Origin of the sequence: Psychrobacter sp. Ps1 (genome assembly GCF_022129425.1) — a bacterium.
Taxonomy (GTDB): Bacteria; Pseudomonadota; Gammaproteobacteria; order Pseudomonadales; family Moraxellaceae; genus Psychrobacter.
On record NZ_JADQAN010000003.1, the window covers coordinates 115343 to 173013 of the forward strand.

Annotated in this window: 49 protein-coding genes and 1 tRNA gene (1 of these 50 cut by a window edge); 24 read left to right on the top strand and 26 right to left on the bottom strand. The window is 42.6% G+C overall.

Features of this window, described 5'->3' with window-relative positions; all coding sequences use genetic code 11:
- A protein-coding gene (gene glpK, locus I3249_RS02195) for a glycerol kinase GlpK (protein WP_238068346.1) crosses the window boundary here: on the bottom strand, window positions 1–164 show its beginning. It extends 1447 nt beyond the left edge of the window; 164 of the gene's 1611 nt are visible here — the first part of the coding sequence; the start codon lies at window positions 162–164; its stop codon lies off the left edge, out of view.
- A 528-nt stretch (window positions 165–692) separates the two neighbouring features.
- On the opposite strand from glpK, the gene I3249_RS02200 reads away from it, so the two are divergent.
- From I3249_RS02200 to I3249_RS02220, 5 genes are all read left to right on the top strand, one after another.
- Window positions 693–2351 carry a TolC family protein gene (locus I3249_RS02200; RefSeq protein WP_238068347.1) on the top strand — a complete coding sequence of 553 codons (1659 nt, stop codon included), beginning with the start codon at window positions 693–695 and terminating at the stop codon, window positions 2349–2351.
- Between the two features lie 102 nt (window positions 2352–2453).
- On the top strand, window positions 2454–3320 hold the full coding sequence (locus I3249_RS02205; RefSeq protein ID WP_180958108.1) for a YihY/virulence factor BrkB family protein: 867 nt from the start codon (window positions 2454–2456) through the stop codon (window positions 3318–3320).
- Window positions 3321–3368: 48 nt separating this feature from the next.
- On the top strand, window positions 3369–4568 hold the full coding sequence (locus I3249_RS02210) for an efflux RND transporter periplasmic adaptor subunit (protein WP_238068348.1): 1200 nt from the start codon (window positions 3369–3371) through the stop codon (window positions 4566–4568).
- 3 nt (window positions 4569–4571) lie between these two features.
- Window positions 4572–5882 (top strand): ABC transporter permease, encoded by a 1311-nt coding sequence (locus tag I3249_RS02215; RefSeq protein WP_238068349.1) that lies wholly within the window; start codon window positions 4572–4574, stop codon window positions 5880–5882.
- Window positions 5882–7072, top strand: a complete 1191-nt coding sequence (locus tag I3249_RS02220) for an ABC transporter permease (protein ID WP_238068350.1) — start codon at window positions 5882–5884, stop codon at window positions 7070–7072. Before I3249_RS02215 ends, I3249_RS02220 begins: the two co-directional genes overlap by 1 nt.
- 93 nt (window positions 7073–7165) lie before the next feature.
- Here the strand turns inward: I3249_RS02220 and sthA are convergent, their stop codons facing one another.
- From sthA to I3249_RS02235, 3 genes are all read right to left on the bottom strand, one after another.
- Window positions 7166–8815 (bottom strand): Si-specific NAD(P)(+) transhydrogenase, encoded by a 1650-nt coding sequence (gene sthA / locus I3249_RS02225; RefSeq protein ID WP_057759390.1) that lies wholly within the window; start codon window positions 8813–8815, stop codon window positions 7166–7168.
- Between the two features lie 100 nt (window positions 8816–8915).
- Window positions 8916–9317 carry a DUF4377 domain-containing protein gene (locus tag I3249_RS02230; RefSeq protein ID WP_201547416.1) on the bottom strand — a complete coding sequence of 134 codons (402 nt, stop codon included), beginning with the start codon at window positions 9315–9317 and terminating at the stop codon, window positions 8916–8918.
- Between the two features lie 129 nt (window positions 9318–9446).
- Window positions 9447–10280 (bottom strand): pyruvate, water dikinase regulatory protein, encoded by an 834-nt coding sequence (locus I3249_RS02235; protein WP_179798896.1) that lies wholly within the window; start codon window positions 10278–10280, stop codon window positions 9447–9449.
- Window positions 10281–11045: 765 nt separating this feature from the next.
- On the opposite strand from I3249_RS02235, the gene ppsA reads away from it, so the two are divergent.
- The 9 genes from ppsA (at window position 11046) to I3249_RS02275 (ending at window position 19590) form a co-directional block, all read left to right on the top strand.
- Entirely contained in the window at window positions 11046–13430 is a 2385-nt protein-coding gene (gene ppsA, locus I3249_RS02240; protein WP_238068351.1) for a phosphoenolpyruvate synthase, read from the top strand.
- A gap of 114 nt (window positions 13431–13544) precedes the next feature.
- Entirely contained in the window at window positions 13545–14510 is a 966-nt protein-coding gene (locus I3249_RS02245) for an RDD family protein (protein WP_238068352.1), read from the top strand.
- A gap of 291 nt (window positions 14511–14801) precedes the next feature.
- Entirely contained in the window at window positions 14802–15206 is a 405-nt protein-coding gene (gene rpsF / locus I3249_RS02250; RefSeq protein ID WP_101205443.1) for a 30S ribosomal protein S6, read from the top strand.
- A gap of 16 nt (window positions 15207–15222) precedes the next feature.
- Window positions 15223–15453, top strand: a complete 231-nt coding sequence (rpsR, locus tag I3249_RS02255; protein ID WP_010198808.1) for a 30S ribosomal protein S18 — start codon at window positions 15223–15225, stop codon at window positions 15451–15453.
- A gap of 20 nt (window positions 15454–15473) precedes the next feature.
- Window positions 15474–15965: a 50S ribosomal protein L9 gene (gene rplI, locus I3249_RS02260; protein WP_238068353.1), complete on the top strand. Its 492-nt coding sequence runs from the start codon at window positions 15474–15476 to the stop codon at window positions 15963–15965.
- Window positions 15966–16319: 354 nt separating this feature from the next.
- Window positions 16320–16559, top strand: coding sequence for a hypothetical protein (locus tag I3249_RS02265; protein WP_179798876.1), 240 nt, complete (start codon window positions 16320–16322; stop codon window positions 16557–16559).
- 470 nt (window positions 16560–17029) lie between these two features.
- The gene (locus I3249_RS13045; protein WP_269137194.1) at window positions 17030–17617 is read left to right on the top strand and encodes a hypothetical protein; all 588 of its coding nucleotides are present in this window, start codon (window positions 17030–17032) and stop codon (window positions 17615–17617) included.
- Window positions 17586–18386 carry a hypothetical protein gene (locus I3249_RS13050; RefSeq protein WP_269137195.1) on the top strand — a complete coding sequence of 267 codons (801 nt, stop codon included), beginning with the start codon at window positions 17586–17588 and terminating at the stop codon, window positions 18384–18386. The genes I3249_RS13045 and I3249_RS13050 overlap by 32 nt, the downstream gene beginning before the upstream one ends.
- A 67-nt stretch (window positions 18387–18453) precedes the next feature.
- On the top strand, window positions 18454–19590 hold the full coding sequence (locus tag I3249_RS02275) for a glycerate kinase (protein WP_238068354.1): 1137 nt from the start codon (window positions 18454–18456) through the stop codon (window positions 19588–19590).
- A gap of 64 nt (window positions 19591–19654) precedes the next feature.
- On the opposite strand, the gene I3249_RS02280 is transcribed toward I3249_RS02275, so the two are convergent.
- The gene (locus tag I3249_RS02280; protein WP_238068357.1) at window positions 19655–20524 is read right to left on the bottom strand and encodes a LysR family transcriptional regulator; all 870 of its coding nucleotides are present in this window, start codon (window positions 20522–20524) and stop codon (window positions 19655–19657) included.
- A gap of 105 nt (window positions 20525–20629) precedes the next feature.
- On the opposite strand from I3249_RS02280, the gene I3249_RS02285 reads away from it, so the two are divergent.
- Complete coding sequence (locus I3249_RS02285) at window positions 20630–21130, top strand: lactoylglutathione lyase family protein (protein ID WP_114700921.1); 501 nt, start codon at window positions 20630–20632, stop codon at window positions 21128–21130.
- 196 nt (window positions 21131–21326) lie between these two features.
- The gene (locus I3249_RS02290) at window positions 21327–22139 is read left to right on the top strand and encodes an enoyl-CoA hydratase (RefSeq protein ID WP_238068358.1); all 813 of its coding nucleotides are present in this window, start codon (window positions 21327–21329) and stop codon (window positions 22137–22139) included.
- Between the two features lie 190 nt (window positions 22140–22329).
- Here I3249_RS02290 and I3249_RS02295 read toward each other — a convergent pair whose 3' ends face one another.
- Together I3249_RS02295 and I3249_RS02300 are read right to left on the bottom strand one after the other, a co-directional pair.
- Window positions 22330–22668, bottom strand: a complete 339-nt coding sequence (locus tag I3249_RS02295; protein WP_055124581.1) for a RidA family protein — start codon at window positions 22666–22668, stop codon at window positions 22330–22332.
- A 163-nt stretch (window positions 22669–22831) separates the two neighbouring features.
- Entirely contained in the window at window positions 22832–24079 is a 1248-nt protein-coding gene (locus I3249_RS02300; protein WP_238068359.1) for an FAD-dependent oxidoreductase, read from the bottom strand.
- A 389-nt stretch (window positions 24080–24468) separates the two neighbouring features.
- Between I3249_RS02300 and I3249_RS02305 the strand changes: the two genes are divergently transcribed.
- Window positions 24469–29136: an AAA domain-containing protein gene (locus I3249_RS02305; RefSeq protein WP_238068360.1), complete on the top strand. Its 4668-nt coding sequence runs from the start codon at window positions 24469–24471 to the stop codon at window positions 29134–29136.
- A 49-nt stretch (window positions 29137–29185) separates the two neighbouring features.
- Here the strand turns inward: I3249_RS02305 and I3249_RS02310 are convergent, their stop codons facing one another.
- On the bottom strand, window positions 29186–31390 hold the full coding sequence (locus tag I3249_RS02310) for an ATP-dependent helicase (protein ID WP_238068361.1): 2205 nt from the start codon (window positions 31388–31390) through the stop codon (window positions 29186–29188).
- Between the two features lie 409 nt (window positions 31391–31799).
- On the opposite strand from I3249_RS02310, the gene ychF reads away from it, so the two are divergent.
- The 4 genes from ychF (at window position 31800) to I3249_RS02330 (ending at window position 36073) form a co-directional block, all read left to right on the top strand.
- Window positions 31800–32891, top strand: a complete 1092-nt coding sequence (gene ychF, locus I3249_RS02315) for a redox-regulated ATPase YchF (RefSeq protein WP_102094907.1) — start codon at window positions 31800–31802, stop codon at window positions 32889–32891.
- A gap of 128 nt (window positions 32892–33019) precedes the next feature.
- Complete coding sequence (locus I3249_RS02320) at window positions 33020–33598, top strand: hypothetical protein (RefSeq protein ID WP_238068362.1); 579 nt, start codon at window positions 33020–33022, stop codon at window positions 33596–33598.
- A 274-nt stretch (window positions 33599–33872) separates the two neighbouring features.
- On the top strand, window positions 33873–35288 hold the full coding sequence (locus I3249_RS02325) for a deoxyguanosinetriphosphate triphosphohydrolase (RefSeq protein ID WP_238068363.1): 1416 nt from the start codon (window positions 33873–33875) through the stop codon (window positions 35286–35288).
- Between the two features lie 104 nt (window positions 35289–35392).
- Window positions 35393–36073: a TetR family transcriptional regulator gene (locus tag I3249_RS02330; RefSeq protein ID WP_057759356.1), complete on the top strand. Its 681-nt coding sequence runs from the start codon at window positions 35393–35395 to the stop codon at window positions 36071–36073.
- Window positions 36074–36094: 21 nt separating this feature from the next.
- Here the strand turns inward: I3249_RS02330 and gspK are convergent, their stop codons facing one another.
- The 6 genes from gspK to I3249_RS02360 form a co-directional block, all read right to left on the bottom strand.
- On the bottom strand, window positions 36095–37126 hold the full coding sequence (gene gspK / locus I3249_RS02335) for a type II secretion system minor pseudopilin GspK (protein ID WP_238068364.1): 1032 nt from the start codon (window positions 37124–37126) through the stop codon (window positions 36095–36097).
- 48 nt (window positions 37127–37174) lie between these two features.
- A complete protein-coding gene (locus tag I3249_RS02340) occupies window positions 37175–38035 on the bottom strand; it encodes a type II secretion system protein GspJ (protein ID WP_238068365.1) in 861 nt (286 codons plus the stop codon).
- Complete coding sequence (gspI, locus tag I3249_RS02345) at window positions 38032–38502, bottom strand: type II secretion system minor pseudopilin GspI (RefSeq protein WP_238068366.1); 471 nt, start codon at window positions 38500–38502, stop codon at window positions 38032–38034. Before gspI ends, I3249_RS02340 begins: the two co-directional genes overlap by 4 nt.
- 35 nt (window positions 38503–38537) lie before the next feature.
- Entirely contained in the window at window positions 38538–39239 is a 702-nt protein-coding gene (locus I3249_RS02350; RefSeq protein WP_346268573.1) for a prepilin-type N-terminal cleavage/methylation domain-containing protein, read from the bottom strand.
- 325 nt (window positions 39240–39564) lie between these two features.
- The gene (locus I3249_RS02355) at window positions 39565–40248 is read right to left on the bottom strand and encodes a TetR/AcrR family transcriptional regulator (RefSeq protein WP_057759351.1); all 684 of its coding nucleotides are present in this window, start codon (window positions 40246–40248) and stop codon (window positions 39565–39567) included.
- A gap of 233 nt (window positions 40249–40481) precedes the next feature.
- Window positions 40482–41270, bottom strand: coding sequence for a TatD family hydrolase (locus I3249_RS02360; RefSeq protein ID WP_238068369.1), 789 nt, complete (start codon window positions 41268–41270; stop codon window positions 40482–40484).
- 256 nt (window positions 41271–41526) lie between these two features.
- Here I3249_RS02360 and I3249_RS02365 point away from each other — a divergent pair, with 256 nt between their 5' ends.
- A complete protein-coding gene (locus tag I3249_RS02365) occupies window positions 41527–42192 on the top strand; it encodes an acyltransferase (protein WP_101205458.1) in 666 nt (221 codons plus the stop codon).
- Window positions 42193–42213: 21 nt separating this feature from the next.
- On the opposite strand, the gene I3249_RS02370 is transcribed toward I3249_RS02365, so the two are convergent.
- Window positions 42214–44001 (bottom strand): GspE/PulE family protein, encoded by a 1788-nt coding sequence (locus I3249_RS02370; RefSeq protein WP_238068370.1) that lies wholly within the window; start codon window positions 43999–44001, stop codon window positions 42214–42216.
- Window positions 44002–44060: 59 nt separating this feature from the next.
- Window positions 44061–44918: a tRNA (N6-threonylcarbamoyladenosine(37)-N6)-methyltransferase TrmO gene (gene tsaA, locus I3249_RS02375; protein WP_238068371.1), complete on the bottom strand. Its 858-nt coding sequence runs from the start codon at window positions 44916–44918 to the stop codon at window positions 44061–44063.
- A gap of 426 nt (window positions 44919–45344) precedes the next feature.
- Here tsaA and I3249_RS02380 point away from each other — a divergent pair, with 426 nt between their 5' ends.
- Window positions 45345–46118, top strand: a complete 774-nt coding sequence (locus I3249_RS02380; protein WP_101205461.1) for a ferredoxin--NADP reductase — start codon at window positions 45345–45347, stop codon at window positions 46116–46118.
- Between the two features lie 152 nt (window positions 46119–46270).
- A tRNA-Leu gene (locus tag I3249_RS02385) sits at window positions 46271–46357 on the top strand.
- Between the two features lie 878 nt (window positions 46358–47235).
- Here the strand turns inward: I3249_RS02385 and I3249_RS02390 are convergent.
- From I3249_RS02390 to I3249_RS02435, 10 genes are all read right to left on the bottom strand, one after another.
- Window positions 47236–48762 (bottom strand): restriction endonuclease subunit S, encoded by a 1527-nt coding sequence (locus I3249_RS02390; protein WP_238068372.1) that lies wholly within the window; start codon window positions 48760–48762, stop codon window positions 47236–47238.
- Window positions 48763–48771: 9 nt separating this feature from the next.
- Window positions 48772–50391, bottom strand: a complete 1620-nt coding sequence (locus tag I3249_RS02395; RefSeq protein WP_238068373.1) for a class I SAM-dependent DNA methyltransferase — start codon at window positions 50389–50391, stop codon at window positions 48772–48774.
- Between the two features lie 51 nt (window positions 50392–50442).
- Window positions 50443–52839 carry a DEAD/DEAH box helicase family protein gene (locus tag I3249_RS02400; protein ID WP_238068374.1) on the bottom strand — a complete coding sequence of 799 codons (2397 nt, stop codon included), beginning with the start codon at window positions 52837–52839 and terminating at the stop codon, window positions 50443–50445.
- Between the two features lie 69 nt (window positions 52840–52908).
- Window positions 52909–53208: a helix-turn-helix domain-containing protein gene (locus tag I3249_RS02405; RefSeq protein WP_238068375.1), complete on the bottom strand. Its 300-nt coding sequence runs from the start codon at window positions 53206–53208 to the stop codon at window positions 52909–52911.
- Between the two features lie 169 nt (window positions 53209–53377).
- Window positions 53378–53959, bottom strand: coding sequence for a hypothetical protein (locus I3249_RS02410; protein ID WP_238068376.1), 582 nt, complete (start codon window positions 53957–53959; stop codon window positions 53378–53380).
- Window positions 53956–56202, bottom strand: coding sequence for a DUF3631 domain-containing protein (locus I3249_RS02415; protein ID WP_238068378.1), 2247 nt, complete (start codon window positions 56200–56202; stop codon window positions 53956–53958). The genes I3249_RS02410 and I3249_RS02415 overlap by 4 nt, the downstream gene beginning before the upstream one ends.
- Complete coding sequence (locus I3249_RS02420) at window positions 56202–56561, bottom strand: CHC2 zinc finger domain-containing protein (RefSeq protein WP_238068379.1); 360 nt, start codon at window positions 56559–56561, stop codon at window positions 56202–56204. The genes I3249_RS02415 and I3249_RS02420 overlap by 1 nt, the downstream gene beginning before the upstream one ends.
- Entirely contained in the window at window positions 56561–56770 is a 210-nt protein-coding gene (locus I3249_RS02425; protein ID WP_238068380.1) for a hypothetical protein, read from the bottom strand. The genes I3249_RS02420 and I3249_RS02425 overlap by 1 nt, the downstream gene beginning before the upstream one ends.
- Window positions 56763–57038 carry a hypothetical protein gene (locus I3249_RS02430; RefSeq protein ID WP_238068381.1) on the bottom strand — a complete coding sequence of 92 codons (276 nt, stop codon included), beginning with the start codon at window positions 57036–57038 and terminating at the stop codon, window positions 56763–56765. Before I3249_RS02430 ends, I3249_RS02425 begins: the two co-directional genes overlap by 8 nt.
- Entirely contained in the window at window positions 57038–57271 is a 234-nt protein-coding gene (locus I3249_RS02435) for an AlpA family phage regulatory protein (protein ID WP_238068382.1), read from the bottom strand. The genes I3249_RS02430 and I3249_RS02435 overlap by 1 nt, the downstream gene beginning before the upstream one ends.
- Window positions 57272–57671 lie beyond the last annotated feature (400 nt).

Below are 57671 nucleotides of genomic sequence, written 5' to 3' on the forward strand. Positions count from 1 at the left end.
TGAGTTTGCCAGATCTGCTGTGCATCTTGTTCAACGAACCCAGCTCTTGGTGTTTGCAGCGTCGTTGGCTGTTGTACCATTTTGATAGGACGCGCATGATCATCGTACAATATCGCTCGACTCGATGTGGTCCCTTGATCCAACGCTAAAATATACCCTGCCATGACACACCCTCTACTAATATTATTTATTCTACTTAATAGCCATTTAGTGACTATTCATTGACTGATTCTTATTAATTGCTACTTATTGAGCATTTTTTATTTGTTAATTACTGCCTAAATGCTTTCATAATGAGATTAAAAACAAAATCTAACTAAAAATAAATCGCTTGAATCTAAAATACCTTGTTGGCTATGTTGTTACTTATAAACAGATATTTAAGAATTAAATCAATCCTCTATCATACCGCTACTGGTCGCACAATAGAAAACGGCAAAATACTGAGTATTGACCCGTCACCATTGTGGCTCTACAGTGTACCTCTTATGACGAATGACCGCTTGTTAGCGCTTTTAATATAGACATATTTTTATATTAGAATATGAATGATTTATTTAAGCATCATTTTTTCGCTAGCTGGCAAATAGTCTATAATAGTTCAGCAACTTTATATCCTGAGCAATGAAACCTATCGGTACTGTTCCTTATTTTATAATACCTTACATTCTAATTAATGGCTTATGTGACTTATGAAATTCATTTTATCAGCGCTACCGACTGCTATGATGACAGTTGCAGTCATGAGCGTGCCTGTCATGACTTACGCGAGCACTGACGCTGACAGTATAGAAGCGTCAGATGATGTTACACCAGTGGCTGTGACACAAATCATAGATGCTGATAGTCCAACTGATAATGATAAACCAACTGTAGCGCCTTTTCATACAGTACCAAACCCTCAAAACGTTGAGTCGCAGGCACTGTCTACGCTTGTGGACCCTATTACACATAAAACAGTCGATAACAGCTACGCACTAGACGTCTCAAGCTTTTTGAGTTTAGAGCAAGCGCAGAAGCTGCTGGTACAAGTATCACCTAAAATCGCTGCCAATCAAGCAGCGATTGCCGCTAGCGAATACCAAACTGACGCGCTCAGAACTATCGACAATCCGCTCGTATTTGCTCGAGTATCTGCCAGTGCCTATCATTTAGATGAGGATATAGATTTATCTTCTCTCAGAAGCGGTATCGTCAACGAAGTAAACAATGGCGTAGATAACATAGTCCCTCCTACAGCAGACCTACCAGACTTTGGTGAGCTGGTCGGTGAGCGCATTCCCGACTCTTATAACTTCAAGCGCTCAGGCTCTACGTCGGGTGCAGGTCTTGGTGTCGTTTGGCCTATTTATACTGCTGGGCGTACAGACGCATTGACTGGCGCCTCGGATGCACGTACACAAGAAGCGATGGCTGATAGCGTACTGGATAAAAATGAGCTTTATAATACGTTAATTGAGCGTTATTTTAAGGCACAGCTAGCGATTATCGCTGCTTACTTACGAGAAGACGCTTATGATACATTACAGCAGACCGACCATATGGCCGAGCGTCTGTTTGAAGAAGGTTTTATCTCACGTGTCGATAGACTAGAAGCGCAGTCTGCGCTTGCGGATGCCAAGAGTGAATCCGTCAATGCGAATAATGACGCGCGCCTAGCCATGATTGCGCTACAGCGTCTACTACGTACCGACTACCGTATTAAACCGACCACGCCATTGTTTGTCTCTAGTCGCCCTCTACCAGATGTGAGTTATTTTCAGGACTTGGCACTAAACAACCATCCCGGACTGCAAAAAGTTGCAGCCAAGCGGGCACAGGCTCAGCAGTTACATGCGCTATCAGATACGGGCTACAAACCTACGGTATTACTATACGGTTATGGTCAGGTAGAGAAAGATCCAAGCTGGGTCGCTGGTATATCTGCCAGTTGGAAACTATGGGGCGGACTCGATAAAGCCGCATCGCTAGCATCCAGTAGTGCCAAAATACGTCAGGCCGATCTCTCTGAGATTGAAGTTAGTGACAATTTATTGCTACTGGTAGAAAAAAACTGGCACGATGTCAATAATGCTCAATCACGCTATCAAGCATTACAAAGTAATGTTGATTTGGCAGCAGAAGTATTACGACTACGTCGCTTAGGATTACAAGAAGGTGTAAATACTACCGTTGACGTGGTGCAGGCACAGACGCAATCGCTCAAAGCACGTACTGAACAAGCACAAGCTGCTAATGACTATGTACAGTCACTGGCTGCCCTTATGCAAAGCTGTGGTACGCCACTTGCTTTTAATGCTTATCTCAATGCCGCTGACATTCAATTGCCTACTTTATATACTGAGCAATGATTTGATGTGATAAGCCATAAGTCGTGCTGATAAATGCTTTGTATTACCATGAAGTCGACATCAAAAATACTATTACCAACCCTATTACGAACAGCTGCTTTTATGAAAGAATTGACCTCTAAATCGATAAAAAACTGGCTACAGACGTTACTAGAAACGTGGCGTATTGCCAATAATTCTAATGTTTGGGCGCATTGCGCAAGCGTAGGTTTCTTTGGATTCTTATCAATTTTTCCCGTGATGGCTGTGTTTGTCCTACTTTATGGTCTTGCGTTTTCTCCCGCCGAGATGCAAGAGCAAATCTCGCTTTTGAGTCAATTTATACCTGATACAGTATATGAAGTGCTCAACTCCCGTCTGAGCGAGTTGGTTTCTACAACTACGTCTGCCCTGACTTTCAGCCTGCTTATATCGTCCTTGCTCGCACTTTACGCTGGCTCTAAAGGTATCAAGTCTTTAATTATTCTTATTAACCTTGCGTTCCATATTACGCAAGAGCGTAGTTTTGTACAAAGCACGATTCGCGCAGTTGGTTTGACCTTTGCAGCAGTAGTCGTATTGATTATCGCGGTCTCCTCTATCGCGATTATTCCTTTGGGGGCGGCCTACTTCCCTTTCCCTCAAATAGCAAAGACAATTGCGCTTTGGAGCAGGTGGCCAATATTGACAGGTATCATATTCTTAAGCTTTTTGGGTCTTTATCGCCTAGCCCCAAATCGTGATGCTGTTGCCCTCAAAAAATTGATGCCGGGCGCTGCGTTAGCAACGGTTTTATGGATTATATTGTCCATCTTGTTTTCAATTTATGTGCAAAATTTTAATAATTATAGTGCTGAGTTTGGCGCGCTTTCAGCTGCTGTGGTCATTATGCTATGGCTCTATTATTCAGCATTTATCGTCGCCCTTGGTGCTATTTTTAATTCTGAAACCATAGACAACGCCAAGCCTTATGCGTTTCGAGTGTACTAGTAATAAACCCTTTATTTTCAACTTTGTTGCTTTAGGAATCTCATTGTCATGACAGAATTACCACGCGAATCAGACGACTCAAATAAATCAGCTGATGCAACCGAGTCAGTGACCTCTCAAGATACACAAAATTCAGTCGATCCTGTAGAAGACGTGTCTGATATTGAACCAGAGCAACCGACACCTACTTATAATCGTGACGCATCTAAAACTGACAAATCTGCACGTATGAAAAAAGGATTACTTGCACTATTCATACTGATTGTCCTTGGTACGATTGCGTACGGCTTATACAAAAGTAACGCGCATAGCGAGCCAGAAGTTATTACGCTGCAAGGACAAATGCAGATGCAGCAAACGTCTATCGCTGCAAAAGTACCAGGGCGTATTGCCCAAATTATGGTAACAGAGGGTGATAGGGTAACGGCAGGTCAGCAACTGGTTGAGATGGATTCGCCTGAGATTAATGCCAAGATTAATCAAGCACGTGCTGGTAAGCAAATCGCGCAAAGCCAATTAGACAAAGCAGAAAATGGTGCGCGCCCGCAAGAAATCGCCCAAGCAAAAGCCGCTTGGCAAGCCAATAAAGCGGCGTCTGACTTGGCAGAAAACACCTATCAGCGTGTCAATCGCCTTTACGAAGAAGGACTGATGGCGCGACAAAAGCGCGATGAGGCTTATGCGCAATATCTTGCCACTCAAGACCAAACCGAAGCAGCCCGCTTGCAGTATGATCTGGCGCTAGAAGGCGCACGTACTGAAGATAAGTCAGCGGCCACTGCACAAGTCGCACAGGTCGATGCAAAACTCGATGAAGCACTAGTAGCAAAAGAGGAAGCGAACCTAAGAAGTCCTATCGCTGGTATCGTCGATAATGTCATCGTGAGTGCTGGAGAAGTCATCGGTCAAGGGGTTCCGCTTTTGACGTTGGTGGATACCAATGACCAATGGGTAGTACTTAACGTCACTGAGTCTTATTTAAATCAATTTGCTATTGGTCAGACATTTACCGGTACTATCCCAGCGCTGTCATCAGCGGATAAGCCTTATACAAAACAGTTTACCGTCTATGCGACATCGACCTTATCAGACTTTGCCACTTGGCGTCCGACCAACAACGATGATGGTTTTGATGTGCGTACTTTTGAGGTGAAAGCACGACCATCTAAGCCCGATGCCCGTATCCGCTCAGGTATGAGCGTGGTCGTACGTATCAACCCTACTCCTGTCAATCAGAACCAAGAGTAAGCCATGCACTTGACTAAGTTAAGTGAGGCTTTTTTACGCAGTGCAGCCTATGAGCGCCGTTTTTTGGCAAAAAATCATTGGGACTTTAGCATGGTGGTATGGATACCACTGGCAACGGTGCTGCTAATATGGTGGATATTTTCACAGACTCAAATTACCGATTTGCCTATCGGAGTCATCGATCAAGACAACAGCGCTGTTGCCAATACTGCCGTCCGTTACTTAGAGGCCAGTCCTACTTTGACGGTCAGACAGCTGTATTACTCCCAAGCGGATGCAGAGGCTGCGATTTTACAGCGCGATATTTACGCTGTTGTCATTATCCCAGAGGACTTTTCTCGTAATATATTATCGAGCCAGCCTGCTCCGTTGACTCTACAAGTTAATGCACAGTACGGTACGCACTCTGGTATTATTCAGGCAGGTGTCCAAGCGGTCGCTAGTACATTATCCGCAGGTGTAGAGATCAAACGTTTGGTCAAACAAGGCGTAGCGCCATCACAAGCGATGACGGCTTACGCACCTATCAGTGTGCAGCGTATTAGCTTATTCAATGCTGCGACCAATTATCAGCAGTTTTTGGCTTCGACCGTCATACCTGCCTTATTACATATATTGGCAATGGTCATTGGCGCAACCACGATTGGCCGCGAGTTACGTGATAAGAATATCGGTCGCTGGTACCGTTTTATTGATACAGGAAAGCCTCATTTAACGTTATCCAGAGCTACAAAAACGTCATCTTCGCTATCAACCAAACAAGATAGCAGCGATAACAAAACATCATCTTCAAGCGCAAACGTGCCCAAATCGGTCAGCCTATCAGTGTTGATATTTGGTTTATTGGGTAAATACTTTTGGCCAATACTGGCATATAGCTTGTGGTCAGCGTTGATATTGTGGCTGGCAACGTCCAATCAGAATATCAACATCATGTCTCTTATGGCAGTTTATGCTGGGTTTTTGTGCCTAATGATATTGTCGTTTTGGCTAGGTGCTATTTTTACTTTGAATTCTTTTTCATTACGTATGGGTCTATCGACCACCGGATTTATTTCAGCGCCTTCTTACGCCTTTGCTGGTGTTACTTTTCCTTATATTGCGATTAGTGATAGTGCGCAATATTGGTCAAATGCTCTGCCGCTAACGCATTACCTAAAGCTTCATATTGCACAGTTACAAATGCAAGCACCGATCGCCATCTCGCTACCTATCGTCTATGGCCTTATGTTTGCGGTCATAATAGCGCTAGTACTTGCGGCACTATTAACCAAACGCGCATTGGCGCATCCTGAACGTTGGGGAGCACGCTAATGTCTGCACAATCAAATAATACACACTCAAAAGCTACATCAACCGACACTCCGGCTTCACAAAGCTTTTGGAGCAGCTTTACTCAAACTCTCAAAGACGTCTTTGGCGACAAAGGCGTACTTTTGATGTTGATTATTGCCCCTATCATCTATGGGTTTTTCTATCCTTGGCCTTACTCGTCTGAGGTAGTCAATCATGTGCCAGTAGGTATCATTGATCATGACAATAGTAACTTATCGCGTACTCTCGTTCGCTATGCGAGTGCTAGCCCATACCTAGATACTGAACGATTTATCAATGAGCAGGCTGCCAAAGAAGCCATATGGTCAGATCAAATTGCAGGCTATATGGTGATTCCAGCTGGTCTTGAAGAACAAGTTCAGTCCGGAGAGCAAGCACACGTCAGTGTACTGGGTAATGGCGGTTATTTTATTTTAAATAAAAACGTCCAATTGGGATTCTCTCAAGCAGTAGGTACGGTATCGGCAGGCATCAAGGTAAAGAAAAGCATTGCGAAAGGCGCTTATACATCTACCGCAGCACAGAACACGCAAGCTGTACCGCTACGGATTATGCCACTGTATAACCAAACCGAGGGCTATGGTGCTTATGTCGTACCAGCTGTCTCTGTTATTATTTTACAGCAGACACTTTTAATGGCGACTGCGATGCTGATTGGCACATGGTATGAGCAGCGCCGTCACAGTACGAGTGTACGTGGCTGGTTGGGACGTATTGGGGCTTTGAGCTCACTTAGCTTTATCGTTGGCTGCTTTTATTATGGTTGGGCGTTTGAGCTACATCATTATCCACGCGGACAAAACATGCTTGGTACGCTGCTATTTTTGGCACTATTTTGTCCGACAGTCGCAACGCTCGGCTGCGTGCTCGGATTATGGTTCCGGCAGCGTGAGCGCAGTATGCAGATATTAATTTTCATCTCCTTACCGATATTCTTCTTAAGCGGCTACCCTTGGCCAGCAGACCAATTGCCTCAAGTATTACAAGTAATACGTTGGCTGGTACCGACCACGCCTGCAATCAATACCTCTGTACAGCTTAATCAAATGGGTGCCAGTGTCTCTCAAGTCGCTATAGGATTTTATGCGTTGGCTGGCTTATGGTTGCTCTATTTTGTTTTATTGCTATTTGTACGCAAGCGTATTCCACAGCGAAAAGCCTACTTATAAATTTTCAAATTAATGAAATCTATAAGCATAAAAAAAGCGCCTGCTAATAATAGTAGGCGCTCTTTTTATTTATACGATATAAATAGCGGTGGTTTAAAACACTCGGTTCAAACCATTCAATGCTGCCACACGATACGCTTCTGCCATCGTTGGATAGTTGAAAGTCGTATTTACAAAGTATTCAAGCGTGTTGTTGCTCTTACACTTCATCACTGCTTGACCGATATGAATAATTTCTGAAGCATGGTTGCCGTAGCAATGGATGCCTAGAATTTCTAGCGTATCACGATGGAACAATATCTTTAATACGCCCGAACGTTCACCGATGATTTGAGCACGTGCCAGATGTTTAAAGAACGCCTGACCCACTTCATACGGAACTTTTTCATCCGTGAGCTCTTGCTCTGTCTTACCAATACAAGAGATTTCAGGAATCGTATAAATACCAGTCGGTACACTAGATACTGGCTCAGCATCACTATCACCAACCATAAAAGCAGCGGCACAGCGACCTTGGTCATAGGCAGCAGAAGCTAGTGACGGCCAACCGATTACGTCACCAGCAGCATAGATATTGTCGACGTCCGTACAGTAAGTGTCATCTACTTTTAACTGACCACGGCCATTTGCTTTTAGCCCAATGGCTTCTAAATTCAGGCCTTCGGTGTTACCTGAGCGACCATTTGACCAAAGAATGGCATCAGATTTGATGCGCTTGCCGCTCTTTAGGTGCAAGACTACATAATCATCATGAGTCTCAAGATGATCAATCTCTTCGTTACTACGGATAAGCACACCGAACTGTCTAAAGTCATGCGCGATGGCATCACTGATTTCGCTGTCTAAGTAGTTGAGCAACTGATCTTGGTTATTGATCAAATCAACTTTGTAGCCAAGACCAGTAAAGATAGACGCGTACTCACAACCAATCACCCCTGCACCATAAATGATGATTTTTTTGACCACATAATCCATTTGCAAGATTTTGTCAGAGTCAAATACACGTGGATGGTTAAAGTCTAAAATCTCAGGACGGTAAGGACGACTACCGACAGTAATGATGGCTTTATTGAAAGTGATGGTTTCGTACACATTTTCATCGACTTCAATACGTAGCGTATGTGCGTCAATAAAACTTGCCCAACCTTGAATGACTTCAATACGGTTGCGCTCATAAAAACGTGTGTGGGTACTGACTTGACGACGGATAACTTGACGCGCTTTGGCCAATACTTCATTTAGCGGTACTTGTTTATATTCCATCGCCTTGGTAAACATTGGATCGCGGCGGAAGTTAATCAAGTTGAATACAGATTGGCGCAGTGCTTTACTTGGAATCGTACCGACGTGAGTAGAGTTACCCCCTACTTGATCACGTGGATCGACGACGACAACTCTTTTACCAGATTTAGTCAGCTTCATAGCAGCGGCTTCACCAGCAGGCCCCGCCCCTAAAACAACGGCATCATATTCATACTCATGGTCGTCACTTTTTAGACGACGAGAGTCTTTGGTAAAGCCAGACTTAATATCGATTCGTGTGTCATCGAGCGGATTCACTAAGTCAGGATGATGCATGACATCATCTGTCACTTGCTCGTGAGTCTGCTCTATCTTTTCTTTTTTGTTCTTACCTTCGGTATGTTCAGGGCTTGGCACGTGTCCGCTAGATTTATTTGATACTTCGGTATGAATATCTTTACCAGTATCATTGGTCTCGTCACTTGCACTTTTACTTACCATGATGTCCTCTTTATATTTATTTATCGAGTAAATGTTTGAGATATAAATGAATCAATATGTAGATGAGTTAGTATCATGTAGATAAATGAATATCGCCCTACTAAGGCATGCCCACCATACGTTGTGACAGTATGTTTTGCAATGTCCAATGACCAGTAGCGCTCTGTTGCCCTTCATCAATCTGCGGGCGGGCACTAATGATGTACTCTGTACCAAGGGCTGGTTTGAAATCGTCGATCCAGTCATAAGGAATCTGGAATACGCTACCGTCTTTAGACTTAGCAAGTAGGCACTGCATTGGCAGTTCTGAGGCACAGGCCACACGGTTTGGCATGACGGTCAGTGTCTGTGCTTCACCCAATACGATACTTGGAATATAGCGCGGCTCAGGTACTGGATCCTTTGCAAATGGTGATGTTTGACAAGCACTCAGTAAAGTCGCTGCACTGATTAAACCTGCCATCAACAACGATGGCTTTATAGATTGATAGGCTGAAATCATAATATTCTCTATATGATAATTATCTAGGATGAAATGATGTATGTTTATTAGTGTTTTTTGCGCATTTATTAAAGCTGCATGAACACTTATTGATACCGATTGAACAGATACTGTTTAAGCTGACATTCATTATCCAATACGGCGTTTGAGACCTGTCATCTGCAAAATACGTGTGGCAATTTCCTCAACAGACATCTCTGATACATCTAAGCTTGGGATACCATGCGTGATATAGATACCCTGAATCGCGCGCTGCTCTTGCTGGCATTGCTGATAGCTAGAATAACGACTGCCTGCACGGCGCTCTTGACGGATTTTTACTAAGCGATCAGTATCGATGAGCAAACCAAACAGCTTGTCTTTATGCTCACGCAATGCTTTCGGCAACTGATTGTCGTACAAATCATCTTCAGTTAAAGGATAGTTAGCCGCTCGAATACCGAATTGTAATGCTAAATATAAAGAAGTCGGCGTCTTACCAGAGCGCGACACACCCACCAAAATAATATCGGCTGCATTATAGTGACGAGTACGCGCACCATCGTCATTGTCTAACGCAAAATGCACTGCATCGATACGCTCTTTATAAGTTTCAGAATCGACATCATCATGTGCATGCCCTGAATGACCATCTGGCTCTACGCCAGTCTCTTCTGCAACACGGCCAATCAAACCTTCATACATATCTAAGTTACAGCTATGTGCCGAGTTGATCTTTTCACGAATCTCAGGATTAACGATCGTATCGAAAACCAATGGCAACGATCCATCGCGCTGATACGCCAGATTGATTTGTTCAACCGCATCTTCCGCACGCTCTAAACTATCGACGTATGGCAATACTCTTGTTTCAAAGGGAACTGAGGCAAACTGACTCAAAATAGCGCGTCCAAGTGTCTCAGCCGTAATCGCTGTGCCATCTGAGATAAAAAACGCCGTTCTAATCGCCTGTGAGCTGTCCAAGTTTAGCGCATGGCGATTTTGGATAGTGGACTTAACTTGTTCAGATGGATTGCTTGAGTACATATCGTTGACACCTCGGTTGAAAACTCAATAATGACCTTCATTTAGTTTTTGGTATAGATCTTAGTAATAATTCAGACTTGGTAAATGTTTAGCAGTTATTGACTATTAATAGCATTACTTTGACTATCATTAATAGTGTGGCTTTTACTTAGATTTTTACAGTTACCTTTATAACTCGTATAACTAAGTTTTATAACTGACTTCTTAAAACGAGCCTTTTTCAGTACCTATACTGCACATTTACCATGCAATGTGCATCAACTATCTATGCGCTACATTATACGCATATTAGCCTCTTAATAGAAATCAATGTTACAGGCGTACACTTAGCACCAACATTGTTTTTCATCTTGTCGTAATAGCCAATCCACCTCTCATTAAGACGTTTTTTATGGTGTCTCCAATATATGAACATAAGATTGAAACATAAATGATGGAAATTCTCTAAATATGGCTTATTGGAATACGTCTATTTTATGCAGTAATTGGCTTTTATAAGCGCATAACATCGTCACTAGCAATGAGTTTTTTCATCTGAGTAAATACGAAACTTGATTAGACTGGCCGTAATTTATGTAGCAAACCCCACAATTTGTATATTTTTAACAAGTTTTTTGGTAAAACCCCTCGAATTCCTCCTAATATGGCGGTATAATTCACCGTTATAATCTTTACTAAATAACCTTATTTTCTGGAGTTATCATGGCAGCGCAATCTACAGCACTTGTAATCAATCTTGATCAGCTAGGAAAAGACGACATCGAAATGGTTGGTGGCAAGAATGCCTCACTTGGCGAGATGATCAGCCATCTTTCTGATTTAGGCGTTAGTGTTCCAGGCGGCTTTGCCACCACTTCAAACGCGTTCAATCGCTTTTTGACAGAAACAGGTTTACTAGAAAAAATCAACAACGAGCTAAACACATTGGATGTCAATGATGTTAATAAGCTTGCGGCGACTGGTAAAAAGATCCGTACTTGGATTATTGAGCAAGAATTGCCAAAAGATCTTGAGCAAGAAGTACGTCAAGCGTTCGAAACCATGAGCGGCGGCGAAGACATCGCTGTTGCGGTACGTTCTTCTGCGACTGCTGAAGATTTGCCAGATGCGTCATTTGCTGGTCAACAAGAAACCTTCTTGAACATTCGCGGTATTGATAACGTCCTAATTGCTATTAAAGAAGTATTTGCCTCGCTATATAACGACCGTGCAATCTCTTACCGTGTACACAAAGGTTTTGAGCACGAAGGCGTGGCATTGTCTGCTGCCGTACAGCGTATGGTACGTTCAGAGACTGGTGCTGCTGGTGTTATGTTCACGCTTGATACCGAAAGCGGTTTTGATCAAGTCGTGTTCATCACGTCAAGCTATGGCCTAGGTGAAATGGTTGTACAGGGCGCGGTTAACCCAGATGAATTCTACATCTCAAAACGTCTGCTGGCCGATGGTAAGCCTTCTGTTATCCGTCGTAACCTAGGCAGCAAGCACAAGAAAATGGTTTATGGTGATGAAGGCAGCACCGCTAAATCAGTGAAAACGGTCGATGTTGAAAAACAAGATCGCATGCAGTTCTCTTTATCTACTGAAGAGCTAACCTCACTTGCCAAGCAAGCGGTAACGATCGAACAGCATTATGGCCAAGCGATGGACATCGAGTGGGCAAAAGATGGCGATACTAACGAAATCTTTATCGTTCAAGCACGTCCTGAGACTGTGAAGAGCCGTCAAGACAGCAACGTGATGGAACGTTATGTCATCGACACGACTGGCGCAAAAGTATTGTGTGAAGGTCGTTCAATCGGTCAACGTATCGGTTCAGGTAAAGTGCGTATCGTTAGCAACCTAAACGAGATGGACAAAGTAGAAGAAGGCGACGTACTCGTATCAGACATGACTGATCCGGATTGGGAACCAGTTATGAAGCGCGCTTCTGCTATCATCACCAACCGTGGTGGTCGTACCTGTCACGCTGCTATTATCGCGCGTGAGCTAGGGGTGCCAGCTATCGTTGGTTGTGGTAACGCCACTGAGCTATTGGTTGATGGTCAAGACGTAACTGCTTCTTGTGCTGAAGGTGACACTGGTTTCATTTATGAAAGCCAGATTGATTTTGAAGTACAGACTAACTCTGTTGAATCTATGCCAGAGCTAGCATTCAAAGTGATGATGAACGTTGGTAACCCAGATCGCGCATTCTCATTCACCCAAATGCCAAACGAAGGTATCGGTCTTGCACGTCTAGAGTTCATCATCAACCGTATGATTGGTGTGCATCCAAAAGCCTTGCTAAACATGAACAGCTTGCCACGTGAAATTTCACAAGCGATCCAAGAGCGTATCGCAGGCTATGCATCACCTGTTGACTTCTATGTTGATAAATTGGTCGAAGGTATCTCAACGCTAGCTGTTGCCTTTATGGATCAGCCTGTTATCGTTCGTATGTCAGATTTCAAATCAAACGAATACGCTAACCTGCTTGGTGGTAAGTTATACGAGCCATCAGAAGAGAACCCAATGCTTGGTTTCCGCGGTGCTAGCCGTTATGTGTCTGATAACTTCCGTGACTGTTTTGAGCTTGAGTGTAAAGCACTAAAACGTGTACGTGATGACATGGGCTTGACCAACGTTGAGATCATGATTCCATTCGTACGTACTGTTGGCGAAGCCAAAGAAGTCATCGAGTTACTTGAGAAAAATGGTCTAAAACGTGGCGAAAATGGTCTACGCGTCATCATGATGTGTGAGCTACCAACCAACGCCCTATTGGCAGAAGAGTTCCTAGAGTACTTTGATGGTTTCTCAATCGGTTCTAACGATTTGACTCAGTTAACGCTTGGTCTTGACCGTGACTCAGGTATCGTCTCACATCTATTTGATGAGCGTGATCCTGCTGTTAAGAAGCTATTGTCTATGGCTATCGAAGCTTGCCGTAAGCAAAACAAATACGTCGGCATCTGTGGTCAAGGTCCATCAGACCATCCAGATCTAGCGTTTTGGTTAATGGAGCAAGGTATCAGCTCAGTGTCATTGAACCCTGACTCAGTACTAGATACTTGGTTCTTCTTAGCTGGTGAAGAAGCAAAGTAAACCGCTACCTTTAGCCACAGCGGTCATTCACACAGTCATTAAAGATACCACTATTAGGGTCTATTTGATTTTTTCAAATAGACCCTAATATAATGTCCTAAGACATGACTAACTATGCAGGCAATTATGCAGATTTTCCTTGCTCGAAATAACGTACAAGCTGGCCCATATCAGTTGGAGCAGCTGAATATTATGCTGGCATCTGGTGAAGTATTGCTTGATGATTTGATGTGGCATGAAGGCTTAGCTCAGTGGCAGCGCGTAGGTGATCTTACCAATAACCAAACGGTGTATCGCCCGACCAGTGCTAACACGCCTGAAGTAAACGACTCTATCATCAATAACGTGACCGTCTTCCCTGAAGATACCAATAAAGCGAAAAATGATAAGTCAGTATCGTTAGACAGACTATATGGCAAGCCTGAACGTCCTAAAAACGTGAAAGCCGACATGACGACCAATCGTCATCAAACGCCGCACAACAATGTCTCACTGAATAAGTCTACTCTCAAAAAAGCTGTTGCAGACAATGATAAAGTCGTCGGCAACGTGGTACTTGCGCCAATTATGTCACGCGTATTGGCAACCGCGCTTGATTGGCTGCTACTAATAATGGCGTTTCTTCCATTAATGCTAGCTATGAGAAAGTTGGGAGACATGCCCACAGACTTACAGAATATGGAAGCAGTAATTAAATATTCTTTGAGTCTTTCTGAAAGTATTCCGCAAGCGACACAATTAATATCCAATGCGATGGTTTTCGGCCTTATCGCTTTGCAATTACTTTTTATTATCTTGCGGGGCCAATCGTTAGGCAAACTAATTACGGGAATTCGTGTTGTAGATCAAACCACCCATCATTTACCTTCTTTTCTTAGATTGGTTGTGATACGTACTCTTTTTCTAGCACTACTTTATATCCCCCTTTCTACTTCATTTATAGTACTGATACCTTTAGCCATTCATTACTATATGGCATCTAAAAGCCCTGAAAATATTGGTTGGCATGACAAACTTGCCAAAACCTTAGTGGTCAAAGCAGACAGTAGCCAACTGGTAAAGAAGTCAAAATCTGAATAACAGTATTTTGGTTTGGTTATTGGTTTTATAGCTCGTTATAATTAAAAAAGCTGCGTACTATCGCGGCTTTTTTATTTAGCAAAGCTTATTTAGCCTCTTTTTATATTTTATTGGCAGTAGCTTGGTGATTAACCTTTGTGTTAGTTGCCGAGTACTGTTATAATACGGCGCTTTATAAACTAAGCTTATTCTTGATTGTTTTTTATAAAATATGACTAGAATTGGGCTTACCTTATAAATCTCCTTGCTATTAACATAGGGTTAATAGCTACTAATCCGTAAGGAGTCATAATGCGACATTACGAACTGGTGTTACTTGTACACCCAGACCAAAGCGACCAAGTGGTCGGCATGGTTGAGCGCTATATCAAGTTAGTTCAAGACAACAACGGTGTTATCCATCGTCTAGAGGATTGGGGCCGTCGTCAACTGGCTTATCCAATCAACAAGATTCACAAAGCTCATTACGTTCTTTTCAACATTGAAACTGACGGTGAAACTTTAGCTGAACTTGAAGAATTATTCCGTTATAACGACGCGATCATTCGTAGTCTAGTTATGCGCCGTGACGAAGCTGTCACTGAAGAGTCGCAGTTAGCCAAGAATGCCGATGAAAAACGCGCACGCAAAGCAACTACTCGTCGTCCAGACAATCGTGAAAACGATAATGACGACAACGACAACAGTGAAGACTAATTAAAGGAGAATACTCATGGCACGTTTCTATCGCCGTCGCAAATTCTGCCGTTTCACTGCTGAAGGCATCACTCACATCGACTATAAAGATGTTGAATTGCTAAAACAGTACATTAGTGATAATGGTAAAATCGTACCAAGCCGTATTACTGGTACATCTACTAAATATCAGCGTCAATTAGCGACTGCTATTAAGCAAGCTCGTTACTTATCGCTACTTCCATACACTGATAACCATCAAGGTTAACCGCTAACTAGGAATGACTCATGCAAATTATTTTGTTACAGCGTATCGTCAACCTTGGTAAACTCGGTGAAACTGTCGATGTAAAACCAGGTTACGGACGTAACTTTCTTATCCCTCAGGGCAAAGCGCTACCTGCTACTAAAGCTAACATTGAAAAGTTCGAAGCACGTCGTGCTGAGCTTGAAGCTGAAGAAGCAAAAGAGATCGCTGTTGCTCAAGAGCGTGCTGATGCACTAACTGACGTTAATGTTATCATGCGTGCTAAATCAGGTGACGAAGGCAAGCTATTCGGCTCTATCGGTACTCGCGATATCGCTGAAGCATTGACTAACTCAGGTCTAGAAGTAGACCGTGCTGAAATCAAGCTACCTGAAGGCACTCTACGTCAAGTTGGCGAATACAATGTTGATATTCAGCTACACCATGACGTTACTGCTAGCATCTTAGTTACTATTCTTTCTGAAGATGGTAACAACGAAGAAGCTGCTGAAGAAGACTATTCTGAAGAGTAATCTTCTATATAGTTAGACTCAGTCTGTAAAAAGCCAGCAACTTAGGTTGCTGGCTTTTTTACGTGCGTCATTTTTGACATTAGAGTTTATGTATTTAGATTATTTATATCACTAACTTGCACCCCTTTATCTTAATAAATGTGGATTTTATATATTCCTAAACAGCTTAGGGTTCTCAAAAAATCTATTGCTATGATAGCGGTGTTATCTATGCAATGTTGTAGTAACTAAATGCAACAACTACCTTAAAAACGCTATACCAAACAACAAGATACTGCCTATATAATCATCTTTATTACTATTAGCAGAATTGATAATCTACTGCTATCTAATGTACTAATAGGGCGCAAGAACATGAAAGAAAATAATAACATCCATACCAATGACAAGCTTATCTGTACCCAAGGTAATGCATACTACTCCGAAGGAGAGGTGTATACAGTTGGCAGAATAGTCAATGACAAATACTTTCAGCTACTAACCAGTGGTAACGACGATCATTGGTATGCTACGTTGGACGATCAAGGTATTTATGTCAGCTTTGATACTGCAACTGCTACCAATAACAAAGCTTTTTTTGATAAGATTGCCTAACTATAAATAACGGTACTTCTTAGAATACCTATCCTAAAAATAATTATTACTCAGGTAGGTAAATATTGTTTAGACAAAAACTGGTCATTATAAATGGCCAGTTTTTTTTGGTTTGAAGTATTAGCAATTGCTAGTTATAAAAGTATTTCCACACACCTCTTCGACGTTTTATTACTAACTTCTCTCATTTCAAAATTAAGTATCTCTCGATTTTTTGTCAACAGCGCCAACTATTTAACGAATCTATTTCCTAGCGGCGTCTATTTGCTATAAAGTATGCCCCTTTAAAATTTCGTATCGTTAGTGATGCAGATAGTTGGTTCGATATCGTTTAAATGTAGACATGGTAAAAGCGCTTGAAAGCACTACGCAAAGTAGACTTAGCAAGCTATATACCGTGTTTAATCTCGATATAATTGGCTATATTGGCATTGGTAATCAATTAAGATATAAACCATATTGAGACAGTGATGATTGTATTTTGGCTTGTACTGACCATTCTTTTTATTATTTTCGCTACCGCAAAATTGAAGTGGCATCCTTTTTTAGTGTTGATATTGTCCGCTTTCTTGGTTGCACTTTTTTACCAAGTACCGCTTAATACTGTCGCTAATACGATCTCTGATGGTTTCGGCGGTATCTTAGGTTATATCGGTCTAGTGATTGTATTCGGTACCATTATCGGCTTAATCCTTGAAAAAACGGGGGCTGCTATCGTGATGGCAGAAACCGTTATCAAAGTGTTGGGGCCACGCTTCCCTACTCTGACCATGTCTATAGTCGGTGCAGTCGTGTCAGTACCTGTATTCTGTGACTCAGGCTACATCATCTTAAACTCTTTAAAAGAGTCTTTGGCTGAGCGTCTACATGTATCAAGTGTCGCAATGAGCATTGCCTTGGCAACTGGACTATACGCTACCCATACCTTTGTACCGCCCACGCCAGGCCCAATCGCAGCGGCAGGTAACTTAGGTCTAGAGTCAAACTTGGGTTTGGTCATCATGGTCGGTGTGGTCGTGACAGCAGTTGCGGTACTGGCTGGCTGGCTGGTGGTCTAATCGCTTCCTTAACGCCACTCCTGACAATATCAATGCGGCAGACGCTCCAGCAGCAATGCCTGAAGGAATGAAAACTCGTGATGATTACAGCCATTTGCCTTCAGCAACAATGGCGTTTTTACCGATTATCGTGCCTATCGTATTGATTTGCTTATCCTCTGTTGCCAACTTCCCAAGCGCACCGTTTGGTAGTGGCACGTTGACAGATATTTTGGTATTTATTGGTAATCCCCTAACGGCATTACTCATTGGTCTGTTTTTATCATTCTTACTTATTAATACCGAGCAAAAAACACAGCAGATCAGCGATAGCATCTCTCAAGGCTTAGTAGTAGCAGCCCCTATCCTATTGATCACTGGTGCTGGTGGTGCGTTTGGTGCCATGCTAAAAGTGACACCAATCGGAGACTATTTAGGTACTACATTGTCTGCATTAGGTCTTGGTATCTTTATGCCATTTATCGTCTCTGCTGCGTTAAAGACTGCGCAAGGCTCGACCACAGTTGCTCTGGTCACCACCTCTGCGATGGTTGCACCGTTATTGGACCAAATTGGTCTAGACAGTGAGCTGGGTCGCGTATTTTGTGTGATGGCAATCGGTGCCGGTGCCATGACCATTTCACACGCCAATGACAGCTTCTTTTGGATTGTCAGTCAGTTTAGCCGTATGAGTGTGTCACAAGCATACAAAGCCCATTCAATGGCGACTGGTATTCAAGGCGTGACCAGTATTGTGTTTATCTGGCTGTTGACCTTAGTATTTATTTAACAGTGTTCATTTAATGCATTTGCTGAAATACCCAAAAAGACGTTCAAAAATACCCAGAGAGACCTTCATGAAGATTTTAATCGCCCCCGACTCGTTCAAAGAAAGCTTAGAAGCACTGGATGTTTGCCGCGCTATCCAATCTGGTTTTAGTCAGGTATTTCCTGATGCTGACTATACGCTATTGCCGATGGCTGATGGCGGCGAAGGCACCTCGGCGGTATTATCTTATGTATTGGGCGGTCGTTGGAAAGACGTTAGAGTACATGATCCTTTAATGCGACCGATCACGGCTAAATATTTGCTATTACCAGATAATACTGCCGTTATCGAAATTGCTCAAGCTTGCGGATTACATTTGTTAAAGGCGACAGAACGCAATCCTGTTACTACCAGTAGTTATGGTGTCGGTGAGCTGATTACTGATGCTTTAGACGAAGGCGCTAAGCGTATCATCATTGGTCTGGGTGGTAGCGGAACCAATGACGCAGGGCTTGGCATGCTCATGGCACTGGGTATAACATTTCATGATGTCAATGACAGCTTGCTCACTCATGGTGGTGGCGCACTTGCCCAGCTGCATAGGATTGATAATCGTCATCTTAATGCAAGGGTTCTCGATACGGTATTTGAGGTCGCTTGTGATGTGACCAACCCACTATGCGGACTATTGGGCGCGAGTGCCGTGTTCGGGCCGCAAAAAGGCGCTTATCCAGAGCAAGTCAACGAACTGGACAAGGCACTCAGTCACTTTGCGGCTGTATGCGACCAGCAAGGCTATGATGAGTGTCAAAATGTCGAAGGCGCAGGAGTCGCTGGTGGTCTTGGCTATGCGATGATGACGTTTTTTAACGCGCAGTTAAAATCAGGGTTTAATACCGTCGCCGAAGTGGCTCATTTGTCAGAGCATATCGCTGAGGCTGATCTGGTCATCACAGGTGAAGGCAAACTAGATGTGCAGACTGCCATGGGTAAAGTGGCAGGCGGTATCAGTCATATCGCTACAGCCAATAATACGCCTGTCATCGCCATCTGCGGTAGTGTAGACGGTCTAAAACCTGCGCAAACCAGCCAGTTCGATGTCATTATGCCAAGTATTCAAAAGATAGATACTCTCGATAATGTGCTGAGTCAGGCTTATGACAATATCGAAACGACAGCAGCCAACGTTGCGGCAGCCATCAAGTTAGGTCAATCAATGGCATAATGCAGATTTATAATTTATAGTCAGCGTATGTATCCATTGATACTATATTGACCTTGCTCTATTTCTATAGCCACTTCTTTACTTCATCAATGACAGTATGCATTCTATTAGAGAGTGCCTGCTGTCGTCTTATGGCAAGATATAGCGTCTCGCTAACGGCAACGGGCAGATAGTGACTGTGAATAAGCTCAGGCTTTGGATAAGCAGCCACTGCGTGTGCAGGTAGCACGGTAAAGCCGATTCCTCTACTGACGGGCTCTAAAATCAGACCTATCTGATTAGAAAAGCCTTTTTTCTTAAAGTCATTGATATGTTGAAATTGCTCATAGTTAGCAGTCAGTAGCATGCCTGCATGATGTGAACCATCTGGATGATCAATAAATCCAAGCTGGGTGAGCTGCTCCCAACTTGGCTCTACTGTAGCCGCAGGTGTCACCAGTATCAATGCTTCTTGAGCCACTGGCTTACAACTCACTGTCTCATCCCCTGAGATATCTGTCATAAAGCCGATATCAATCTCGTGATTTGCCAGTGCTCGTTCGATATCAGCATTGGGTGCAAAGCGATAATCAATCACTAGATTTGGATGCTGTTGCTGCAATGTCAACAGCTGCGGATACAGCTTAAGCCCCACACTACCCGGTGACATCAGTCGCACCAGTCCTTCATAAGGTGGATCCTCACCGATTCGCTGTTCTAAATTTGATAATCGCTGCAGTATCTCGCCTGCTTCTTTATACAGCTGCTCACCTGCATTGGTCAATGAGAACTGCTTTCCTTGTCGAATCAGCAAGTCAATCTCTAGCTGCTCCTCTAGCTTACTTATGTGTTGGCTGACACCAGACTGCGTCATATATAGACGTTCAGCCGTACGAGTAAAGTGCCCAACTTCAGCAAGCGTGCAAAAGGTGCGTAACCATGTGATATTTATCATTACTTTTCATAATTATTTATATAATATTTGATAATTTTACATAATGAATATGCGTTTGTATACTGGCCTCACGTTAAACAAGAATACATCAAACAGGAGCATAATATGAACAACGTTTATCCAAGAAGCTTTTCGCACATCGGTCTTTCAGTCCCTGACCTAGATGCCGCCGTAAAATTTTATACTGAAGTAATGGGTTGGTACACCATCATGGAACCTACTGAGATTGTCGAAGATGACAGTGCCATTGGTGAAATGTGTACCGAAGTATTTGGTGCTGGTTGGGGCAGCTTTCGTATCGCTCACCTTTCGACTGGTGACCGTATCGGCGTCGAGATTTTTGAATTCAAAAATCAAGAAGACCCTGAAAATAACTTTGAATACTGGAAAACTGGTATCTTCCACTTCTGCGTTCAAGATCCAAATGTTGAAGAGTTGGCTGAGCGTATGGTTGCAGCAGGCGGTAAAAAGCGTATGGAAAAACCACGCTACTACTACCCTGGTGAAAAGCCATATCGCATGATTTATATGGAAGACCCGTTTGGCAACATCGTTGAGATTTATAGCCACAGCTATGAGCTTATCTATAGCGAAGGTGCGTACTAATCTCAAATTAAACAGCTCAGTATGGTTCTAGATTAAATCTGACTGAAAAATAGCGTACTCATAACTTGAGTGCGCTATTTTTGTTTTTGAGCACTCTATATTAATAAACTATTGTATAGACTATAAGCCATGCTATTATTTAAATTACTGTATATAGTAGTTGCCAAATCAAACAATCGATTAACAAGGATGATAAATGACTCAATCTGACGTTACTTTAGACATAGATGACCTGTTGGTTATTAGAGAAGACAATAAAGAAAATGGCGTTGTCACGCTCACCTTAAACCAACCCAAACAATTCAATGCGTTGTCCGTTGAAGTATTGTCTGCTATGCAAACAGAGCTAGACAGTATCGCTCAAGACGATACGATCAGAGTCGTGGTTATTCAAGCGACAGGCAAGGCATTCTGTGCTGGTCATAATCTAAAACAAATGCGCACGCATACAGATGCAGCATTTCACCGTGCCCTATTCCAGCAATGTAGCAAAATGATGCTTACCATCAACCGTATGCCGCAAGTCGTTATCGCAAAAGTACAAGGCATTGCTACCGCTGCAGGATGTCAGCTGGTTGCAGCTTGTGACTTAGCCGTTGCCGCTGATAATGCAAAATTTGCCACTTCTGGGATAAACGTTGGACTGTTCTGCTCTACACCTGCTGTAGCCGTCAGTCGCAATTTACCTCGTAAGCAAGCGTTTGAGATGCTAATCACAGGTGAGTTCATCGATGCGCACACAGCCTTGCAATATGGCTTGATCAATCGAGTAGCAGCAGCAGAGCAACTCGATCAAACACTACAGTCATTGATAACAGCAATCACTGCCAAGTCTCCGGTAGCAGTAAAAACTGGCAAAGATATGTTTTATAAGCAGCTGAGCATGAACATTGAAGATGCGTATGATTATGCCAGTGAAGTTATGACGGGCAATATGATGGCAGACGATGTGGGTGAAGGGATTGATGCTTTTATTGAGAAGCGCCAAGCAGTATGGAAAGGGTGCTAACCCTTATTATACTAATCACTGTATCGCCTAGCTGACGTTATACGGCGTGTGCTTGGATTAAAAAGCTAGCACGCCCTTTTTCGATCATTAAATTTACTTATTGCCAAGCATAAAAAAGGCCACGATATCATTATCATGGCCTTTTTTATTTCTATTTGATACAGGTACTACAGATGCTGCGAGCCGTTTATTACTCAGCAGCGATGGCGATCATCTCAACCAATAGCTCAGGACGTGCCAATGCTGACTCACCACAAGCGCGAGCTGGTGGCTGAATACCTTCAAACCACTGGTCATAAACTTCATTCATAGCAGCAAAATCAGCCATGTCTTTGATCCAAACCGTGACTGATAGTAGCTTTGATTTATCACTGCCAACTTCTTCTAGCAACGTTTGGATTTTTTCTAGACAAGTCAATGTTTGCGCTTTGATATCGTCTTCTGCATTACCTACCTGACCACACAAATAGATCGTCTGGTTATGGATTACGGTTTTGCTCATACGTTGATTGCTGTGTAGTTTCTTAATCATGTCTATACCTTTCATTTATTAATTTAAGTCTGTGCTAACTATAGTCAATCCACTATAAAAGCGTTACAGCGTTAACCTCGCTTGAAGTATGACATATACATCTGCACTCGGTTGCCTTGTACCGCTCTTAAATTGGATCAACTATATATCAGTTACACGCTTAGTTAGAAAAACGCTGGGCACTAAATGGTGCAAGATTGACCAAGGTAGGCTTATCGTGGATCATCTCTTCAACCAGACGACCTGTCATTGGCCCTAAGGTAAAGCCTTGATGGCTGTGACCAAATGCGAACCATAGTTTGTCATGCTTGTCAGCAGGACCGATTACTGGCTTCATATCAGGCATACAAGGACGAGAGCCTGCCCATGCTTCACTCTCAACCGCATCTTCTAGTGGCAAGATTTTTTTAGCAAGCTTCAGTACAGTTTTTAACTGACCAAAGTTCTTTGGCGCATCCATGGTGGTCATCTCAGCACCAGTAGTGATACGGATACCCTGCTGCATTGGCCCCATTACAAAGCCTTTGTCCATATCAAACATACTGTGATTGATGGTGTTCTTTTCTGTCACTTTGAAATGCTGATGATAGCCGCGCATTGGGAATAGTGGCAAGTTATAGCCAAGTGGTCTGATCAAATCATTGGACCATGGGCCCGCTGCAATGACCAATTTATCACTATAGTAGGTATCGTTATCAGTGATAACCTTCCAACCTTCGCCATCTTTTACAATTTCTTTCACATCGCTTTCTTTGATCGTACCCTGCATATCTTGGAAGTTTTTTGCATAAGCTTTTACGAGCGAGCTTGGGTTTGATACTTGCCAAGAGTTTTTCCAATGAATCGCGCCAACGAAACCTTCAAAATTGGCACTAGGCTCCATTGCTTTGAGCGCTTCAAGGTTTAGTACGTTATGCTCAACACCTTGGTTACGTGCGTCGATGGCTGATACTTGAGCTTCTTTAAACGTCTCTTCTGAGCGATGCAATTGCAACCAACCATCACGAGTAATGAGCTCGTCAGCACCAGAGGCGCTAATCATAGTTTGGTGCTCACTGGTACAATGCTCAATCAACGTCTGCCACTCTGATTCGATCTTTTTGACCGAAGCCGGTGTAGAGTATTTCCAGTACTGAAGCAGTGCTTGGTGATAACGTAAAATGGCCGGAATACGATAGCGAATATCGGTACCTTGGTTTGGCAACACTCTGATCATTTCTGTCAGCTGACGAGGAAAAGGATGTGTATGAATGGCTTCGCGCTGAATCAATCCTGCATTACCGTATGAGGTCTCTGACCCTGGCAATTTTTTGTCTAACAATAATACATTTGAGTTATTTTTTTGTAGATGCCACGCGATTGACGTGCCAACCATACCTGCACCGATAACGATAACTTCGTAGCGCATAACCTATCCTTTTCTTAGGGTGTTAATACAGAGTATCAAATATAAGGGTCTAACAGAATTAGGTGGTAATAGTAACGCATTAGGATAAATTTGAAACCCTTATCTGAGAAATATTTTCACGTCACATACTTTTGGTTATGGGGTTTTTGAGAAGGTATTTTTGATAGGAATAGTTGAAGTTTGTTTGATGAAATAGTAATGATTGGTCATCATTTTTTAAAATATTAGATACGACTTAGCCCTATGAATTTCTGTGCTATAGTTTAGTATTTTCTGATTTAAAACTTATCAACCGCCTGAGCAGTTTTATTATAAAGACTGATAAACAGTATGTGTAATATGACAGAGAGGTCAGGGCTTAAATTTTGATGATTTAGAAGGTTTAACAAATGAGTATTTACGCACGAAGACTGGCCTCTCAGATTGAGTTCATTAAGCAGTGTGCTTTGATGAAAAAAACGCCTACTCAAGATTTTACTAAACATAGTGATTTCACTTGTACTGAGGAACAAGTAATAGACTTGCCAGGTACCAGCCTGAACATCACTGATGATGCCTCCGAGGACGTTTGGCTTCGTGTAGAGCGATTACGTGAAAATTCAGCACCTAAACCCAACAGCTCACTATTAGCAAACTGGTTAAAGTTTCCAGCAAAATTCAGCGATCAACCTTTATTGCAAGAAAAAATCAATATAAAAAATCTAATAGATGATGGTGTTATCGCTTATGAAGAAGCATTTACACCATTTGAAGTTGATGACACCTATCACAATGAATTATTAGACATAGAAGCATCATCAGAAAAAGAGGTTTATTTAAAAGATTTCTCGGAAAGAGGGCTTGTACAAAAGGAATTTAACGATTATCTCAAAGAAATTTGGAAACCTTGGCTAGCACAAGAGAAACTCGTCCGCCAAAGTGTTGATTTATATTCTAGCCTATTCATGCTTAATCAACAGCTTCAAGGCAATCTAGCTGATGCACAGCTAGAGTTAGTATGGGGTATGGGTATTGCTCTAAGAAAAAGCAATGACAATGAGCAAAGTAGCAAGCAGATAAAGTATCCCCTATTGACGCAATCTGTTGAAATCACCTTAGATCAAAAAACGATGGCGTTACTCATCAAGCCTACCCTATCCACTCCTACGCTTGAAACCGAACCTTTTTCTATAGAAGAAAATCAAGGTTTGGCTAAGTTATTAAAAAACAGTAAAGAGTTTTATGGTTCAGAAGATGTTTCATTAAATCCTTTTTTGCCAAGTAGCTATGAGCCTATCTTGAAGTCAGCCGTTACTTTGCTTGACTCCTCTGGCATTTATCAGCCAGATCATACTAATGCAGATGATCGAAAAATACCTAAAGTGCAGAATAGCTTAATGGTTACTGACACATGGGTCATTATGGCGCGTCCCAGAAGCAATAACATATTTTTACAAGATTTGAACAACCTATCAATGCAGCTAGAAACGGTCACTGACATCAATTTACCGAGCGCACTTAAAGCAATATTGACAGAACCCGCCACAGAAAACAAAGAAGCCATACTTCCTGCTTATCGTGGTTTATCAACGGTGAGCGGCAGTGATAGCTATATCGGCGCGCCAGCCGAACTATATTTCCCCAAAGCATTCAATGATGAGCAAGTACAAATCATACAGCAACTGAATGTCTACGATGGGGTGGTCGTTCAAGGCCCACCCGGTACAGGAAAAACCCATACTATTGCCAATGTCATTTGTCACTACTTAGCACTTGGCAAGCGGGTACTGGTCACGTCAATGAAAGACCCTGCATTAAAGGTGCTGCAAGGACAACTACCTGAATCTATTCGCCCCCTCGCCGTTAGTCTACTGACCAGCGAGAACGAGGGTTTAAAGCAGTTTGAACATGCCATCAAAAAAATATCGAGTGAAGTGTCTAGTATCAATCGTGATGCCTACAAAAAAGACATCCTCATGTTTGACAATCAAATTGATACTATTCATGCACAGTTAGCCAACACTGACAATAAAATCACGGCTTGGGCACGGTTAAATCTTGATGATATCACTATCGATAACGAGACTATCAAGCCTATAGATGCGGCGACTGAGGTTGCTCAAAACAGACAGTTGATAGACAGCTTTCCCGATAAATTGGGTATAGAAGAGACATTTAAGCCTCGATTTACTCATGCTGATATCACGGCGCTAAAAAATGCAAGAGTAAACCTCGGCAGTGATTTGGCTTATGTTAATAAAAAAATTCCTGCAGTTGCAGAAATGCCACCTAGCAATGCTATAAAACAACTTCATAAAGATTTGAGTTATCTCAACGAGTCACATGTAGCTGAGCAGCAAGGAGAACTACCAAGCTTAATAAATGACAGTGCTAGCACAATAAATATTGCTCACGAAGTCACTTCTAATACTTCTCGTTTAACTGATCTGCTACAGAAAATTATAGCAGCTGGGCAGAGCTGGACGACTGACATTCAGCAGGATTTAGCTAATGAGACTAAGCAAGACATCATCGCTCATCTCACTATACTGAATGATGAAATCAAAGCGCTTTTTGATGAGAGAACCATTTATTTAACCAAACCTATTACGATGACAGATGATTTTGATAAGAATCTAGAGCTCGTTGACGCGGTGAAAAATTTATCTGAAGGCAAAAAGCCATTTGGTCTCGCTGGGATTTTTGGTAAATCTGCTGAGAAAAAAAGCCTTGAGTCTATAACAATAGTCTCATCAGCACCATCAAGTGAGGCAGACTGGCAGTATATATCCAGCTTTATAACGTTTAGAAAAAAATCTCAAGCGCTTATCCTTCGCTGGAATGCTCTATCAAATGAGCTGTCCCTGCCAATATTTGAAGTATCATCCGATAATTTATCTGCGTTACATTCAGCCGTTCATCTATACGATGATATCGTTGATAGCAACAACCTACAGCAAACTATCAAGCAGGCGTTAAGCACTATATTTATAGATTGGAGTGTTATTTCTGCAACACCCTATAACAAAGAGATTTTGGTTGAGGTTGAAAATACGCTTAAACAACATTTAAAGAGACATAATCTGGCTGAAAACCTCACGTTAAAAGAGACGTTGCTTAATAACCTTGCTAGCTGCAAAGGCAATATTAGTGAAAAAATGACAGCCTTTGTCACTCAAAATATTGGTGACCCGAGTTTATCTGATGATGAATTACAAGCAGACTATCAAGAACTGCTTAATGAGCTGCAACGAGTAAATAATCTTGCAACAGACTTACAGACAGTCGCTGACGTTACCCAGCTCATTGAAGATAACGGCGCACCACTTTGGGCAAAAAAATTGCGTTATGAACCTTGTCATAACTCTCAAGACACCTTGGCATCGGATAACTGGCAACAAATTTGGCGCCTTAGCCGATTGACGAGCTTTATCGACAGCATCGACGGTCGCAAGGAATTGGTTCAACTGGCAAGAACTCGTGGCAGTTTAGAAGTAAATTTAGCTAGACTCTATCAAGAAGCCATCACCAAAAGAGCATGGCTAAAAGTCGCAGAAAATGCGACGCCAAACGTGAGAGCATCTTTAGAAAAATACCGCTCTGCCATTATGCGTATCGGTAAAGGAACAGGCAAAGGCGCACATTATTATCGCCGAGAAGCGCGAGAAGCCTCTGCCGGAGCAAGTGCTGCTATTCCGTGTTGGATTATGCCGCATTATCGTATTTCTGAGTCCTTGCCAGCAGAATTTGGAAGTTTCGACTTGGTTATCATCGATGAAGCATCTCAATCTGATTTAACTGCACTACCAGCCATCATGAGAGCCAAGAAAGTGTTGATCGTTGGTGACGATAAGCAAGTGTCACCAGAAGGCGTTGGTCTTGATATCGAAAAAATTCGTAATTTGATGGCACAATATTTGAGCAATCAAGTCCCTGTTTATCGCTCACAGATGTCGCCTGATCGTTCAATATATGATTTATTTAAAGTCGTTTTTGCCGATAGCAGTGTGATGTTAAAAGAGCACTTTCGTAGTGTTGCGCCTATTATTGAGTTCTCAAAACGTGAGTTTTACAACCATGAGCTGATACCTTTGCGTAAAGCCAAGCCCTCAGAGCGCTTGGACCCTCCATTAATTGATATTTATGTCACCGATGGCTATCTTATTAAAGGCACTAATATTAATCCATCAGAAGTTAGATTTATTGTCAATGAAATCAAGACCATCGTTTCTGACCCAACTTACAAAGGTAAAACCATCGGTGTTGTCTCATTGCTAGGCAATAAGCAGGCGCATAATATTATGGAGATACTCAATAAAGAGTTGGATGAAGCGGTAATGACTGCTTTTGATATTGCTTGCGGTGATGCTAGAACCTTTCAGGGTAAAGAGCGCGATATCATGTTTTTATCATTGGTAGTGGCACCCGGGGCTGCCCATGCACAAACGAGAGATACCTTCGCTCAGCGAATGAATGTCGCTGCTTCAAGAGCACGCGATAGGATGTATTTAATACGCAGTATTGAACTGGATGAGCTAAGCCAAGCAGATCACTATCGAGCAGAGCTTATCAAACACTTTCAAGCACCATTCATGCAAGATGAAGAAGAAGTCTATGATTTGCGTGATAAATGTGAGTCTCCCTTTGAAACAGAAGTCTTTGATATTCTGGTGGAGAGAGGCTATCGAGTGGTTCCACAGGTCAAGGCTGGTGCCTACCGAATCGATATGGTTGTCGAAGGTGAAAATGATAACAGTCTAGCCATTGAATGTGATGGCGATAGATATCATGGTCCTGATAAATGGGATAGCGACATGCAACGCCAGCGTATTTTGGAGCGTGCGGGCTGGAAATTCTGGCGCTGCTTTGCGTCCACATTTGTCACTCGTAAAAAAGAAGTTATCCAAGACTTATTAGCAGAATTGGAACGTTTAGAAATTTATCCCATCACTACCGACACGGCATATAGCAGCTCGTATGTTGAATCTAGAGTCGTCACCACTGTTGATGAGCCACTAATAGATACTGACCTTAACATTGATGCCAATATAAATAGTGAGACGGAAACTGACGCTTAAATATATAAGATTCAATCAATACCAGTATGGCGGTAATACCCTCAAAAAATCACCACCATATTGGGTCATCATCTTCTATCATGGTTCTCCTTGTCGTCTCAACCGTTACCTCGTCCGCAGATAGCTCAGCGATAAAACGTGACGGCTTGTCAAAATATCCAGAATAACTAGAAAAGTAGTTCGGTGCTGTCAGATACAACTGTGTCTTTGCACGACTACAGGCAACATAAAACAGCTTACGCTCTTCTTCTAATGCTTCAAAGTCATCTAAAGAACGATGATGCGGCGTGATGCCATCTACTAAAGAATTCACAAATACTACTGGCCATTCAAGCCCTTTAGCACTATGAATGGTCGAGATAGTGACTTTGTCATTGCTACTGTCTTGCCCGTTATCCGAATTGCCCATCACAGCAACTGAATCATTAGGTGGGTCTAAAGCGAGATTTTCTAAAAAGCTATCAAGGCTTGTGTGCTCTGTCGCTAAGTTCTTTAGCACCCGAAAATCTTCGGTACGCTCACGCCAATTTTCTTCAATCAGCTTTAGCACTGGAATATAAAACACAAGAATATGTTCAATGGCTGTCTCGACCGATTCAGCTTGCTGTGCCTTGGTAAGCGCATGATATAGAGGTTCTAGCTGATTGCTCTTTTTTGCAAAAGGCGCTGCTAGTAAGGATTCAAATGCATTATTGTCAGCAGTAATGGCTTGGGTTAAGCGCGTCGCCGTCACTGCACCCACCCCTTTAAACAAAGTTAAAATACGATGCCAAGCAATTGTGTCATTTGGGTTATAGAGTATTTTGACAAAGGCCAACACGTCTTTGATATGACGTCTTTCAATGAACTTGATACCACCCACGACGATAAAGGGAATATTGCGCGCCATAAACTCTAACTGTATGTAATTGGATTGAAATGACGTACGGCATAATACAGCAAAGTCGTTGTAGTCATACTCTGGCTTTAGCGCGACAATCTTATCAGTGATATAGCCCGCTTCTTTTGGCTCATCACTGAGTCGTCGAAATACTGGTTTGTGTCCTTCTATCGGCGCATCAGAATACAGCTGCTTTTGATAGCCTAGCGTGATTTGCGCGGACAACGCGTTGATATAGTTTAAAACTGACGGCGAGCTGCGATAATTTTGCTCAAGCTTAATAAGTTTGGCTTGAGGATAAGTCTCACCGAATAGCAAAATGTTTTCGTAGTTGGCACCGCGAAAGGCATAGATGCTTTGATTGTCGTCACCGACGACCATCAGCGATACCGTCTCAGGCTCACATATTAAGTCGATTAGCTGCTTTTGCGGAATATTGGTGTCTTGGTATTCATCAACCATAATGTAACGATATTGGCTTTGCAGCAGCTGTCGAAAGGTGTCATTGGTTTTTAAATGACGCACTACTTGGCTAATTATGTCATCAAAATCATATAAGTGATTGGCGCGCTTATATTCATGGAAATCAACTGCCAGCTGCTCGATGATAGGAATATGCACAGCAATATCTGGGTAGTTACTTTCGATTAAGTCGCGAATATGTATATGTCTGTTTCTAGACGTCGAGATGATATTTTGCAGCGTTTTTTTACGCGGAAAGGCTTGTGCCTTGGTTTGAGCAGGATACTTTTTTTCTTTATGCACCAAGTCGATAGCATCCTCACTATCGCCAGTATCCAGAATCGTAAATCGCGGATTGATACCGAGCAGCCCTGAATATTGTCGTAGCAACATATTACAAAAAGAGTGAAAAGTACCACTAGTGATGCTATTTAATGCTTTATTAGTTGGCAGCTTATCCTCAGCCAACTCTTCATCTGATAGTTCTTGATTTGAAAGACTGCTAGCTAGCAAGGATTTAGCTCGATCTTTTATTTCATTTGCCGCTTTACGCGTAAAGGTCAGTAGCAAAATCTCTTTAGGCGACACTCCGTTTTCTAATAGATAACTGGTGCGATAGGTCAAAGTTTTGGTCTTGCCCGAACCTGCACCAGCAATGACCAATACTTTGCCATCGATCGTAGTCGCTGCCATTAGCTGATCAGGATTTAACTCACTGGCATAATCGACCTTTAACCCCAGTCCACTATCTAGCCTCTGTTTTAACAACTTAAGGTTTTTCGTCTCAGCAGTATCGATTAAATTTGCTTCTAATTTTTTAATAGCCTGCTCAAGCCGTGTCAGTTTAGGTTTCATCTCAAGAAAGTTTTGCGGGTATTTATAATGGCGTGTGTCAAAAATCGAGGTTGTCATTGTCTAAAATTGCCTTACATTTTATTTTGGCGATATCATCGACTTATGTCTGACTGTTTATAGCTTTAGAATAAGTATGATTTGCTAAAATTAGCAGAATATATATGCTGAATTTACGTGAACTTTAAGCCCTTATCTATACGTGACAGTTTACCATATTAAAAATTAGTGGTTATCAGCTCACATAAACTATGTGTCACTCGTAGTGATTCGCCTCATTCATTTTTAAGCTCCTCATATGACCTACTTTTATCATAAAGCTGCGTATTATCATCGAGTAAAAACCTGAGCATATACCGTAACAACCTCACCCCTATTCAGGTAAATTTGCTACAATGTGCCCAATTTTGATTTATCATTTAACCAAACTTTATACCAACTTATTTTATTAATACATTGAGAGAATGTTATGGGTTTTAATTGCGGCATCGTCGGCCTACCAAACGTGGGTAAATCCACCTTGTTTAATGCGTTGACCAAAGCGGGTATCGCCGCTGAAAACTTTCCATTTTGTACCAAAGATCCCAACACGGGTATCGTACCAGTACCAGACCCACGCCTAAAACAACTGGCTGACATCGTCAATCCTGAGCGCGTATTACCAACGACGATGGAGTTTGTCGATATCGCAGGTTTGGTCGCAGGCGCGTCAAAAGGCGAAGGCATGGGTAACCAGTTCCTAGCCAACATCCGTGAGACCGATGCGATTGCTCATGTTGTACGCTGTTTTGATGACGACAATGTCGTACACGTTGATGGCCGCGTTAGCCCGATTGATGATATCGAAACCATCAACACTGAACTGGCACTCGCTGATTTAGAAGCTGTTGAACGCGCGGTATTTAACTTGACCAAAAAAGCAAAAGGCGGCGATAAAGACGCTGGCGCCATGCTTGATGTGTTCAAAAAGATTGAGCCATTACTAGCAGAAGGCAAAGCGGCTCGTGCTGCTAACCTAGACGCTGATGAGAAAAAACTAATCAGAAGCTATGGTTTAATTACGCTAAAGCCAACCATGTATATCGCTAACGTCTCTGAAGATGGTTTTGAAAATAACCCATACCTTGACGCTGTTCGTGACTATGCCACTGGTGAAGACTCTATCGTAATCGCGCTATGCAATCAGATCGAATCTGAAATCGCCCAACTTGATGAAGACGATAAAAAAGACTTCCTAGCTGAAATGGACATGGAAGAAGCCGGTCTTGATCAAGTAATCCGCGGTGGCTATGACTTACTAGATATGCAGACTTACTTTACCGCTGGCGTGAAAGAAGTACGTGCTTGGACTGTCGCTATTGGTGCGACAGCGCCGCAAGCAGCTGGCGTAATTCATACTGATTTTGAGCGTGGTTTTATTCGTGCTGAAGTCATTGCGTATGATGACTTTATCGAATACAACGGTGAAAAAGGCGCTGCTGCTGCTGGTAAATCGCGTTTAGAAGGTAAAACTTACATCGTACAAGATGGCGATGTTATGCACTTTAGATTTAACGTGTAACTTTAAATAGTACAGCTTATTTAAAGTTAATTAGCCGATGTTGGATATTCTCCATCATCGGCTTTATTTTATCTATCAATTGTTATATTATAACATATCTTTATTTTTCTTATTTGAGGGTTCATACTGTGACTAACTATTTTTCTAGACTTGCAGGTATTACGATATTAGGAACTGTGATAGCAGGCTCTTTACTAGGCTGTCAGCCAAACAACGATACCGATGCAGTAGTATCTGAAAAAGTACCAGTAGATAATCACGCCGAGCATGAACAAGGTCATGAAATGCATGACAATAAAGAGCATGAAGATCACGGCCACGAAGAACATAGTGATATGGAACACGATCATGAAAGTCATAGCCACGAAGAACATACGCACGCAGGTCATGATCGTGCAACACACGCCAGCAGCAGCACCCCTTTCTCTTGTGAGCCTACTGCTACTATCGGCGTTTCTTATCATAGCGACAGTACACCACAGACAGCGCATTTGCTCATCGATAGTATCGAATACGATTTAACAGCTACTGCTAATAGTGAAACTGATTCTGATAAAGGCATTTATACTAGCGATATTGGATTAGACGATACCCACGGCATCATATGGCAAGTAAATGGAGACAAAGCGACATTGCTCAATAAAACACTGGACAGCGATGTAGCTATCGACAAGGAATACGTACTTTTTAACTGTCAAAAGTCTTAATATAGTTGATTCCATATAATTTGGATACAAGCAAGGTGAGTGAAAGTACTACCAGTAGTAGGCTAAGCAAAATTGGCACCGTATCCAATTTATAAGGCATTAACTCTAGTCAAAGAAGTCTAAAGCGGGTACAAGGCAGCCGACTACAGATTGTACAAATAGTACCTCTAAGGAGGGTAACGCCGTAGCCGTTTAGTAGTTTTCTGACTATATAGCTGTACCAAGGGCGCTATTTTGCTATGCTAGAGGCTCCCTTGGTTCCGGATGTTTCAATATGCTAAATAAACCAACTTCCTTATCGTCCCCTACCACACAATGGTCACATCTCCTCAACTCACAGCGTCTTGGTGCTTCCAAAAAATTTAACGCCAATACCAGTACTCGCTCTCAGTTTCACAAAGACTATGACAGACTGGTATTTTCTCACTCTTTTCGCCAGTTAAATCAGAAAACCCAAGTCCATCCATTGACCAATCAGCTCGGTATTCATACGCGCCTGACTCACTCGCTAGAAGTTTCTTCTATTGGTCGCTCTTTGGGAATGATGGCTGCCGAAAAAATTCATGACGCACTAGGTAGCGGCCTGCCAGCAGGAGTTTCACCAGCAGACGTCGGTGTGATCGTACAAGCAGCTTGTCTCGCTCATGACATTGGCAATCCGCCTTTTGGCCACGCTGGAGAGTATGCGATTCGTGATTGGTTTAAGCAGCCTGAACCGCAAGCAATTTTGCAAAATTTAAGCAGCAACGAGCGACTGGACTTACTGGCATACGAGGGTAATGCTCAAGGGTTTCGCCTATTGGCACGTAATGAGCATCACCCTGACAAGGGTGGTATGCGGCTCACCTGTGCCACGCTAGGCGCCTTTATGAAGTATCCGTGGTTGGCAACTCACAGTAACGATGTCAATGACAACCATTATAACGTGCAAAAATTTGGCTGCTTTTATAGCGAAGCGTCTCAATTAGAAGAGTTAGCGGCGTGCTTGCACTTACCACGCTCAGAGCAACACGATGGCTTTGCGCGCCATCCATTGGCTTACCTGCTAGAAGCGGCAGATGATATCTGTTATGCGCTAATCGACTTAGAAGATGGCATCAATCTGAATATGCTAACCTATAGCGAAGTTGCCACGATATTTTATGAGCTGATTGGTGAGCGTCCAAGCAGCGTAAACTTGCCAGCGCATATGTCTGTCAGACAAAGCCTAGCCTCACTGCGGGCACGAGCCATGATGCGTTTGGTCAATACCGTCACCGATGCTTTTGTAGCCAACAGTGATGCATTGCTAGCTGGCACGCTGCAAGGTAGCCTATTTGCCCATTGCGATACCAGCGTACAAAATGGTATCAATCAAGCTAAGCAGCTGGCACGCGAAAAAATATTTAACCATCCGAGCAAAGTAAGAATGGAGCTAATGGCCAATCAATGCCTGCATAGCCTATTGAATGCCTTTATGCCGCTCGCTTGGACTGGATCTCAAACTACAACCATGCAGCCGCCGATGTCTTTTGAGCAGCAACGTCTGTTAAGATTACTACAGCCCCATCTTGACGAACATCGCCGCATCTTGTCTGACGATATCTATCATAATGTCTTAAATATTTTGGATTTTATTACAGGTATGAATGACCACGAAGCATATCGACTGGCGCAAGAATTGCAAGGTCATTGGGGCACAGTGGTTTAAAAGACCAGTGCAGGCTTAGTAAATTAACATGAATGGCGTATTTCAGTCGTATTTATGCGTTGAAATGAGTATGATAAACACCTACCGGACAATTTTGAAATATTATGAGCAGTCGCGAACAAAAAAAACTTCAAACTCGGCACGCCTTTTTTAATGCTGTGCTCGATTTATGTATGACAGGGCAATCTTTTAGCTCTATCAGTCTCAGACAAGTAACACGCGAGGTTGGCGTTGTGCCGACTGCGTTTTATCGCCATTTTGATGATATGGAGTCACTCGGGCGCGCTTTGGTCATTGAGGAATTGGGCGGTACGTTAGCCACGTTAAGTGATAGCCTGCAGATTGGCCGCAAACGTAGCTTTGATCGTCAAATCGCAAAAAGTATTCAGCTATTCTTGTACATGGTCAGTGATCAGCCTTATTACTGGCAGTTTTTGGTCAGTGAGCGTTATGGTGGATCAGAAGCAGTACGCAAAGCCATCAATGAGTTGATTAAGATACATGCTCAAGGGTTGGCCGACGACTTAGCGTTGCAGCCAGCGTTTACCCATATCAACGCTTATGACCGTCGTCTATTGGCTGAAGCTGGTGTGAATATGTTTTTCTCTTGGATTATTGATTGGCTAGAGCTGACCTATACGGAAGATCATGATGATGAGATTGATCTAAATGAAATCGAAGAGAACAAACAGCTAATGCTGCATAACTGTACTCGTCAAGCACAGATGCTTTTTTACGGGGCATATAATTGGAAGTCTAGCGAAGAAACACGCCTAAAAGACTAAATAAGATCTCAACACCATTTGCTAAAAGCTCGGACGAAATGCCCATAGTCTCTGTGTCACTACTTTGACTTCCTTGGGCATTTTACCGTCTACCTCACTACTATTAACTGCTTGATTATTATCAACGACAGTTTTACTAATCAGAACAGTAGCAAAACGCTCCCTCGCCTGACCGACAGTTGCATTATCAGTCGCTGTGATAAGTGCCATAAATGCTTGGCTATCAACGGCAAGCATGGGTGTTAAGGCTTTTCGTTGCTCATCATTCACACTGCCAAATATCGGTAATTGCCATACTGCATCAATAGACGTCAGCGCCTGCTGCGCGCGCATATCTACCAAGGCTTGCATCTGTTGGCTGTTAGCACCCTCAATTAGTGCGGCTAACAATACAGGACTGGCAGTATTGATATTAATCGGCACATAATAAGGCACTGCGGTAAGATAAGGCCGTAATACTGCTAATGTTTCAGCGCTCACCCCTGTCACTTCTAGTAGCTGATCGATACTGACAAAAGGCTGATTTGGCAGAGCATCTGTTGCTACAGCATTTGACTGGTGCGCATATACCGTACTTTCATCACCGCCATCTTGATATACCTCACCGTCTGCATCTTGCCAATCAAGTATAGCAATAGCGATATCAGGCTCTAGATTTAGTTGCGTGAGTAGTCGTTGGAATACTGCTAAAGCAGTGGTATTGGCCGACCCATCTTGATACAAATTATTAATGTTAAAACGACCAGACTCATCGCGTAGCTCGATGCTGACACTGTGACTAGCCAATGTATAATGTGGTATAGGCTGCGCCCAGATATCTTGCGCACTATCCGTATCATTGAGGTTGCTATCAGCGCGAAGCATCGTCACTGCTAACTGCTGACCTGCATCGATATCTTGCAGCAATTGATTCTGATCGAATAACAGACCACTACGCCTAATTGCAATTTTTTGGCTAGCAAGCATCGACCCTGCAACCACAGTAATACTCACTACCAATAATAAGATAGTCAGCAGTGCAACACCGCGTTGAGAGTTCGCAGTCATCGACATACATAACCTTTGTTATTGAGCAATTGATGCATTTTAACTACTACCTTCTCAATTATTCGTTCCCGCACTACTATTATTGTCACTACCATCACTACCGCTGTTGTCATTATTAGCATTATCATTGCTGCTACTATCTGTGTTATTGACTGTGCTTTGACTATTGCTATGCGATATCGGTTGCGGGGCGAGTGCCCATTGCCAAGTGATTGGCATATCTTGGTATGTAAAGCTAACCGCGACTCCTTTCGGCAATAAAACAGCTGTTGGCTTGGAATTCGCTGTATTCGCTGATTGTACTACTGCTACGCTTGCACTACTGCCACTGTTAATGTCATCGCTCGGAAATCTGGTACTTAGCTCTGGTAGATAGGCTTGCCAGCTCCCTGCTGTGACACCTTCAAGCAATACGCTGTCCAAGCTGACGCTATCACGCCCGCCTTCCATACTGGTATACTGGCGACGTATCAAACGCTCATCTGCAAAAATATATTCGATACGTTGGAGGCTATTGCTATTCTGATATCGTGGATCAGGATCGGCAAAGCGTACAAAGCTGACATGCTCGCCATCTAAGCTCATAAAGGGCTCAGGCGCTATTTTATTTATTTGTCCGTTTATTTGCTCGCTTGATTGAGGTTTGTTGTTCGTATTACTACTATCGCTTGGACTGTTATTCGCCGCACTGACACTTTGAGTAGTCGACGCTTGATAAGGGATAATTTGACCCATGTCTTGCTGTAATTGCAAATAGGCGTACTGCAAGACAGCCAGATTGTCAGCATGAAATTGCGCGCGCTCACGAGCACGGTTGACCCCATCAAATACTTGCCAGCCTGCAACAGCTAGCATCGCAAATATTGCCATGGCAACCATTAGCTCAAGTAATGTGAAACCACGCTGATGCCTCACAGACCGCCCTCTGCTTGCCCGCTATCACCTGTTGTGCTTAGACCACTTAAATCCAAACTGCCCGTATCTTGCTCAGTATTACTTAGCATCACAGTGATATCAGTGACTGATGTACGCGTCTGTCCATCTATAATAGGCGCAACTGCGATATTTACTTCTTTTAGAGCAGGTGTGATGGCGTCACCTACTGTCATTGCTATTTGCCAATCACGCCCTTGTGCATTAACAGTTTGGGTACGGTTGGCTGTCAGCCACGTCTCTTGAATACGTAAATCAGCGGCGGCATTTTGAGCGACAAAGTGAGCAAGCGTACGAGTACGCAATATATCAACTGAACTCAGATATGCACTACTGGCACGGCTCGCCGCGACTGCTACCACTGCCAAAATAGCCAAAGCAACCATCACTTCGATAAGGGTAAAGCCGCTCTCGCGCCCAGACTTGAGTGATATAAATCTTGATGACATAGGCTGATTTGTCATAGGAGGTTTATATAATTTAGTCACTCTAACCCCTGTCCGATTCGCATGCTACCATCTGGCATTATCGTAATCACCTCGCCCACTAAACGCGAATCGTGAAGTACTTCAATGGTGACGGGCGTTGCTTGTCCTGTACCAAACCACAATACCTGCGGTACATTTTGATCGCTAAACCAAGGCTGTAACGTTTGGGTTCGTCCCGTACTCTGTAAACCGCTAGAATCCAAACTTTGAACTCTAATACTCACGCCAGTGGGCAGTTCAGGCAAATTGATATCCGACTCGACTTCCCAACTTGGCGTTGGTTTTTGCTCATCAGTAGAGCCTGATAGACCAGCAACTTCTGCCGACAGCTCCATAGCATTTTTAGGCCGACTGTCGGTGCTATCTGGCGTCATATTAGTTGTCTGATACGCAACATATGGATTTGATAAGGTAACGATGACTGGCTCTACTTGACCTTGCTTGTCTGCCTGCATACGCAAACCCATTGGCTGCATACGTTCAGCCGATAATAGTCGAACGTAGCTCAACGAATCAGTCAGATGCTCATAAAAAGCGCGGTTTTTGCGGGATTCACTGCTACCGACAGACAAACTCATTATGCCAGCAAATATAGATAAGATAACCACTACCACCACGATTTCTACCAATGTAAAACCAGCCTGTGTCCGACTGTTTATTGATGAGAATGATGATAAGTGATGGATATCAGTTGATATGGAGAAGCAGCTTCGACAACGGTCTGTAGGTCTTATATCTAAGCAGTTTGACTGAGACGTTTGACTAATTAAAGTGAAAGAGCAAGTAGCCGCTGAACTGGACTGAGTCTTGACAGTGACCGGCATATTGCACCTATAAGCCCAATTTTAATTGTCGCAGAATGAGAAAAAGTTTTTGAAGAATATTAAAAGATATATGAATTCGTGCTGCAATAGTAAGCATTACAACACGATTTATCAAAGCCAAAAAAAGTTCACAACCCAAAAATTACTTGCTACTTTATTAATAGTTCCTTTACTAAGAGCTACTTTACCAATAACTACTTTAGTAATTGGTATTACGGTGCTCTTCTGATTCAGTATCGATTTGCTCTACCAGCTCTTGCATATCCTCATCCATGACCTCTTCATCATCAGCAGGATAATGGCTTGGCAACTCTAGCACTTGCTGAACAAAGGCATAACGCAGCGTATCACGGCGACCTAAATAGCGTTGGTAAAAGCTTGAGTTTAGTAGCCCTGCACCGCCCTGACCAATTGCCCAAATAGACGATAGATAATCACGAGTACTCAAATTACTGTGCTCATCTTTTAGGTATGCGCTAATAATATCAATCAAACGCTTCATGCGCTGGCGACGGATATCATATAACTCACCAAACAAACGATTGAGACCAGTTACTGATGCTGCCAGACGCTCTTCGATTTGGTTCAAAAGCATGGCTTTTTGAGGATTGAATAACTGCTGAAAAATCATGCGGGCCACACCTGCCGAGGGGCAGTCATCAATACGGTTAATCTCAAACAATTGCTCTTCGTAACGAATAATAATACGCAGATAAAGCTCATCTTTACTGGAGAAATGCTTGTACAGGGTGCCTTTAGCCAAATCGAGCTGATCTGCCAAACTGTCTAAAGTGATATCACCATCGCCTGACTCAAGTAGCAATTGTTCTGCCATCGCTAAGATGTTCTCTTCTCGTGCCTTGAACTGGTGCTGACGACTCATAATCTCTCCTAAAACATGACAAGATTAAGCATATGACCATCAATTATGTGCGTACATTTGGCAATGAGCGTATAAAACTATACAAGAACTGCTGAAATACCATAAAAGGGATATGCTTATATTTACAAATAGTCATTAATAATCATATAGTTACATTTAGTAAATCAAATACTAAAGGGGATTGAACTATACGACTATCACATAAATGACTGACTGGTCATAGCATAACCATTTTAGCGATACTGTGCCAGTAAATTTTCAAAGTTTTTTGCGGTTAATGCTCCGACCTCGTTACTATCACAACCATACATATCTGCGATAAAGCTCGCGACGTAGGGTACGTAGGCAGGCTCATTGGGACGACCACGCTTAGGCACAGGCGCCAAATATGGACTGTCGGTCTCAATCAAGATTCTGTCTCTAGGCATATGCCTTGCAGCATCTTGGATATTTTGGGCACTTTTAAAGCTAACAATGCCTGAGAAGGAGATATAAAACCCCAAATCTAAAGCACGTTTTGCGGTCTCCCAATCTTCAGTGAAGCAATGAATAATACCATGCTCAGCGCCTTCACTCTTTAAGATATCGATCGTATCTTCTTTTGCGTCACGCATGTGTATGACAAGCGGTTTTTTTAGTTGCTGACTTGCATGGATATGACGTGCAAGACTGGCTTGCTGCTCTTTTTTATTTTCTGTAGACCAGTAGTAATCTAGCCCTGTCTCGCCTATTGCCCATACACGGTCTTTATCAGCAGTTTCTATTAAACGCTCAACCGTCGCTGATTTCAGTACATCGATATCTTCACAGGGATGAATACCTACACTCATTCCTAGATTTAGCGTCTCGTCGCCATAGGTACTCACAATATTGGCAATCTCGTCATATTCTGCAAAATCACACATGATTGCCATCGCACGGGTAACATTAGCAGTTTTCATGGCGTCAATCGCGCCAGATAATTTACCATCGTATTTCGTCAAATCTAAACGGTTAAGGTGACAATGAGTGTCTGTAAACATAAATAATCTCGTTATTAAAACTTTCTCAATTAAAAGTCTGGGAATTAAAAATTTGAATCTTGTTTGCATTGATTGCTGTGAAGGAAGCTGTTTTCAAGTATTGTTTAACGGTACACTACCTTAAATGGCTATCAAAAATACTCTAAATAGAATTTATTCTAAATAAATGGATGATACGAACTTAGTCGATACATCATAACAATCTTTTAAAAGCCGAAGCTTCAAAACCTTTATTACCTCTCATAAGTGCCATACTATGAACCATAAAAAAACTATCACTCTACCCCATATCTTCAAAACATTGTTGCCCAAGCAACTATATAAACAACGGTTTTTATTACAAGATAAAGGCCATAGTAATTACATTGAAATAGCTAACGACGTACGTATCATTGGCAACTCCACCATTACTATTCGTAAAGGTGATAACAATCGAATTACCATTGGTAGTCATGGGAAACTTAATAAACTAAAAATCGACATTAATGGTAATCACAATCAAGTCACTATCGCAGAACATGTTAAATTCTCTGGTCAATTATTAGTCGTTGGTAATCATTTACGCATTCATATTGGTGAGTATACCACTGCCATTGACTGCTATATCTTGGCACGTGATAAGAGTGTGACTATTGGTAAGTCTTGCATGATATCGCGTGGTATTGAAATTCGCGCTACCGATGTGCATAAGGTCTACGATATAGATACTAACGTACGAGTGAACAAAGCACATTCTGATGTCATTCTAGGAGATCATATTTGGATTGCGGCTAATGTGACTATTTCAAAAAACGTCTCTATCGCTGATGGATGTATCATCGCAGCAGGTGCCTTCGTCAATAAACCAGTCACTATACCAAACTGTATGGTAGCAGGCACACCAGCAAAAATCATTCGCCAAAACGTACGTTGGGAACGCTAAACACGACTTCAAATACAATCGTTAATTAAGAGGCACGACTCGCATCACCTCTTCTATGGTTGTCACGCCTTCACTAATACGTTTTGCACCTGATAAACGTAACGGCTGTAGACCTTCACGGTAGGCTTGTTGTTTGAGCACATCTAAATTTGTATCGGCTGCAACCAGTTTTTTTAATTCGTTAGACAACGGCATAATCTCGTATAGGCCGACTCGTCCCTGATAACCAGTATGTCGACAATGCTCGCAGCCTTGAGCCATATAAATTTGTGCTGGGGCAGGTGCGCGCCAAGGCTGTACCAACTCCTGCCATTGGATGGCAATTTCACTGTCTGGCACAACGTCTACCGCTTTTTTGCAATGCGGGCATAGCGTACGTAACAAGCGCTGTGCCATTACGCCTAAGATAGTTGCTGATGTCAAAAATGGTTGAATACCCAAATCATGCAAGCGAGTGATTGAACTTGGCGCATCGTTAGTATGTAGTGTCGAGAGCACCAAATGCCCTGTCAATGAGGCTTGTACTGCCATATTGGCTGTTTCAGCATCACGAATCTCCCCTACCATAATGATGTCAGGATCTTGACGCATCAAAGAGCGAATGCCGTCAGCAAAGTTTAAATCGACACCTGGATTCACTTGCATTTGATTAAATGCAGGTTCAATCATTTCAATAGGATCTTCAATGGTACAGACATTGACTTGTTCAGTCGCTAACTGCTTGAGAGTACTATACAAGGTCGTGGTCTTACCCGAACCTGTAGGCCCAGTGACCAAAATAATGCCGTTTGGATGAGCAGTCAATTCATGCCATGTTTCAAGCTGCTTGCCGGATAGACCAAGCTGAGCAAAGGAACGTACCAGTACTTCAGGATCGAACACCCGCATGACCAACTTTTCACCAAAAGCGGTTGGCATAGTCGACAAACGAAGCTCTGTCTCTAACCCCTTCGGCGTTCGCGTCTTTAAACGACCATCTTGCGGCTTACGCTTTTCTGCAACGTTTAGTCGACCTAGAATTTTGATACGTGCGGTCACCGCGACGATGATTGCCAATGGCATCTCATACACAGTGTGGAGCACACCATCGATACGGAAGCGCACTTTACCTGTCTCACGGCGTGGCTCTAAATGGATATCACTAGCTCGTTGCTCAAAGGCATATTGCAACAGCCAATCAACGACTCTGACAATATGCTGATCATTGGCATCAGGATTAGTATTGTCACCCAATTGCAATAATGCTTCGACATTGGTCACATCGGCAGCTGCACGCTTATGGACACTATTTGCGCCTGCAATCGCCTGGGTAACTTGATAGAACTCTTGACGGTAACGTTTGATCTGCTCAGGATTGATATAGACCGTACGATAGCTTTTTGATTTGATCAATTTTTCAATACTTGAGTGCCAGTCAGTATAAAAAGGCTGATCCGTTCCGATAACCACTTCGTCTACAGCGATCTCAATCGGTAAAATATGCTGCGAGCGTGCATATTCAAATGACATCAATTGTGTGACTACAGGGACATCAACTTTTAGAGGATCAATACGAACGAGAGTCATATCTGCTTTAGCCGCCAACCACTGATTGAGCCAAGCCAAAGTTAATTTATTTTCAGCGCTGTTGTCCGTCGCATGGCCATTCGGTAAGCCAAATTCACTAATCGTTAGTAGAGGATGCTGCGCTTTGTCGCGGCGGCTAGTAATGACTAGGTTATAGCCGCGTTGGTCAATCACTTTATCTGCCAATAGCTCATCTAGACACCAACGCAAATCAATCACTATCGAGTATTGTTGAGCAGACATATCTCTCTTCTTCTATTTTTTTAAAATGTGTTGTCAAAAATGATATCAATGCAAGCCCGTTAGATTGCAACTACGGCAGTTATCTGTAGCTGTCCTGACTCTATCAACTGAAAACTCACATCAACGGATTTATAACGCATCATGAATGGTGTGGCTATCTCTGTCCGACGATAAGCTGGACGCGGGTCTTGGGCAATTAATTCTTTGATAATGCTCATATCTGAGGCTACTAGTTGATTTTGTATACGATGAATCGTAGACGCAACTGTCGCACTATTCGATCCAGTGTTTGCGTCTTTAATACTTGTATCATTGTTATTAGCATCACTAGGCTCGCCTGCGCTTACTAGCATCATAAACTGTTCGTTAGCAGCATCGGTCACGGTTACGTTTAATAATTCTGGAGCGGTTGGTGCGAATCCATTCTCTGTCTGAATCAGTGCATCACTATAGGCCACATATGGCTTTATATCGATGATTGGCGTGCCATCTATCATATCAGCACCTTTGATAATTAATAATACACGACCTTGAACTATTTTGACCTGTTCGAGCTTGACGACAGATAGGCCTAGCCCCGAAGGACGATACATGCTTCGACTGGCAAACACCCCTATTTTTTGATTACCACCCAATCTTGGCGGGCGTACTTGAGCGCGAAAACTAGTACTGGTTTCATTGTTATTTTTATATCGATAATTATGATGAAACTGCCAACTCACCCATATATGACTAAACTTATCCAAACCATCAAATGCAGCTGGCGTATCATATGGCGCTAACATCTCAATGACACTAGTCAAAGCGACCAGGTTTGGCTGGCGTGGCGCACCAAATTTTTGCGAAAGCGGCGCACGATGATAGCCAATAACAGGAGCTTGATGGTAGTTATTTAACAGGGGATTCTCATCAAGCATATACCAACTCCAGTAATACAAAACTGCCCTGATAAAGCAGTTTTGCCAAATGATACAAAATTACTCACTAACGATATTCCATTTTATCATGCTAGACAAACACTGCTAGACGGATTTTTATTTTAAAGTTTGGTATTATGAGCAAGAAATTTGATGAGAGTCATTTACATTTGGATGATATGACCAGTAATGCTGTCATCGTTGACGCAAATTTACTATGTCTAATGACGTAATAGCTGGCTATATATAAGCTGATAAACCAGCTGTATTACGCTTACTCATCATTTACTCGTTCATAAAAATAGCAGTTTCGACAACGATTAAAAGACTAATACGTTTTTATAATGTTCAATCTAACATTGAAAATTCTGATTTAATACTTATTCAAACTTAACACACAAATAACAACTTATTAACGAGGACTTTATGTCAAAACTTCGCACCGAAACGGTCACAGAGGTTCATCACTGGAATGACTCTCTATTTAGTATCAAAACCACTCGTGACGATGGCTTGCGCTTTCGTAATGGCGAATTTGCGATGATTGGACTTGTTGTTGATGGCAAGCCACTATTACGCGCTTATTCAATCGCCAGCCCTAACTATGAAGATCATTTAGAATTTTTCTCTATTAAAGTTCAAGATGGTCCATTAACTTCACGCTTGCAACATATCAAAGTAGGCGACGAGCTGTTAGTCAGTAAAAAACCAACGGGTACACTAGTATTGGACGATCTGCTACCAGGTAAGAACCTTTACATGCTCTCTACTGGTACTGGTCTTGCTCCCTTCTTGTCACTAGCACGTGACCCTGAAGTGTATGAGCGTTTTGACAAAATTATCTTGGTACATGGCGTACGTCATGTTCATGATTTGGCTTATCGTGAAATGTTTGAAAATGAGCTGCCTAACGATGAAATCTTTGGTGAATGGTATCGCGAGAAATTCATCTATTATCCAACCGTTACGCGTGAAGAGTTTAGAAACCAAGGTCGTGTCACTGATTTAATGAAGTCAGGCAAATTGTTCGAAGATATTGGTTTACCGCCAATGAATAAAGACGACGACCGTGTCATGCTTTGTGGCAGCATGCCGTTTAATGCTGAGGTTTCTGCTATTTTAGATGACTTCGGCCTGACTGTTTCACCACGTATGGGTGTGCAGGCAGATTACGCAGTTGAGCGTGCCTTTGTCGGTTAGAATGATGCTATTTAGCATCATTAGAATAAATAAAAAATTGTATAAAATAATACTTGACGCAAGTAAATAGGCTGCTATAATACGCAGCCTATACAGTCAACACTGTAGCCCAATTAGATAATATTTAGTCAATAACTATTATCACCTAACATGCCAGTGTGATGGAATTGGTAGACATGACGGATTCAAAATCCGTTGCCTTTAAAAGCGTGTCGGTTCGAGTCCGACCACTGGTACCAATACTTCAAGCTAAGTGCTTGATAGCTAAAAGATTAATCTCTGATTGCCTTTTAGCGTGTACATCACAGTGTACACTCTGATAAGATTTCGCACTTAACTTGATAAATCAGCCTCCTTAATCGGAGGTTTTTTTATGTCTGCCCTTCCCCAACTTTGTATTGTGCTCATGTTTGAGATCACACCTAACTTCGCTCATTATTTTGCTAAAATTAAGCGTTTATCGCGCGCTTTTTTGTGCGTATTGTCTGTATAACCAGTCATATCGATGTTACGGTTTATTTTTTTCTTAATAGTCCTCAAAGGGCACGCGAGAATGAGCGAAATATGAGCGCCTATTCAACTCTAACCTGAATAATATGTACGTTTTCACGCGCACAAAAGCGCACATTTCACGCATTCTTGATTATTATTAATATGCGTTTTTAATGCATTTTCTTGCATTGTGCCTAGTAATCTTATCCGACTTGCCATCTGATCCTATAATGCGATGATTCCATCTATTTTTTGGTGCGTTGGTGCATGCTTGATTCCGCTATAATGGTTTGCTACTTTTGCACCAGTTCCATAAACGCCTCTTTTGGTTAATAACTTTTCATTGCTTAGTGCCTTATTTCCCTAAACAAGCTTCCTAACGCTGTTAGGTTTCCGTCTTCACGCCTTTGTGTGTATAGCTGTCTCCACTTTATCGGTTTCTAAAACTGACAAGAAATGTTTCCTGATTATCGTCGTTTTCGTCATAATCACAGGCTAAGGATGACGATAATTGACGATAATTGACGAAATAGTCTAATCACAAGGCAAAAAAAAGCAGACGATAAGCGTCTGCTATAGGTAAAGTTAAAAACAATCAGGATTCAAAAGGCGCTACCACTGACTATCAGATCTCTTTTAAAGTTTGGATTTCAGGTAAGGCTTGATCAAGTAAGTCAACGATGCGCCGCTGCTCAGCCAATGGTGGTAGAGGAAGTAGATACTCTTTAACAAAGTCAGTGCCTATACGCTGTTGCCCTGCTGTCCCTGTGAACGTTGCTACTCCATCGTTTATAAATGTAGGATTTTTGACAAAGTACAAAAGGTATTCTATATCAATGTGGTCATTGAAATTTCTCAAAACATGAAACTCTGTTGTTCCAGCTCCTATACCATTAGGAATATTGGAAATTACAGCAGACTTGAGGTTTTGAAAGCAGGGTGTGATTTTGGCAAAAACTACATCGTTTTCTGCAAAATGCGTATAGCCTGTTTTAATGCTCATCCATTTTCTAACTTCAAAATCAAAAATGTTTTTGTAGCCTGCTTCAACAAGCTTCATTGGTACAAAAGCTGCTTCTAAGTTGTCTTCAGCTTTATTTCTTGGATTCACTATAACAACCTCACCCAACCTCACCCACTCCCAATTATCTGGAATATCAAACGGTTTTTCTTCCTCGCTGATTGGTGGTAAGGTTTTTGAGCGTTTGATCTCACCAGCTTTAATCAGCTTTTGCTTTTCTATTTCTATATCCGTTAATAGATCGCTGGCATAACCATCCTTAGTAGCGTCTTGCTGGGTTAATTTGCCCTCTATAGCGGCTTGAAGTAGTGAGGCTTGCATCTGATTAGGAAACGCCAGTTGTAATCTGTGTAGCTCATCCTCATCCGTTTGTAGGCTATCTATCTGTGCTAATACTTCTTTAAGCTTTCTGACGATACGCTGTTGTTCGGCTAGGGGTGGTAAGGGTATCATCAACTCTTTAGCCTTACTTGCACTCAACCCTTCTTTAGTCCCACCTACCTGAACATCCATTATACTTTTAAATATGAATGGGCTAATCAAGACGGTGTGAACAAAATATCTAATTCTAGGTTCAAATTGTCTTAAAGTTAAGACGTGTTGATTCGTATTCCCTACATCAAAATCGTCAGGTACGATACAAGCACGACCAATAGATGCACCTGTAATATTTAGCAAAATATCTTTAGCAAAAATAGCACCGTTAGGCTTTTTCTTATGTGTAGCTTCATCTATAAAGGCTACGTTGTCTAAAACTAATCCATCATTGTGAACATTCTGAGAACGTATAAAACTTACACCCTTTTCTTTATATACAGCTTTACCGCCCGCAGGTGTACTACCTGAACTCACTTTCAAGCATAGATCACCCAGTCGCACCCATTCCCAATTATCAGGAATATCAAAAGGCTGCTCTTCCTCAGTAATATCAGGTAGTGACTTTTGCCGCTTAATCTCGCCTGCCTTTATTAAGCGCTGTTTTTCTGCTTCTATCTGTATCAATAAGTCACGGGCATTGCCGTCATCTTCGCGCTGATCGGTCAGTTTGCCTTCTATGGCGGCTTGTAGCACCGCTTTACGCATCTTGTCTGCTAAGGCTTGGGTATTGGTGTTCTTTTTAGGTCGTGCCATGATAATGCCTTACTGTGATGATGAATGCAGCTCTACGCTTATGGTTGCAGGTTCAGCTAGATCTGCCTTGTTTAGATCCAGTCCAATCAGATTTGCGATACTCAGTAGCTGCTTATCAATACGGCGGTTTAGCTCTTCGCGCTTGTCATGAAACTGGCGGATAGTGTCCTCAGGGCTTAGCACTTCATCTTCTATGCTTGGATAGCCGCATAGATCAAGGTTATAGCTGACTTTGGTTTCTTTAACGATGGTCTCATTGCCGTCTTTATCCGTAACCGTTTTTAGATTGATGACTTCTGATTTGATGTCATCAGGCGTAAAAGCTTGGGCTTTGTAGGTATCGGTCTCAGTGTCTTTAATCTCTTTACGGTCATGCCACCACGCCACGGCTTCATCAAAATGCTCAAGCTTCATGGGGCGGGTTTTACTGAAGTTTTTTTGACCTTCAGGCATATCTAAGCGATAAAACCAGACCTTATCCGTCTTTTTACTATTATCAAAAAATAAGATATTGGTAGTGATACTGGTATAAGGGGCAAACACGCTATTCGGCAAGCGCACGATGGTATGTAGATTAAACTCTTCGATTAGTTTGGCTTTGATAGCCGTTTTTGCACCGTCAGTACCAAACAAGAAGCCGTCAGGAATGATCATAGCGGCGCGGCCACCGCCTTGTGCGATAGATTTTAGACGATACATAGCGACTGACATAAACAGATCGGCGGTTTCTGAGCTTTGCAAATCGGCGGGAAAATTAGTTTTGATCGTCTCGCCTTCTGTACCCCCGTATGGCGGATTCATGATCACAATATCAAATAAGTCATCATGGCTATATTCACGGACATTTAGCTGTAGAGCGTTACCATGATGGATTTGTGGGCGGTCAATATCATGTAATAGCATATTGGTGACAGCTAACAGATATGGCAGTGGCTTTTTCTCAATGCCGTAGATACTATCTTTATAGTTTTGATTGTCTTCAGGCGTACTTACGCTTGGCTCTAAATGCTTTAAAACTGAGGTCAAAAATCCGCCCGTACCGCAAGCAAAGTCGGCGGCGGTCTCACCCAGCTGTGGGTCAAGCATCTGAACAGTAAAGTCGGTCACCGCACGCGGGGTGTAAAACTCGCCAGCATTACCCGCGCTTTGTAGGCTCTTTAGGATGGTCTCGTAGATCTCACCGAACGCATGACGGTCTTTATAGGTTTCAAACTCTATTTTATTAATCTCATTGATCACTTGGCGCAGTAGTACACCATCTTTCATAAAGTTATTGGCGTCTTCAAATACTTTTTTGACTACAACCTTACTCATAGGCGTGTCGGGAGTGATGGTAATGCCTTGTAGCGCTGGGAATAGCTCATTGTTGACAAAGTCTAGTAGCTCATCACCTGTTTTGGCTTTGCCGTCTTTGTCGTCCGCTGCCCAGTTCTGCCAGCGATAGTCACTTGGGATAACTGACTGATAATTGCCACTTTCATCATTAAATTCCCAATTATCTTCTTTAACGTCATAGACCTTTAGGAATAAAAGCCATGTCATCTGCTCGATACGCTGGGCATCGCCATTGATACCGCTATCACCGCGCATGATATTTTGAATATTTTTAACAAAACTGCCTAAACTCATGGGTATTCCTAGTCTATGGTTTTTAATCTTTCACATTATTTACAAACAGCATTATGCTGCTTCTAACGCATATATCTCTTCTTGCAGTGCTCTGACGGCATCAAGATATGCTTGTTTGCCGCCGAACAGCTTTGCGATATTCTTTGGGCTATCAATCTGCTTAAAGGGGTCAATAGACAGTAAAGTCGTGTCTTGTAGTGACAACACGCCATCATCCATATATTTGTGTAGTAGCGCATTTAGGACTTGCTGGCAGGTGTCATCGTATTGATATAGATAGCCGCGCTTTTTGACCTTTTTGACACGCTCAGCGCGGGTTAATGGCGGCTTATCATAGGCGATGTGTAATATCAGGTCAAACGGGTCTAAGTCTTTATTTCCTGCTACTTCTTGTAGCACTTCAAGTAATACGCCGTGTTCTGCTAACTGGTCGATAATAGCTTGTTTTTTATCCGCCGATTTCCATGCGCTTAAGAAGTTATCAAGGGTTGCATACTCAGATAAGATATTCTTTTTGCTATAGTCGATCAGGCTTTCTGTGACCAGCTTGCCATTCTCGTCATAGAATTTTACGTGTTCGGATGCAATACTCACATCCACACCATTAACCCGTATTTTTTTGACGCGCTCACCGCCACCAGTAGGCGGCACAAAGGGTTTACCGCCGCTAGCGGTGCTATCGCCTGTGGGTGTGGTTTCCTCGCCGTTTTCCCAGTCGTCTTGATCGTCTTTGGTGTCCTCGCTGACTTCTTCAGCATCATCAATATCGCCGCCTGCTGGCACTTCCATAATCTGTACGGGTGCACCATCAAAGTCTTTATCAGCAAACAGCTTAGTCACGCCGCGAAAGTCCATGATAGTAAAGTAGAGCTTGCCAGCGTCTTCTTTTAAGCGCGTACCGCGCCCAATGATCTGTTTGAACTCCGTCATTGAGCCTATATTACTATCTAACACGATAAGCTTACAGGTCTTACAATCAACGCCTGTGGTCATAAGCTTTGAGGTAGTGACAATGGTGGGATAGGTCTCTTTTACGTCAATGAAATTATCAAGCTGCTTTTTACCTACTGGATTGTCACCTGTGATACGCATTACATACTTGGGATTATCTCTGACCATGTCCGTATTTTCATTAACTAGCGCTTGGCGCATACGTTCAGCGTGGTCAATATCGACACAAAATACAATCGTTTTGGCAAAGCGGTCATTGCTCTTTAGCCATTCGGTAATACGCTTAGCTACGGTCTGAGTACGCTCATCTATGATTAGCTTACGGTCATAGTCTTTTAGATTGTATTCTCGATCTTCGACAGCATTGTCTTCTATGTCTTTCTTACCCTTTTCAGGTCGCCAGCCTTTATCATCTTTATCAAGATGCACGCGGATCACTTTAAACGGTGCTAAAAAACCATCTTGAATACCTTGTTTTAAGCTATAGGTATAAACTGGCTTCCCAAAATAGTGAATGTTACTAACCTCTTTACTCTCTTTTGGTGTGGCGGTTAAACCAATTTGTGTAGCGCTACTAAAATAATCCAGTACGCGCCGCCATAAGGATTCTTCTCTTGCGCTACCGCGGTGGCACTCATCAACCACGATCAAATCAAAAAAATCCGGCTTAAACTGTCTGAATGGCTCTTCTTCGGCTTCACCTGCCATTTGCTGGTACAAGCTCATATAAATCTCATAAGCGCTATCAAGCTCGCGTCCTTGCACCTTAGTGATGACTTTTTCAAAGGGCTTAAAGTCGTTTTGGATGGTTTGATCAATTAAGATATTGCGATCAGCCAAATAAAGCACTTTCTTTTTTAACCCCAACTGCTTAAGCCGCCAGATGATCTGAAAGGCGGTATATGTCTTACCCGTTCCCGTTGCCATCACTAACAATATCCGGTTTTGACCACCCGTGACCGCTTCTAAGGTGCGATCAATCGCAATACGCTGATAGTAGCGCGGCTTCATGCGCTTAAAGCTATCAAAGTAATACGGCTGCCGGATGACTTCTTGTTGGGTTACATTTAGGTCTTTGACCGCGCTGTAGCGCTCAAACAAGGCATCATGCGTTGGAAACTCACTCATTTTAAGTTCACGCTCACTGCCTGTAAGCATATCGTGTTCTAAAAACCCTTTGCCATTCGTCGAGTAAGCAAAAGGCACATCTAAGATAGTCGCGTATTCAATGGCTTGCTGCATACCATCACCTACCGATATATAGCCAGCTTTTGCTTCAACAATCGCAAGCGGTGTCTCAAGATTGGTAGTGGTCAGTAAATAGTCACAAAACTTTCTATCTTTGCGTTTAGTAGTATTGCCGCGCACCATTACTTCACCATCAATAAAGTAATATTCAGTAAAGATCTGCTCAACCTGCCAGCCTGCATTAAATATTGCGGGGTTAATGTGTCGCAGTCTCGCGTCTGACTCGGTTTGTCTTTTTTTGTCTAGCATACGTTCAGCCTTCTAAGCCGTGAGTTATTAATTGATATTTACAAGTTTTTATTAGCTGTTAGTCACAGGCTATATCAAAGTGACAGTATTATTAGGCATCTTAGCGATAATGCTTACTTCACCGCCCATTGCGCTAATATAGTTTTGCAAGGTCGATAGCTGAATATCTTTGCCACTTTCAACCTTTGAGATATTAGCCTGTGACACTCCCATCAAGGCGGCAAGATCCGTCTGTTTTAAGTCCATAGCGCGGCGCAGTTTGGCAAGCTCGATGGATTGGCTTAGTATATTGGCTTTATTTTTAATGCGCTGCTGTCTATCGGCTGGCAAGGCTGCCATTAGGTCATCTAGTGTAGTCAAGTGTGTCATAAGAAACCCTTACTTTATATTTTTCCTCATCATACAACAATACAGTTATATTATGTCGAGTTTTAGGCTATTGGTTTCAGTCCATTGTCCACTATCATCACGTTAGAAGCATAAGCCACAAAAAAAGGCAGACGATGCACGCCTGCCCTTTACTAATTAGATTGTAAGTTTAATGACTGAGCATGTAATCATTTAACCCTTGAATAGTATCTGCAGGTAATTCTCGCATTCTGCCATGATTAATAACTCCAGTAGGTACCCAAAGAAACTGCCCACCAATACCTTTAGTCTCTGCCCAGTTGATAAACTTATCAGCCGCTATTTCAAATTCAGGCGTGGTGCGTTCCACAGTCTCAAACATATTATTAAAATACACCCATTTGTTAGCGCGTAAATCCTGCTCTAAGCGCTCAGTTTCCCAGTCATTGAGGGATAGCACCATCTGATACCGTTTGCGCCAGTCACGCCGTTGTATGCTCACTGGTGCTTTAGCATATAGTAGCTGACTTCGCTTCTCTGCAATCATATCATCAATGACAGACAAAGCTACTGACCATCGAGTAGGTAGCGGCTCATCGTTTGCAGCGGACTGTGATAAAACTTCGATGATCTCAGGCTTATACTCTCTTAGTGCGTTGATGACAGACGGAGTGACAATATTTATATCACCTTCGTAGTGCAAGCCGTCATCATCTACCCATAGACTCACGCCTTGATATTCTAATTGACTGATAATGTCGATAGCATTCATAAGCACCCCCGAACGATTTCATCTGTTACAAGTTCGCTGCCATGTGTTACATCATTTTTTGTATTATTTGCCGCTTTTTTGCCGTTACACACACTTGCATTACTAGTGAGGGGGTTTCTAAGTGTTACACCGTTACAACCCTTGTCCTGTGGGGCTTTCGGCTGATTTCTAAGTGTTACATCATCTACCTTTGTAACGCTTCGGTTTTCGCTGTATCCCTTGCTATTATTAGCTTGTAACGTTGTAACACTTCGAATAGGGGCATCTGGCAAGTAACGCTTAAAAGCATCTTGAAAATAGGCAATATCGTAACCCCTTCTATTACCATTAGCAGTTCGCATCTGCTTTGGTGAAATACCGTATTCACCTAAACGGTTGGATACTTGCTTTTGTGTGATTGGCTTACCTCGATTATAGGTTGCCCAATTCATTTCAGGATCAGCGCATAAAGCAGTTATTAAATCGTCACTAAATATACGTGTGGCTTTTTTTAGCTCAAACACGGCTTTAATATCCATGAGTAACTGCTCATTTAAGCTCGGCTCATCGTGTTCAATACCCGATATTTCGATACAAGCATCATTAGCACGTTTGAGCCAGTCATCACCTAGTACCGCCGCAACCTTTAGCAGTATCTCCCAGTTATCTTGCATACGGTCGTTTATGGCTTGCGGTAGTGTCGGCGTGACCTCTTTAACAATTAGTAAATTATCATCACTCCATCTTGCCAGCTTTGCTTTGATAGTGTTTGTAGTATCACGTGATAAGTCGCGCACACGGTCTCTATGCTCATTGTTGAGCTTGCGGCGTAGCGTCAAACTAATTGATCTATCCATTAATGTACTAGGTATTTTCCCAATGCCTGATAGCGCTTTTGCACCATAGACATAAAACTCTTTTGGTTCGTTATCATCACCAGCACAGCGGATAATATAAGGATTGTCACGGCTGTGCCCTGCATTCAATACGCCGCGCAAGTCCTCATTATCATTCACAAAAGTATCAACTTCATCAATAATCAATGTGGGATTATATTTTTCAATACAGCGAAACAACGCCGCCGCTGTAATATTAGACGATGGTAAGGATCGCTTACTCATTAATGCTATCAGTGTTAGCAGTTGAGATTTACCACACCGCTTCTCAGGGGCATTAATCCATGCAATAGGTGCTATGTGACTGGCTTCGATTACCCATGTAAAGATAATCCATAAGGTTGAGGCAATCGCTACCGCATCAGTGCAAGCGATATGCTGCGTCACTAACTGATATATCTCATTAGCCACCGCTGCCCCATCAACTGGCTTTTGGTAAGGCTCAGTATCAATCACAAGACTTTTAGTTGTTTCAGCTTCTAGCTCAGTTCTAGCTTGCTTGACCAACTTATCAAGTGTACCTACTGACATATTATTCAATGCTTTGGCGGACTCGCTACGCCTTAATTGATATTCAAGCTCAGGCAGTGCCGCCAGTTGTTCGATGATACTTTGCGCTAACTCAGGCGTTACTTGCTCACCCTCATATGGTAAAATTAAGCTTGATGGCTCGGCTATGTCATCTGCTAAAAGACTTACAAGCTGCTCATCTTTAAAGATGGGTAGCTTTTTTATTGCATCGACTAGATCATCGTTTGTCATATCAGGCTTAGCTTGCCGCTGTATTGCCACCCAGTCCACAATATCGCCTTTCTCAGGCAGTCCTAGATTATCAATATCTATAACCTGAACATCACAATCAAGCTGGCTTAGCGTCTGATACAGCGCGGTAAGCCACTTCGCGCCAGCATCATCATTATCAGCCCACAAGCACACGCTGCGAGCCTTTAGCGGCTCCCAGTGATACTTATCAATTTGTGTACTACCGCCCGATGTGGTGGCGATAAGGCCCAGTGATTGGGCAAGCTCGGCTTTTTGCTCACCCTCAAAAATATAGACCATTGATGAAGCATCACGCGCTAGGTCGTGAAGTAAGTAAAGCGGCTTTTTGCCGCCACCCTCAGGATAAACGATACTAAAATCAGGATCTTTCATTTGCCATTTACCGCTACTATCTTGACTGATAGAACGAATGTACTTATCACCAGTATTAAGGTTCTTTAACCTCGGTTTGAAGCAAAGACAAGCGCCGTCCTTGTCAGTGTAGATATGCAAGTGAGTAGCAGTAAATCCCTTATCTTTTTGAGACTGGGTAACTTGTGCGGCGTATGCTTTAGCCGCTTCAATAGTTTTTGTATTATCTATCATCATGCCCCCTCAATCAGCTGTAATGCGCGACAAGCGTCTATAAAACTAACGCTATGCCATTGCATATAAAACCCGATACGGTCGCCAGTAGCGCCGCAAGCGTGGCATTTATAGCCGCCATGCTCTCGGCTTACGCCCATTGAAGCGTGTTTGTCATCATGAAAGGAACACTTGACCATCTGCCAACCGCGACCGCCTTTGATTTCAATATTAAATTGACGGTAAAAGTCGCTCGGATTGGGCAGCCGCGACTTGTTGACCTTGCCGCGCTTTGCGGCTTTGGTGTTTGGTTGCGCTGTCTGTGCTGATTGTGATTGCTGCTTGAGGCTTGATAAGTGATTACGGATAAAGTGGCTCATTATGTGCCCTCCTTTGCCATCGCCTGCGCGGTGTCGTCTGTCATCGCAATGACAAGCGGCATTGGCTGGCACGATGGCATAATCAGCATCAAAAACAAGGCAATCAGCGCAAGCAGTGGTACCAGCACACGCCTTGTAAAAGGACGTGATGATGGCGCAGTAGCGGCGCTGTGGTGTGTGGGGTGTGGTTTAGTATGGTCATCATGCATCGCTTGATACCTCCATTTGTGGTAGTAATACAAGCTCGCTTAGCATGATGCTAATTTCGGCGGCGTACTTATGATTAGCCAGTAGCGCGGTGCGAACGGCAACCACGATGCCCTTTGATGCTGGGTCGTGGATTTCAATCATGTTCAGCGCATAGGCAAGGCTTTCACAATCGCTTGCTACGTCCTGAACACAGTCGTTGATATACTCGATTTGGTGGCTATCGGCTGCCACAAGGCGCGGCGCTAGAATACCGTTTGATTGGCTCATTACGCGCCCTCCCCATCATTGGCGGCGGTCTGAGCTTCAAGCCACTCAATCACGTCTTTATTGCGCCATGCGGTGATACCACCCGTTACGCGGATTGGTTGGGGAAATTGACCAGATTTTGCAAACTTCCATAAGCTGGCGCGTCCGAATGGTAGTAGAGGCAAAATATCTTTGGCACGTGATAAGCCTTGCGGCGGTAGGATGTGATTTTGTTCTAAATTTTTATCTTTCATAGGGTGACTCTCTTAATATAATTTAATAAATTACGTGCCAGCCACAAATAAAAAGGTATAAGAGACCTACTCCGCCTCGATATGGTTGAAGCAGAATAAAGGTAAACCGATATTTTTTGTAAGCGACTGAACGCTATATTGGACGTATGATTACGTCATTAAGAGAGGGGAAATGATACCTATTAGGGATATTTAGCAGTTGCCAAAGAGAAACTGTCTTGGCATTATAGGTGTGTATTTATTATAAATAAATAATAAATACCTAAGCCTACTAAAGACAAATCCCTGATATAGCTCATCCCTCTCTTTTTTTGGTGATTGGTTATGTCATGGTTTTACTCCTCTTTGTTGGTTCTCATAAAATAGGTGGGCGGTAAGTTGCTCTCTAGTCGCCAAACTT

Coding starts and splice junctions, on each gene's coding strand:
- I3249_RS02380 (WP_101205461.1), top strand. CDS start 45,345: ATGTCAAAACTTCGCACCGAAACGGTCACAGAGGTTCATCACTGGAAT.
- ychF (WP_102094907.1), top strand. CDS start 31,800: ATGGGTTTTAATTGCGGCATCGTCGGCCTACCAAACGTGGGTAAATCC.
- I3249_RS02290 (WP_238068358.1), top strand. CDS start 21,327: ATGACTCAATCTGACGTTACTTTAGACATAGATGACCTGTTGGTTATT.
- I3249_RS02365 (WP_101205458.1), top strand. CDS start 41,527: ATGAACCATAAAAAAACTATCACTCTACCCCATATCTTCAAAACATTG.
- I3249_RS02415 (WP_238068378.1), bottom strand. CDS start 56,202: ATGATAGATAATACAAAAACTATTGAAGCGGCTAAAGCATACGCCGCA.
- I3249_RS02390 (WP_238068372.1), bottom strand. CDS start 48,762: ATGGCACGACCTAAAAAGAACACCAATACCCAAGCCTTAGCAGACAAG.
- I3249_RS02420 (WP_238068379.1), bottom strand. CDS start 56,561: ATGAGCCACTTTATCCGTAATCACTTATCAAGCCTCAAGCAGCAATCA.
- I3249_RS02325 (WP_238068363.1), top strand. CDS start 33,873: ATGCTAAATAAACCAACTTCCTTATCGTCCCCTACCACACAATGGTCA.
- I3249_RS02355 (WP_057759351.1), bottom strand. CDS start 40,248: ATGAGTCGTCAGCACCAGTTCAAGGCACGAGAAGAGAACATCTTAGCG.
- I3249_RS02210 (WP_238068348.1), top strand. CDS start 3,369: ATGACAGAATTACCACGCGAATCAGACGACTCAAATAAATCAGCTGAT.
- I3249_RS02200 (WP_238068347.1), top strand. CDS start 693: ATGAAATTCATTTTATCAGCGCTACCGACTGCTATGATGACAGTTGCA.
- sthA (WP_057759390.1), bottom strand. CDS start 8,815: ATGGTAAGTAAAAGTGCAAGTGACGAGACCAATGATACTGGTAAAGAT.
- rpsR (WP_010198808.1), top strand. CDS start 15,223: ATGGCACGTTTCTATCGCCGTCGCAAATTCTGCCGTTTCACTGCTGAA.
- rpsF (WP_101205443.1), top strand. CDS start 14,802: ATGCGACATTACGAACTGGTGTTACTTGTACACCCAGACCAAAGCGAC.
- I3249_RS02330 (WP_057759356.1), top strand. CDS start 35,393: ATGAGCAGTCGCGAACAAAAAAAACTTCAAACTCGGCACGCCTTTTTT.
- gspI (WP_238068366.1), bottom strand. CDS start 38,502: ATGTCATCAAGATTTATATCACTCAAGTCTGGGCGCGAGAGCGGCTTT.
- I3249_RS02430 (WP_238068381.1), bottom strand. CDS start 57,038: ATGAGCCAATCAAACGGTATTCTAGCGCCGCGCCTTGTGGCAGCCGAT.
- I3249_RS02425 (WP_238068380.1), bottom strand. CDS start 56,770: ATGCATGATGACCATACTAAACCACACCCCACACACCACAGCGCCGCT.
- I3249_RS02305 (WP_238068360.1), top strand. CDS start 24,469: ATGAGTATTTACGCACGAAGACTGGCCTCTCAGATTGAGTTCATTAAG.
- I3249_RS02205 (WP_180958108.1), top strand. CDS start 2,454: ATGAAAGAATTGACCTCTAAATCGATAAAAAACTGGCTACAGACGTTA.
- I3249_RS02285 (WP_114700921.1), top strand. CDS start 20,630: ATGAACAACGTTTATCCAAGAAGCTTTTCGCACATCGGTCTTTCAGTC.
- I3249_RS02280 (WP_238068357.1), bottom strand. CDS start 20,524: ATGATAAATATCACATGGTTACGCACCTTTTGCACGCTTGCTGAAGTT.
- I3249_RS02245 (WP_238068352.1), top strand. CDS start 13,545: ATGCAGGCAATTATGCAGATTTTCCTTGCTCGAAATAACGTACAAGCT.
- rplI (WP_238068353.1), top strand. CDS start 15,474: ATGCAAATTATTTTGTTACAGCGTATCGTCAACCTTGGTAAACTCGGT.
- I3249_RS02220 (WP_238068350.1), top strand. CDS start 5,882: ATGTCTGCACAATCAAATAATACACACTCAAAAGCTACATCAACCGAC.
- I3249_RS02360 (WP_238068369.1), bottom strand. CDS start 41,270: ATGTTTACAGACACTCATTGTCACCTTAACCGTTTAGATTTGACGAAA.
- I3249_RS02395 (WP_238068373.1), bottom strand. CDS start 50,391: ATGAGTTTAGGCAGTTTTGTTAAAAATATTCAAAATATCATGCGCGGT.
- I3249_RS02370 (WP_238068370.1), bottom strand. CDS start 44,001: ATGTCTGCTCAACAATACTCGATAGTGATTGATTTGCGTTGGTGTCTA.
- I3249_RS13045 (WP_269137194.1), top strand. CDS start 17,030: ATGATTGTATTTTGGCTTGTACTGACCATTCTTTTTATTATTTTCGCT.
- I3249_RS02265 (WP_179798876.1), top strand. CDS start 16,320: ATGAAAGAAAATAATAACATCCATACCAATGACAAGCTTATCTGTACC.
- gspK (WP_238068364.1), bottom strand. CDS start 37,126: ATGTCGATGACTGCGAACTCTCAACGCGGTGTTGCACTGCTGACTATC.
- tsaA (WP_238068371.1), bottom strand. CDS start 44,918: ATGCTTGATGAGAATCCCCTGTTAAATAACTACCATCAAGCTCCTGTT.
- I3249_RS02275 (WP_238068354.1), top strand. CDS start 18,454: ATGAAGATTTTAATCGCCCCCGACTCGTTCAAAGAAAGCTTAGAAGCA.
- I3249_RS02310 (WP_238068361.1), bottom strand. CDS start 31,390: ATGACAACCTCGATTTTTGACACACGCCATTATAAATACCCGCAAAAC.
- I3249_RS02435 (WP_238068382.1), bottom strand. CDS start 57,271: ATGAAAGATAAAAATTTAGAACAAAATCACATCCTACCGCCGCAAGGC.
- I3249_RS02400 (WP_238068374.1), bottom strand. CDS start 52,839: ATGCTAGACAAAAAAAGACAAACCGAGTCAGACGCGAGACTGCGACAC.
- I3249_RS02230 (WP_201547416.1), bottom strand. CDS start 9,317: ATGATTTCAGCCTATCAATCTATAAAGCCATCGTTGTTGATGGCAGGT.
- I3249_RS02300 (WP_238068359.1), bottom strand. CDS start 24,079: ATGCGCTACGAAGTTATCGTTATCGGTGCAGGTATGGTTGGCACGTCA.
- I3249_RS02405 (WP_238068375.1), bottom strand. CDS start 53,208: ATGACACACTTGACTACACTAGATGACCTAATGGCAGCCTTGCCAGCC.
- I3249_RS02410 (WP_238068376.1), bottom strand. CDS start 53,959: ATGAATGCTATCGACATTATCAGTCAATTAGAATATCAAGGCGTGAGT.
- I3249_RS02215 (WP_238068349.1), top strand. CDS start 4,572: ATGCACTTGACTAAGTTAAGTGAGGCTTTTTTACGCAGTGCAGCCTAT.
- ppsA (WP_238068351.1), top strand. CDS start 11,046: ATGGCAGCGCAATCTACAGCACTTGTAATCAATCTTGATCAGCTAGGA.